This window comes from Ferroacidibacillus organovorans (genome assembly GCF_001642725.1).
Classification (GTDB): Bacteria; Bacillota; Bacilli; order Alicyclobacillales; family SLC66; genus Ferroacidibacillus; species Ferroacidibacillus organovorans.
This window is the reverse complement of sequence record NZ_LSUQ01000020.1, coordinates 1-45,068: the sequence shown is the minus strand read 5'-3', so window position 1 is coordinate 45,068 and position 45,068 is coordinate 1. Positions and strand designations below refer to the sequence as shown.

The window sequence follows — 45,068 nt, the reverse complement described above, 5'->3', positions numbered from 1 at the left end:
ACCATCGGTCACGTGCTGCAGCGCAAAGAGGCGCACGGCGACGACGAAACCGTTTGGCGCTACGCCCGCTCTGCGTTTGCAGAGCTTGATGAACTCGAAACTGCGATGCGCGCACTCGAAGAGGCGATCGCCAATGCGTCTCAGCGAGGCGAGACGCTGGATAAGCTCCTGCGCGACTACGACACAAAAACGCACGCGTTTGAAAAGCGTGACGGTTTCTCTGCTGACGCAAAAACGCGGCGCGTGTTGCATGGTCTCAGATTTACTTCTGAGCAATATGAAACGCCCTTTGCGTCACTCTCAGGCGGACAAAAGACAAGGCTGCAACTCGCGCGGCAACTCTTGATTGAGCCTGATTTGCTCATGCTTGACGAACCGACAAACTACCTCGATCTGGAAACCGTCGCGTGGCTCGAAGACTATCTGCGCAGCTACCGCGAATCTCTGCTCGTCATCTCGCACGACCGCTATTTCCTTGATCGCGTCACTACGGTCACCTATGAAATGGATCACGGAAAAACCGTTCGCTATCCCGGAAACTACAGCGTCTACGCCGCGCTCAAAGAGGAGCGCGAAGCGCAGCAGGTGGAAGCGTTTGAGCGGCAACAAGCGGAGATTGAGCGGATTGAGGATTTTATCGCCAAAAACATCGTGCGCGCATCAACCACCAAGCGCGCGCAGAGTCGGCGAACCTGGCTCGCACGCCTTGAGCGGGTGGAGCAACCCACTGCGCGCAAGCTCCCCTTTGTCACGTTTTTGCCAGAGACGACAAGTGGGGTTGATGTGCTCGAACTGCGCCGCTTTTGCGCAAAAGTGGGTACACCGGAACGCGCGCTGTTTGCTCCGTTTTCCATCATGTTAAGACGCGGCGAACGCGTCGCACTCTTAGGGAAAAACGGCATCGGCAAAACCTCACTTTTGCGCGCCGTCGCGGGCGTCGGCAAGAGCGAAGGGGTGGTGCGCTTTGGTACACACGTGGAGTTTGGCTATTACACGCAGGAGCAAGAACAGCTCGACCCGGCACTCACGGTTATCGAGACACTGTGGCGCGTTTATCCGACGCGCTCCGAGACAGTCATTCGCACGAAGCTCGGCCATGTGCTGTTTCACGGGGATGACGTGTATAAGCGGGTAGGCGATCTGAGCGGTGGTGAGCGCAGCCGCCTCGCGCTCGCCATCCTGTCTCTCTCTCCGGCGAACCTGCTCCTTCTTGATGAACCGACGAATCACCTCGACATCGAGAGCAAAGAAGCGCTTGAAGCGGCGCTTCTGGACTTTCCCGGAACGATCTTGTTTGTGTCGCACGATCGCTATTTTCTCGCGACGCTCGCCACGCGCATTCTGTCGCTGACCGAAAATCGAATGCTTGATTATGAAGGAAATTATGAGTCGTTTCTCGCGGCGCAGACGCAACAGAGTGATGAGACGCCTACTGTAAAAGAGACGGCGCGCCAAGCGCTGTCGCCAGAAGCTCCGAGAACAAAAGATGAACGCGCGCGCAGGCAACTGGAGAAAGCGCAGGATCGCAAACGTTTGGCGAGACTCACCACGCTTGAGCAACAGATTGAACAGTTAGAAAAAGAGATAAAGGTGGATGAGGCGCGCCTGGTCGAACTCTCAGAGCAGGGCGACTGGGTGGCGATCAACGAGCACAATGAGCAACTCCAAGAAAAAAATGAACGTCTCGCAAATGTGTATCGCGAGTGGGAGGCGCGATCCGAAGAAATCTGAACGCTAAGCGTCATGACATTTCTTCCATCCTTGGAGTGAGCGCACTACCTCATTCTTTAGGTGTTACTGTGCGTGCGTTTCGCGCATGATTTGCAGTAGATCGTCGCGCTTCATCGTCTCCGCCATCTGCAGTGGCGTCACGCCGCGCTCACTGGCTTGATGGATATCTGCCCCGTGCGCGACCAGCAACTGCACCATCTCGTGTTGACCATTCTCTACAGCTTCGAGCAAAGGCGTGTAGCCGTCTTGTTGTGTGAGATTCACATTTGCGCCGTGCGCCAGCAGCAACTCTGCGATCCGCGTGTGTTGATGCGCAACTGCAGAGTGAAGGGGGGCTACGCGCATTGCGTTTTTCGAAGGTACGTCGACTGCGGCGCCTCGCTTCAGGAGTTCTCGCGCAATGTCTTCATGACCGAAAAAAGCGGACAGTCCGAGCGCGGTAAAACCGTCTGCGGAATATGCGTTAAGCGCTGCAGAATCACAGTCTAACTCGCGCAAAACGGAGTCGTGTTGCCCTAGAGCGGACGCCTCAAACAGGTTCAGTTCGACGCCGCGTGAAAGAAATACGGCTGTCACATCGCGCGCGCCATAGTAAACCGAGAGCATGAGAGGTGAGATCCCGTTTAGTTTGACCTCCATCAAGCCCGGCTCTATTTGTAAAGAATCCTTCACAACCGCATGGTCATTCGTCTTAATCGCCTCGATAAACCGTTCCTCCTGATTCATGTCGACATACCTCCACCTTTTTTCTTCACAGTCGCGCGCAATGACGACAGAGCAAGCGAAGATCTTTTCACTTTTCCACAGAGTTATGCACAGAGTTATGCACAGAATCTGTGGATAACTCTGTGCATAACCAAAATTGGCACTCCTCATGTTCAAACTCTTGTCACATCATAGCATTTCATCTCGCTTGCAAAGTTGACATCGATAGATTACATTTAGATTGCAAACAGGTTACATACTAATAACCGTTTGGTTACCGTAACCGACCAATCTACGGAGGTGCATCACAAATGAACACAAAAATTGCAAAGATCGCAGTCGCCGCTTCCCTTCTCGTCAGCCTCGCTTCTGTCAGCAGCGCATTCGCTGCGACAACCCACCATGTTGCCAGCGCAAAACACGTAACTAAAGTAAGCGCAAAGAGCAAGGAAAGCGCGAAGAGCAAAACAAGCACAACGAGCAAAAAGAAACCAATAGACAAGACGAAAGCGACAGCAGCGGTGCAATACGCGCACGCTACGCTCGCTCCGTTCAAAGCCAGCAAAGTGCACGGAACAGCAACTCTTGATCTGAACACCAAGACAGATACGCTGACCGTTATGGTCATGGTCTCCGGCTTAAAACCGCACAGCGTTCACCCAGAACACATTCATTTTGACAAAGCCGGAAAAATGGGCGGTATGGCGTTTGCACTCGCAAACCTCGTGGCTGACGCAAAAGGCAACGCGATGGCAACGACCGTGATCAAGGGCAAGAACATTATGAAGATTCCTGCACACGCCTGGGGTATCGTCGTACACACAGGACCAGCAATGGCTGGCAAAGGCAAAATTCCTGTCGCGCAAGGCGAAGTCGTACTCGGCAAATAAAGTTTCAGTCAAAATCATTCACGCTAGAGAAATCAAACAACGGGAAGGCCCGCAGCAGAATGCGGCACTTCCCGTTTTTCTATTTGCAAATCCTTTTCTATACTCAGTACACTCAGAGAAGTACGCACAATCGATGGAGTGTGACGATGGGCATGCCTATTCACGAGAGATCCTTTCAGGCGATGAACACGACCTTTTCGCTGCGCATCGATCGTTCCTACGCTGCACGATCACTTCCGCAAAGCGACAACCCTGACGAATTTCTAAAAAAACTTGAACGCGAGATCATGCACATTGAAGCGACACTCTCGCGATTTCGCGCAGACAGTGAACTCACACGGCTCAATCACAGCATAGGCACTCCACTGCGCATCTCACCTTTGATGCGTGAAATGCTTACACAGACGAACGAAGCCCATCTGCGCAGTGGCGGAGCATTTGATCCGCGCATTCTTCCTTCACTTCATCAGGTGGGCTACCCTGGTGCACCGCTACCTGAACATGTGTTGCGCGCGTCGATCGAGCAAGGCCATCCACTGCTTACGTGGCTCACCATCGATGAGGTTATTCTTCACGCGCCAATCGATCTCGGCGGCATCGCAAAAGGATTCACGGCCGATCGCATGCTGCAGCGCCTGTTGGACACTTACGGAGGGGAGATGTGTGGCGCCATCGTAAACGCCGGAGGAGATATCGCAATTTTGGGAACGCAGTCCACAGGCGAATTGTATCAATTGGGCGTCCAACACCCCCACCGACAGAATGAACTCGCGGCAGCCCTACGATTGCCCGAAACGCCGTGCGGACTTTGCACGAGCGCGACGTGGAAGCGTCGATTTTCACAAGGGGATCATGTCATGCACCACCTGATCGATCCAAAGACTGGCGTCTCGATCGACACAGACATCCTCGCCGTCACCGTGCTTGGAGCGCGCGCTGTCACCGCCGAAGTCGACACGAAACGAATTTTTCTAAGGGACCCGCACCTCGATCGCGAGCGCACCGCCTATCTCACATTTCGTACAGCGCCTGAGGGCAATGGCATTCACGCCACATGCTCTGCGCCCATGAAAAAACACCTGACGTGGTCCGCGCCAGATGTTCATTGGCGAGACGAATGAAATGACACGCGACACATGCGCCTCACTGTTTTGTTGCGGGCGCCGCATACCACGCCTCAATGGACGCTGTCGCAACACCCGTGAGCGTGAGATCGTCAAACAAGCCGCGCACATACCGGTCATACCCAGCTGCGGCGATCATCGCCGCGTTGTCTGTGCAAAGCGCGACAGGCGGCACGACAAATTCCACGCCTAGCGCATCACAGCGCGCGCGAAGCGCCAGACGCAACGCTTCATTCGCCGCCACACCCCCCGCCAACACGAGCGTTCGCTGTCCCGTCTGCAAAAGCGCCGCCTCCGTCTTCGCGCAGAGTGCCTGAACGACCGCCTCTTGAAAGCTCGCCGCGAGATCCGGAATCGAACTCTCTTTTCCCGCCCGCTTTTCTTTGTCGAGAACGAGCATCACGGCAGACTTCAATCCACTGAAACTAAAGTCAAACGGTCCATCCGGAAGCTTAGCAATTGGAAACGCATAGCGCGTCGGATCGCCGCGCTTGGCCGCCTCAGAAATCGCCGGCCCGCCCGGATAGCCAAGGCGCATGGCGCGCGCCACTTTGTCGAACGCCTCTCCCGCTGCGTCATCGCGCGTTTTGCCGAGCCGAACCATTTCACCCGACGCCAACACATTGATCAAATCGGTATGCCCGCCCGACGCGATGAGCACAAGGTAAGGCGGCGTCGCTCCGTGCGACAAAGCTGACGCCACCATGTGCCCCGCGAGATGGTGCACGCCAATCAGCGGAAGACCCGTGGCGAGCGCGAGCGACTTTGCCGTTGTGACACCGACAAACAATGCGCCAACGAGGCCAGGGCCGTACGTGACCGCGATCGCGTCAAGGTCGGAAAAGGTAGTCTTCGCATCCCGCAACGCCTGTTCGATCACACGCGTCATCATCTCTGTGTGCGCACGCGACGCAACTTCCGGCACAACGCCACCAAACGCTTGATGCACCTCGATTTGCGAGAGCACCACAGAACTCATCATGTCGCGGCCATTTCTGACTACAGAGGCGGCCGTCTCGTCACAACTCGACTCAATGCCAAGAACGGTGACATCCCTCATCCCCGGCGCCACAACCGGAGATGATGTTTGCGCAGTGTGTGCGCGCGATTCACTCTGCCGCATGCGAGTCCTCCTGCACAGGCACGCGCGGGAGATCAACCCACATCACCAGCGCGTCCTCGCGATTGTCAGTGTAATACCCCTGTCGAATGCCCCCCGCTTGAAACCCCAACTTTTCATAGAGCGATTTGGCCGGGGTATTGGAGACACGCACCTCAAGAGTCATCCGGATTGCGCCGAGCGCCACCGCCTCTGCCATCGCATAGCGCAGCAGTGTCTCCCCCAGGTTCTTGCCGCGATACGGCGGCGCCACCGCAATGTTTGTGATGTGCGCCTCATCGATGATCACCCACATGCCTGCGTACCCAATGATTTGTTCGCCCAGCATCATCAGTGTGTAGCGCGCAAAATGGTTTTCCGTCAGTTCCCCGAGAAACGCGCTGCGTGACCACGGCGCCGAAAACGAAGCCTTTTCAATCACAAGAATTGAATCGATATCGCGCACATTCATCCGGCGAAATGTGAGCGGTTTCCCATCAATCATGTGTTTTGTCCAATCACCCATGACCAACGCCTCCGACCTGATGAGACGCGGTTTCGGCCTGCGCCACTTGAAGATAGCGCGGTACCAACTCGTGCGCACGCTTGATGACCTCCTGCTCACTCCAGCCTCTTGCATCGTGCAGCGCTGGCTGCGCTGCGTCAAGCACATCGCGCGCATACACGACAGATACAGCGCGCTGCGCCACAATGCAAGGGAATTCTAACACCTCAAGTTCACGCGCAAGCGCATGCGCTCCATCCCCCACAATATAAAGCCCGTCCGTCGCCAAAAGGTGTTCACGAATCCAAACTGCCGTGTCGCTGTACGCCGCACGCGCTTCCGGAGCAAGCAACTGCCACTCCACCCCTGCTCGATATAGCCCGGTGTACGCAGCATTTCGCCGCGCGTCAAACACAGCAGCCACAGCACCTGCGCGGCACTTTACCTGACGCGCGGACGCCTCAAGCGAAGAGACGCCAACCACCGGAATCCGTCTGGCAAACGCGAACGCCTTTGCCGCACTGACCGCAATGCGCACGCCCGTATACGATCCTGGTCCAAGACCTACTGCGATGCCCGACACGTCGGCGAAGGAACAACGGACGGCTGAAAGAAGCTGTTCAATCACAGGGTGTAGATACGTCGCGTGCGTCCGCGCAGCGGCGAGGGTCGTCTCGCCAATCACTTCTCCGTCCTCCGTGGCGATCGCCACAGAGAGTCGCTCCGTCGATGTATCCATGGCTAGCTGGACCATTCGCTCACCCACGCTGCAAACACCTCACACGCCGTATGACCTGCGGCAGAAATAGTAACAAGGCGGCGATCGCGTTCTTCAGACGCCATAAAATGGATGAAAAGCGCGTCTTCTGGCGCGTAGCCGCCAAGGTACTCAGACCACTCCACCACCGCGACCCCTTCGCCAAACAAGTACTCGTCAAGCCAATCCAGTTCACCCACCGCCTCATCGGCGAGTCGGTATAAGTCGAGATGGTACAGTGGCAAGCGTCCTGAAAGGTATTCGAGCACGTAAGTGAACGTCGGACTCTGCACATCCTCGCGACAGTCAAGGCCTTCTGCGAAACCGCGCACAAACGTCGTTTTCCCCGCCCCCAAGCCACCGCGCATGAGAAGTACGCTGCCGCGCGCCGCGACATTTCCAAAGGACCTGCCTAAGCGCATCGTCTCCTCAGCCCCCGTGAGCCACAAGGTGAGCCCACGCTGTGTTACCCGCTCCTTTTGTCCCTCTGTGCGCATCGTGATCGATTTCGTCAAGGCACATCACCTGATTTCCTTGTCGCCACGCAGTGCAGCTTCAAAATGATTGTAGCCCCGTTTTTCTATCGTTTGATAAATACCTTGTGAAAGCAGCTCGACACCCGGTGCGCCATCGGTTACGCGCCCAATGATCGTGAAGCGAACACCAGACGCTTGCATTCGCGCTAGCACTCGTCCGGCACGACGGACATCAACCGTGCCAACTAACTGATAGTCTTCGCCACCGTAGAGCGCAAAGTCAAGCGGACTTTCTCGGCCCATTCGCGCGTAAGCGCGAAGCGCCGGCGGAATGGGTATGCGGTCTGCCTCAATCACCAGATGAACACCACTTGCTTCTGCAATCTCGTGTGCTTCTGAAGCAAGGCCATCTGACACATCATTGAGTGACGTGCACCCTTCTTCGGCGAGGATCTGCGCCGCCGCAAACTGTGGCGTTGGTCGCTGGTGTCGCTCCCGCAAGAGTGCCAGATCAAGCGGCATAAGCATGGTCAGTCGATCCGCGAAAAGTGCGTGCAAAAAACCCGCTGACCCGCCGAGGTCCCCTGTCACAAAGAGAATGTCCCCAGGCTTTGCGCCAGAGCGCAAAAGCGGTTTATCAAGCAACTCCCCCGTCGCTGTCACACTGATGACGAGCGGCCCGCCTGTCGATACAACGTCGCCGCCAATCAGCGTGACATCATACGTTTCGCACACATCCGCCATTCCCCGGTACATTGCAAGAATCTCTTCCACATCCGTATCCGGCGGAAGCGCAAGTGTCACAAGCAAGTGGCGCGCTACAGCGCCCATCGCTGCAAGATCGCTCAGCGTCGCGACGACCGCCTTCGCGCCCGTCGTCTCTGGCGTCATCGTTTCACGCGTAAAGTGAATGCCTTGCACCAGTGCATCGGTCGTCATGACTACCGGGCGCTCATACGTGACCACCGCCGCGTCATCGCCGATCCCCACCATGACGCGCGCGTCAGTGCGCCAAACGATCTCTTTTAACCGCGCGATCAGTCCAAACTCTCCGATTTCATGGAGGCGCACTGCAATCCCCGCTCTCCGTCACGCTTCGAATCAATGCCGCCATTATACCCATATTCACCATCGGCGGGCAATGCACCTGCCGTAATCACACCCCGAGTTGACTGCGCGCCACTAAAAAGACATGGCTGGAAAGTTTCTGCATCTCAACCCCGGGGACACCTGTCAGCGTAAACGAGAGGATGCGCGATTGCCCCGGTTTGAGCCACTCCATTTTTGCGCTGTGCGTGACATCGTCAAAGTATTTGTAGGTCGAGCGACTGAGCAGAGGCTCGCCCTTGCCAAAAATGAGAATTCCCATCACATGGTTGAGCGCGATCGCGCGTTGCGACTCATTTCGCGCAGTGACGTTCACTGTGAAAAATTGAACGCTTTGAACGCGCCCTGTAACGACGACTGACTGCACCTGTGTCGCAATCGGAAGGGTGCCGATCGTCAGCGTCGGCGCGTTTTGCACACCCTTGCGGAACATCCAGATCATGTGCACCTGGCGCGAGGCAAGCGATGTGAAGGGCGGTGTAGGATTCGGTGTAAATGACCATGGCAAACTTCCGTGCGCCGGGATAACGCCAGACGGCCCATTGACAAAATACTCCCAATCTCCCCATTGCAACGGAGAGAGACCCGAAGAATTTTTGAGAATAAACAGCATTCCTTGCAGATCCTTCCCAGCAATCGGACGGTCACTCTGGTTGACAAGTGTGGCGTGTACCGTCACACTCTGCGGCGCAAGGCTCATTATTCCATTTGTGCGCGGCACACCTGGCACTCCGTGATTCGTCGTTTGCGCGGTTGTGGGGAGCACGCTGACTTGAGCAACGTCAACCGGCGCGAGCGATGCTGAAAAAGAAGGTATCCCAGCGCCAGTTGAGGCGGTATGAAAACTAGAATTGATCGTGAAAATGCGATTGTTGATGAGCCCCGTCGCGATGAGCACCCAGGCGACACAGGCGACCGCAGCCGCTCCGATCCCAACCCACGCGCGCCGTCCGAACAGTTTGCGTTTCTGCGACGCGATCCGCGCCGTCACAGGCGGTGTGCGCTCTTCAATTCGTTTTAAGACGCGCGCCTGCATCTCATCCGTAAAGGTAAGATCGCGTTTCTCACGGGCAAGGGTACGCAAAAACGCCTCTAGATCGTCTTGCTCCTTGAAGTCATCTCGATTCATAATCTAGCCCACCCCCTAACCCCTCGCGAAGCATGGCGCGCCCTCTGTGTAGTCTCGTTTTCATCGCGCCGACACTCGCTTTCGCCACGCGCGCCGCCTCTTCGATCGATAGTTCATGGCCGTAAAAGAGCCAGATCGCCTCGCGATAAACACCCGGAAGGGCATCTACCGCGCGCCATAACTGATCGCGCTGCGCGCGCTCGACCACCGCACTCTCAACTGCAGGAAGAGGTGCGCCCTCAGGAATCGTCTCCATCGGCGTTACGCGCCGTGCGGCCGCTCGCAGATAATCTTTTGCAGCGTTTGCCGCGATCGCCAAGATCCATGTTTTATAACTCGATTCATTGCGAAAGTCATCCAAATGGTCGTACACTTTAAGAAAGACATCTTGAGAAAGGTCTTCTGCGGCGTGTCGATCGTGCAGATAGTGATCGATCAAGCGAATCACGTCGTGACCAAACGCGCGCATCAATTCTTGGAGAAGGGATACGCGCTCTTCTTGAGACTGAGGCGACAAACGATTCACCTGCCTGCGTCATGATATTGACGATGTTGGATCCAAAAAGGTTACAAGCTTCCACGAAATTCTATCAGAGGTACGACAAGATTATACAGGAAAGTTTTATTCTCCGTCTGCGAGGGGTGGATGAGATCGAGGCTCAGGAAACAAAGTCGCAAACCACCGTTCGCATGGAGACGTGCGAAAATAACCGTGCGCACCACAGCGACGATGTGGTGCGTCGGGTTAGCGCACACCATCCAGCGATCGACCACCGCGAGTGGGAATGCCTTGGTCACTGTCACAACTGCTTTCGAAAACCGTTCGTGTTGGTCGATGAGCGCATCTTGCTTGAGGCGGATTGCGCAGAAGATTTGTACGAACTCCTTCTTTATACACTGAAATCGCTTGAGAGCCCTCCCTTGATCACCTGACCAAAAGAGGGCTCTCGCTATTCTATAGGAAAGATCCATCTGACGCCGCGATCCGCTGATCGCACCTCACAGCGATCAGGGAAGGGTCAGGATCGACGTGTCAGACGTGTTGACCTTCGCTGCCACCTTCTTGACGATTCGCCCCGTCGGGAAGAGGAAGATGTCACCCCCGACAATCGCATCCATCGCTGCGTTTACTGCGACCGGGTCAACTGGTTGCTTAGGATTTTGAATCTGCAAGTGAACCGCCTTGCTAGCGCTCGTGAGAAACGACAACTGAAGCACTTCTTTCATGAATCGAACCCCCCTTTGGCTGATCGGATTACGCAACCACAGTTGTCCCTGAAGTGGAAGTGACCGCAGTCGTCGTTCCGGTGACGGATGTCCCTGACGTAACGCTTGCTGACGTCGTTCCCGTCGCAGAGATTCCTTGCAGCGAGACAGTGTCGACATGACCCAACTCGACAATCGGATCGGCGAACAGCGGTGACAGCGCCTGAAGCACACTCGCAATCGCGCTCTCCGCCGCCGCAACATCAACGTGCGGGTAGGTGCGATTGTGAAGCTTTGGCTTGCCGTTTGCATTCTGTCCAATCTGGACGGAGACCAAGAGATGCCTGCTCGTCGTGGCCAAGATGACTCCTCCTTTGATGAGCGACTGCGAGACGTCCGGAGCGTCTGCGCCTTCTACCCACTTATCAATGCGAAGAATTCTCGCAAAAGGGGACAGCGCCATACCTGGCATGCTATACTCTTGCAGGGTGATTTTGTGCGCGCCGTTTTGCAGGTCTTTCGAACCATCGGCTATAAGCTGGGAATATCCGCGATTACCTTTCTTTCTGGAGTGCTTGTCACACGCTACTTTGCGAGCCTGAGCGATCGCGGTACCTACGCGCTCGTGACGAGCACACTCCTTTTTGGCTCTACCTTTCTTTCTGGATACGGCGCGTTTGTCAACTACGGCCTCAACCGCCTAAAACTCGATCGCAGTCGGCTGCTCGGGGTGCTCTCGCGCCTCTATTTGCAACTCGCAAGCGTCATCGTGGCGCTCTTGATCGTAAGTGTCAGTCTGACGCACGCGTTTTCCGTTTTCTTTTACATCTCGTTTATCTTGGCCGTTCTTCCTTTCGTCATCCTCTATAACTATAGCTCACGTTTGCTGCAGGCTTTGAATGAAATCTCGTGGGTCAACCGCATGAACATGGTGCAAGCGTCACTGTTTCTCGTCGGTGCGGCCGTCCTCTATGGACTCAACCACGCAAGACGCGCCACACTCAGCCCTCACCTCTTGGTGATCACGCTGATTCTCTGGCTCTGCACAAACATCACGGCCGCCGCGCTCATTGTCCCCATCGCCCGCGCGCGCGCAGGAACCCGTTTTACGCCGCGCCGCGATGAAGAAGTCAGCAAACCTTTTTTTGCATACGGAAACCGCATCTCATGGCAAAATCTGTTGACGCAGCTCAACTACCGGGGCGATTTCTACGCCGTCGGCATTCTCGCTGGTTCGCGCGGCGTCGCGCTCTATACGATCGCAGTGACCGCATCCGAGATTCTGTGGCAGGTCTCGCAGAGCATCAGTCTGGCTGTCTTTGCACGAATCGCAAAAGAAGAGCGCCACGCCTCGATCGAGCTTACCGAGCGCAGTTTTCGCTTTACGTTTTATACCCTCATCAGCGGGGCAGTGATCATGTTTGCCTGTTCCCCACTGATTGATGTGGTCTATACGCATCGCTATCAAGGTTCAATCGCCCCGTTTCAAATTTTATTGATCGGAACGACCGCGTATGGAGCGACAGGTCTTTTGACACAATTCTTTACAGACCAACTCGGCCACGTCCGCTTTCCGCTCTACATGCAAGCGGCGAGCATCGCCACCAACGTGCTGATCTGCGTCATCGCCATCCCGCATCTCGGCATCGTCGGAGGCGCGCTCGCCTCGTCAACCGCCTATTTCCTCGCGCTTACACTCTCAGTGCTCTACTACAGACGGCACACGAACCGTTCTTTGCGTAACCTATTTTTCTTCACGCACGAAGACAGACTCTTTTTGCGCCGCTTTACGCCGCGCCGCCGCAGCCTCAGTGAAGGCAGTAAATAGTCTGAAGTGTGATGTGTGCTTTCGCCACAGGTTTTCTGGGTGCCACTGTACACCGAGCGTAAAGCGGTCACTCGGGCATTCGATCGCCTCGACTAAGCCGTCCCGGCTGTGCGCCGTCGCGACGCACCCCGGCGCGAGATCGCGTACCGCCTGGTGGTGGTAGGTATTGACGGGAAGCGACTCTATCTCCACGATCTTTGCCAACAGCGTGCCGGATACGACCTCCACAGCGTGCGCCGTGTGCTGACGCGGTGCCTTTTGACTGTGCTGAAGTGTCCCTTGAAACTCGCGCGGCAGATCCTGATAGAGCGTGCCACCGAGCGCCGCATTCATGACCTGCACACCGCGACAGATGCCAAAGATCGGTTTCTGACGAGCGCGCATCGCGGCAAAAAGCTGAAACTCCATCGCGTCGCGAAGCGGCGTGACTTGTCCCAAACCGAGCAGCGGCTCTTGTCCAAAGTAACTTGGATCGATGTCATCTCCGCCCGTCAAAAGAAGGCCGTCGAGTTCGTCGGCGAGATCCTCGATCCACGCCCGCTCGTCGGTGAGCGGTAAAACAAAAGGGAGTCCGCCTGCCGCGTAGATCCCGTCCGTGTAATCCGCGCCGAGATAGGCGCCAACCTTGCCCGGACCTTTTTCCTCATAGTTTACAGAAAGCCCAATTCTCGGCTTCATCCCTCACACCCCTCTCCCCGCCATGTCCTCATGTTCACCGCGCAACGCGCCTACGCTTCGTGACTCCACCCTGCAAGGTATGCCTTTTGCGCGTCCGACAGTTCGTCAATCGACCGTCCATCTGCGCCCAGACGCATCGCCGCCACACGGCGGTCAAGCTCCGCCGGGAGATTGTGGACACCTGGTGCAAGCGCCTGCTGTGCGACGTGGCGAAGGGCCAGCGCCTGCAGCGCAAACGTCATGTCCATCACCTCGGCCGGATGGCCGTCCCCTGCGGCGAGATTGACAAGCCTGCCCTCTGCGAGAAGGTAGAGGACGCGCCCATCCGCCATCACAAACCCCTGCACATTCGGGCGCGCATCCGTGACCGCCACTGCTCGCTCGCGCAGATCGGGGATGCTGATCTCAACGTCAAAGTGACCGGCATTTGCCAAAATTGCGCCCGTCTTCATCACGTCAAAATGTGCGCCCGTGACGCAGTCGCGATTCCCGGTCACTGTGACAAAAAAGTCGCCGTGGCGCGCCGCCTCCCGCATGGGCATCACCTCGTGCCCATCCATGACTGCCTCGACCGCCTTGATCGGATCAACTTCGCAAACGATCACCCGCGCGCCGAGACCGCGTGCGCGCAACGCCACACCTTTTCCACACCAACCATAGCCGACGACGACCGCAGTCGATCCTGCAACGACCATGTTCGTCGTACGCATGATGCCATCCCATACAGATTGCCCTGTCCCATAGCGGTTGTCAAAAAGATACTTGCTGTACGCGTCATTGACCGCCATCATCGGGACGCGCAGCGCTCCGTCGCGCTCCATCGCACGCAGGCGCAGAATCCCTGTCGTCGTTTCTTCACAGCCACCGATCACTGTCGCGACTTGCTCTTTGCGCTCATGGTGGAGTGTCGTGATCAGATCGCCGCCATCGTCAATGATCAATTGCGGATGGGTATCGAGCGCCGCGCGGATGTGCGCGTGGTATTCCTCATCGCTCGCGCCGTGCCATGCGTGCGCCGCGATGCCTCCTTGCACGAGTGCCGCGATCACATCATCCTGCGTTGACAGCGGATTTGACGCGACCACCGTCACCTCAGCGCCACCTGACTGCACCACACGCGCCAAATAAGCTGTTTTTGCCTCGAGGTGCAGACAGATGACAACCCGCTTTCCGGCAAACGGCTGCTCCTTCTCAAACTGCTCTTGCAGGGCGCGCATGAGCGGCATGCGCCCGATCACCCACTGAATCTTCTTTTCGCCCTGACCGTGCAAAGACAGATCGCGAATGTGCGATCTGTCGGCGGCAGACGATGCTACGAATGATGACATGCGCAAACACCCTTTATCTCTCATTTTTTTGATTATACCACGAGAGAGAGCGCTGTATGGAGGAGAATGACAGCCGGTGGAAAGGCAAACACCGCATAGAGCGATCCGCGCAGGACGCCTTGTGGCGCAGCACTGCCCACGTCTTGTTTCCACTCGCGAACAATCGAGAACGCTGAGATGAGAAGGAGGATCCACAAAAGGATCGTGGCGATGAGCAATACCGGAATCGAAGAAGTTCCCATGATGCGATAGACTCCCCCGGTGTAGAGAAGCTGAGAACTGGCGGCCGCATAGAGTGCGATCACCACCGTTTGCAGTACGCGCTCACCTCTCACAGCGTCCACCTCCCGAGGAAGAAGTAATTCGCCATGACGCTTATCACAAACACAAACAGCGCCGCGAGTGGAAGCGCGGTCCAGATGGTGCGCTGTTGAAAGACGGATGGAAACACCATCATATTTCGGATGTCGACCAGTTGTCCTGCAAGGAGAAAGGCGAGAATCGCGCCCGGGGAAAAAAGTGACGCCAGACCTGCCGCGACGAACGCATCTGCCTCCGAACAAAGAGACAGCATTCCGCCGAGCGCCATCATCAGCGGAATCGACCACAGCGAGTGTTGGGTAAACGCGGTCACGGCGCGCAAGGGCCATAACTCTTGCGCCGTCGCCGCAATCAGCGCGCTTAGAATCAAAAAAGGACCGATCGCCACGAGTTCACCGATGGCGTGTCGGGTCATGTGCTCGGCCGTCGCTAGCGTTTTGCGCGCAGGTTCTACGCGCACGCTCGACTGCTGATAAACATCCGTCGCGTCACCCTGGAGTCGCGAGAGGAGTACGCCGATGCTAAGCGACAGCAGGAGCACGGCACCCACGCGCCAAAGCACCATGGACCATGATCCGTGGAAAGCGACAAACGTCGCCGCAATCGAAATGATATTGAGGGTTGGCGTCGCGAGGGCAAACGTCATCGCTGTCGCCTCCGGTACGCCGCGGCGGCGCATCGTTCTCGCGACAGGCGCGACACCACAGTCGCAAACGGGCAGCGCGAGTCCGAGTGTCGCCGCAAGGGCGTGACTCTTGATGCGCGTGGATAGAAGTGAGGAGAATGCGCGGCGTGCAGAGAGCACATCAACGACTGAAGAGAGGGTGACGCCAATCACCAAAAAGGGGAGTGAATCCCACACAATGCCTTCAAAAAGGGAGAGAATCGATCGCACATGAATGACGCCTGTCGATCCACCCATCGTATAGAGATACACGCCAACTGCCACGAAGAATAAAATGGCGACGGCCGTTACTGCGCGAACTTTTGCGCCAACATAGAGAGCGTCTGACAAGCGATTCCCGCCTTCCTAACCCTTGAACGTGTCATCGGGACAATCCCTACTCCACTGTATTCAGGCGAACGGCGGGACATGCATCAAAAATCGACCAATGCAAGGCTGATACTGAGCGCCTCATCGACGCGCTTCATTAATTCATCGTCCAGGTGCGCAATTTTTTCCGTAAGGCGTTGTTTGTCAAGCGTGCGAATTTGTTCGAGGAGGACGACAGAATCTCTGTCCATTCCGTGCTGTGAAGAACTGATCTCGACATGCGTGGGAAGTTTGGCTTTCTGAATTTGTGCGGTGATCGCGGCGACAATCACCGTCGGGCTAAATCGGTTGCCAATGTTGTTCTGGATAATCAATACGGGCCTGAATCCGCCTTGTTCGGACCCCACCACCGGGGAGAGATCCGCAAAATAAACGTCGCCGCGTTTGACATTCATCGTGCTACACCCCACTGACCAAGCGTTCGGCGATCATAACCGCTTCCACTTCTGCGTCGAACGCCTCACTCGCCAAACGGAGGTTGATCGGGGCCATTTCCAGATAGCCTTGTTGCAGAGATTCGCGGATAATTTGTTTTTTACGTTCTTTAAGGTATAACGCTGTAGCTTGTCGGATCACGTTGCTGCGACTCTCCTGATCGTGCGCGACGAGCGTATCCACCTCGTCGAGCATGCCCATCGGCAGACTCACAGCAATTTTTCTTGACTTAGACAATGCGATATCCCCCTAACGACTGCCAAGTCCCACTGCTATTATAACGCATTACGTAGAAAGACATCCAGTTTCACCTAAAAAGTCCTTCTGCGAATTTCCCACCGTTCACATCCGCGTTTCAGTCCGTAACGGAGTGCGTGATTACGCGCGGCAACCGCATTGACAGCCGGCATAAAAGCTCATACGAGATCGTCTCAAGCACGTCCGCCGTCGCCTGAAGTGATCCCGCACACCCAAGCGCTGCACCATACACTTGAACCACATCGCCGACGCGCGCATCCGTTTCTGTCACATCAATCATCAATTGGTCCATGCAGACCCGCCCAACAATCGGCGCGGCGCGCCCGCCGACATCAACCTGCGCCCCGCGTCCCGCAGCGCGGGGAATTCCGTCGGCATACCCGAGCGGAAGCGTCGCGATGCGCGATGCGCCTGCGCAGGTATACGCACAGCCGTAGCCTACGCTCGTGCCTGCAGGCACGTCGGCGATGCGCACGATGCGCGCATAGACGGAGAGCGCAGGCCGCAGCGCGAGCGCTTGCCCCCACTGCGGCGCCGGATGATACCCGTAGAGAGCGATGCCTGGACGCACCATATCGAGGTGATACGAAGGACTACGCAAGAGTCCCGCACTGTTTGCGGCGTGAACGACACCCGGGTCGATCCCGGCGGCGCGCAGCCGTGCAACCGCGTTTTGAAACATCGCCAACTGTCGATCTGTAAACGTTTCGTCAAGCGCTTCGTCAGCGAACGCAAAGTGCGTATAGATACCCGCGATGAAAAGCCCGCGCGAAATGCACAGCTGCGCCACGTCAAGGAGTTCATCTTCTGTGCGCACACCAAGCCGCGTCATGCCTGTATCTACTTTGAGATGCACCTTGGGCGAGAGGCCGAGCGCGCGCCCTGCTTTTGCGAGCGCCGTGATGTGCGTCTCAGCAAAGACGGTAACTGTGAGGTCATTCGCAATGAGCGTTTCGGCCGATTCGCAAGGAAACGCGCCAAGAATCAGAATCGGTGCGCGTATCCCCGCCGCACGCAAAAGCACGCCTTCTTCGATCGTCGCGACGCAAAGCTCCTCGACGCCTTCTGCAAGAAGTGCACGCGCCGTCTCAACAGGCTCATGTCCATAGGCGTATGCTTTTACACACGCCATCATGCGCACCCCCGGCGCGAGTTTTGCTCGCAAGAGGCGCGCATTGTGGCGAATCGATTCGAGATCAACGACAATCCACGCGTCTCGCTGTCGCGCACCGGCATCTACCCACACAACGCATCACTTTCCTATATTATCCAAGGTTGAACTTGCAATGTGAACCATATCCTGCGCGCTCATCGTCGATGTCAACTGGAATTCGACCCCGTGACTCATCCAGTACAATTGATGCGTTGGCCCTTGTCCCGTAAGCACCGCCGGAATGCCAAACAGCGTCACGAGCTTACCCTGACCAAGGGATAAACTCTCCGTCAGCGGGCGATTTTCTGCGAGCGTAAACGGTTCTTTTCCAGCATATCGCAAGAAAATTACACCGTGATTCTCGCTCGCGTCAAGCATCGAATCCGTGGTCGGCAACCACGTCGGCTCGACGACGCCAAACCCCCGTTCAACCTGCGCCACAGGCATCTCGACTGCGTGCAGTGTCGTAGACTGCTCAGGTGAGAACGAACCTGACGGAAATTGGACGTTCTGCTGATAGCTCAGATAGTCAAGCGTCACGATCGGCTGCCGCTTTGCATCAAGCAGTTCCACTTGCACTGGGTTTAGTGTCTGGCCGTTTAAGGTGATTCGCTGATACGCGATGAGCGGATTGAGCGGGTCACCGGGAATCGTAAACGAAACCTGTTTTTCCTTGCGCGAAAACGTTGGCTCTTGCGCCGCGATAATGCGTGAGAGCAGCGCGTGGTATAGATACAGATGCCCCTGCCGCTCTGCCCAATCCCCTTGAAACTTCAAGAGTCGTTTCGAACCGGGATTGATAATGTAGATCCCTGTCGCGTTGTGAAGGATGATCTGCGAAATCTCTTTATTCTCATTCCCGAGCGCGATCCGGTATTGATTGGGCGCCTGATACCACGTTTCTACATAATACCGCTGCACGGCACCCTGCATGTGCACCGTCATCCAGGCCGAACTTTTATAGGCTGTCAGTTTGTTTTGAACGGTCTGTAATTGCTTGACCACCTGCGTGGCGCCTGGCTCACCGCAACCCGCCAGGAACAAACCGCACGCAAGGGAGAGACCAGCCAATACAAGATACCTGCGCTTCACTCGAGTCACCCCTGCCATGAACCTTCCTTGTCCAAGGTATATTCACGGCGCGTTTGGACTAGACCAGAGCGGCGCATTTCCTCGTCAATTCACGTAGACGACGACCGCATTTCCCGGCGCCCCCGGTTCGACGAGCGAGTTGCCTGAGGCGAGCGCACGCCCGACAGAGAGCCCTTCGCTCAATTGACCCGTCGGGTACATGATCTGATCTTGCGAAACATTGCTTCCACCCATGTAGGTCACGTTAAACCCTTGCTTCTGAAGCACCGCCACCTCTGACTGCGGGCCGTAGAGTTGCACCTGAAACGATCCTGGACTCGCAATCGGCACACCCGTGTCAGCGCCAGTCGATCCAAACGGTTTGAGCGTTGCCGTGACTTTTGCCGGGTCGATAATATCATAGTAGGCGCCCGTCAGATAATTCTCCTGGTTGATGCCCTGAACCGGGGCGCTGACAACATCCATCGAGTCAGAAACTGTGCCGAGATTGATGTGCGCAATCTTAGAGCCGTGCACCATCTCAGCGAGGTGAATCAGATCACCGATGTTCATGTCTGTCGCAACGTCTTTCATCCATGTCGCAATCAAACCGGGAGCGTTTGTGAGCGCATTTCTTCCACTGAGCAGCTTCGCCTTGAGCGCCATCAGCACCTGCGCCTGCGCGTTGTTTCGCTCGTAGTCATTGACCGATACATTGCTCGCGGTATTTTGCCGCACACGAATGTAGGCGAGCGCCTGCGTGCCATTGAGCGTCTGCCATCCCGGATAGAGATTTGCGCCACTGTGCAGCGGGTCATAAATACGCCCCGGGATGTACACCCGCACCCCACCCACCGCGTTTACCGCATCCGAGAATCCCTGAAAGTCGGTCACAATCCAGTGGTCGATATGCATCCCTGTAAACTTCTCGACTGCTTGAACCGTCAGTTGCGCAGCCTGGTTTGGCTGCATCTGCGCGCCGATAAAAAAGAACGATTTAAGCTTCGGGATTGGATTGTTGTAGTTTGGCATCGCAAAGAGCGTGTCACGCGGAATCGAGATCAATGTGACCATGTGTTTGATCGGGTCAATATGCGCAATCATCATAATATCTGCTTGACCGGCCGCCGTTCCGAGTTGGAGTGGGCCTTGCGCATTGCGCGCGTTGTTCCCGATCAGGAGGATGTTCTCAGGCTGTGGTGGAGCGTGATGGAGAAATGGAATCGTAAATCCCAGGTTGTTTCCGGTTAATCCTTGCGCCACCATTGCGTAGGCGACAGCCGCGCCAAGCACCACCGCACTCGCGGTAGCAATCACAATTCTGCGACGCAGTCTCTTTTTCGATTTGGGGGCGGTCGGTTTCGTTCCCTGCTTTTTCAAAAGGGCAAACCTCACATTCTTTCATTTTCAGAAACAAATAAAAAAAGCGATCCATGTTCTATGGCATCTACTCTGCGAATTATGGCATAGACCGCTGCGAGACTCAAGGTTTTTGCGCCGTTCCAGCGTACCAAAGACGGGTGCCATTTAGGCAACCGTCTTCCTAAATCAATTCTTAGCGCGAAGCTGGTAGCGGATTGGATCCACTCGCCCTGCCTCCGCAAATCCCGCAAGCCGCAGTCGACAACTATCGCAAACGCCGCACGCCTCTTCTTCTCCTACATAGCATGAAGTTGTCATCTCATATGGGACGAGAAGCGCTGTACCGCGTGCGACAATCTCCCCTTTTGTCAAGTGCAAGAGAGGCGTTTTCACCTCAATGTGCATCCCCTCAACACCTGCACGTGTCGCGACGGTCGCAACGTTTGCAAATGCGTCCATAAACTCCGGGCGGCAGTCCGGATAACCGCTATAGTCAAGTGCGTTGACACCGATATAAATCCACTCCGAGCGCGTAACTTCCGCGAGCGCCGTGGCAATCGAAAGAAAAATAAGGTTGCGCCCCGGCACATACGTGGATGGAATGTGTGCTTTGTCGACCCCTTCTGTCGGCACCGAAATCGCGTCATCCGTCAGTGCGCTCCCGCCCAATTGACGAAAAAACGGCAACTCGTAGATGTGATGCGCGACCCCGTAATGCGCCGCAAGGCGCGCCGCAGCAGCGAGTTCTCTGTGATGCCGCTGTCCATAGTCAAACGAGAGCGCCGTCACGTGATGCCCTTCTGCGCAGGCAATGCCAAGGCATGTCGCGCTGTCGAGTCCGCCACTGAGAATCACCACCGCGCCTGCTTGACCCTCGCGCCTCTGCTCTTTGTCTCTCCCTGTTGTCATGTCAATCGCCTCCTCGCTCTATTCATCGCTTCGCCAAGCGCAGCGTCCCTTTTCTGTACCGCCCGTCGAACAGCGATCACACGCCGCGCTGGTTAGGATCCCAGATCACCTTGTGAATCTGCAGATTCAGTTTGACGTGCGGACGCCCTTCTTTAAGGAGACGATCCACGAGATGTTCCGGTTCCATTGCGCCAAACACAGGGCTCACAAGCACCGTGCATAAAGGGTGAAAGCGATCGAGCACCGCCATCGCCTCGTCAAAATCCGCATCGGACGCGATCACAAATTTAAGCTCGTCTTGGGGACGAAGCACGGTAAAATTCGCCGCGATCATTTTCGCAGTCTCGCCAGACTCTTTCAATTTGTAGTCGACAATATACCGCACCTTGGAAGATCGAACATCCTTCAAAAACGAGGTGAGATCAATCGCCCCGCTCGTCTCCACATGCACGTCGACCAGCCGCGGGAGTTCGGAGAGGGCTCGCAGCAGCGCAGCAGAATGCTCGTGATACATCAGTGGCTCCCCACCTGTCAGGCACACGCGCGCTGCCTTAAACGACGCGACGCGCAAAACGATCTGTTCAATCGTCATGGTAAACTCCGCCTTCGCTGGCGCGTAGCTGTAAGGTGTGTCACACCATACACAGCGCAGTGGACAGCCAAACAATCGCACAAAAACGGTCGGATAACCCGCCTGCGTCCCTTCACCCTCCACCGTCTCGAAAATTTCGACGAGCGGCAGGCGGATCGCCTGCGTTTCACGCCCAACGGCCGCCTCGCTCACAACCCCATCTCCTGTCGGGTGATCTCAACGCTTGAAGTCGGCGTCTCGTACAGCGTCAGCCGCTCAACGCGCGCGGTGTCGCGAAACGCATGAAGCGCCTGTTCAATCTCTTCAAACATCCAGACGATCATGTTTTCAGCAGTCGTATTCATCGGCGGGAGCACCTCGTTTAAATACGTGTGATCGAGTCGATCGACAACGTGTGTCTTCACGAGCGTCTTTACATCGCCAAAATCGATGGCCAGTCCAATCTCATCCAACACATCGCTCACACTGACAATCAGTCGATACGTGTGCCCGTGGAGATTGGCACACTTCCCTTGATAGGCGTAAAGATGATGAGCCGCGTCGAATGTAAACTCCTTCGTGATCGTCACTCGACGTAGATGGTATCGTAAGGAAGAAGGAGCGCTTTCCTGCGCCTGTTTGAATACGAAAGGAGCCGCGAAATCCTGCGAAACCTTTTCACTCATACACTCATCTCCTCATCACAAAACGGCCACAACGTTCACGAGGCCACGCTTGATTATACGAGGTGCGTGAATTCTTGACAAACCATCCCCAATCAGTGAGGTGATTTTGTGACGACAGAATGGAATGACTCAGCACCCCATGCACTCCCTCCAGCCCCCCGCGTACTCTATCTTGACGCGGACGCATGCCCGCGAACGGCCCGCCAGATCGCGAATGAAGTTTGCGCGAAAAAAGGGCTGCGCGTGGTGACTGTCAGCTCCTATGACCACCACATGGAAGGCGCGGATCACCTGCAAGTCGCGCCGGGACCGGACGCGACAGATTACGCGATTCTCGCGCGGATGAAACAGGGGGACCTGGTCGTTACGGAAGACTACGGCCTCGCCGCACTCGTTCTTGCGCGACGCGGAAAGGCGCTCTCTTCAAAAGGCTTTGTGTACACTGCACAAAACATTGACCCACTCCTCGAAGTTCGCGCACTTGGGCAAAAACTTCGACGCGCCAAGGCAAAACACCGTTTGAAAGGTCCATCTGCGCGAACAAAGCAGGATGACGAACAGTTTCGCGAAGCACTTTTGACGCAACTTTCGGATTGACCGAAATCACAAACTGTGCAAGATTGGTCATAGATTCAGGAGAGGAGAAATACACTCATGTTTTCGTTTCCAGAACCGGGTTTGGATGCGTATTACCGCACAATCAGTTTGGGTGCGTTTGACGTGAGCCACGACGAGTCCACCGTGGCCATTTCAATGAACATCAGCGGAACGTTTAACCTTTGGGGAATGGATTTGAACACGCGGTTCCCCTACCAACTGACCTACAATGACCAGCGCGTGCGCTTTGTGAAATACGATCCAAAAGGCCGCTACCTACTCGTCGGGCTTGACACGGATGGCGACGAAAAGGTGCAGATCTATGCCGTGTCCACTTCTGGCGGAACGGTTGTCCCCGTGCGTCAATCGCCTGGCCACTACCTCTTATTTGGCGCGCTAAACCGCAGCGGAGATCAGCTCTATTACACATCCGACAAAGAGAACGCCTCGTTTATGAATCTCTATCGCTACGACATGTTCGAGATGACAGAAGAGGTGATACATACTGGGGATCGAGCGCCTATAGAATTTGGAAGTCTGGCTCCCGACGAATCATCCTTCACCTACACAGAAGCGCTGGCGAACACCTATATGCTCAGTTATGTGTCGCGCGAAAACACACCCCGTCGCTGTCTTACGCCCGATGAAAGCGTAACTCAAGTGACAGACGGCGGCACATATCTTGACGAGGACACGATCGTATTTACCACAAATTACGAAAAACCATTTGCGTATGCGGCACTCTATCGCATCTCGACTGGCGAGATGAGCGAGTTGTTTGCACCTGAGGCGATTGACATCGCTGCCGTGCGCGTCGATCGTACACGACGGCTCGTCTATTGTGTTGGACAGCGCGGTGTCGAGGACATCCTCTATCGCGGATCAGCGGATGAGCCCACCTCGTTTCGCGAATTTTCTTACCCCGGGGCGCTACTTTTTGAACTGACGGTTCACGACTCCGGCAGTGTATACGGACTCTTTACGCAGGAGAATCAACCGGTTAACCTGTTTCGCCTTGACACCCATGGAACGTGGTCGAAGCTCACCGACAATCGCGTGCTCGGCGTTTCCGAGGAGCGCATGGTGCGCGCCGAAACGCTTCACTTCCCGTCTTTTGATGGACTACAACTTGAGGCGCTTCACTATCGCGCAAAGGATGACACGCGAAACGGTCACACGATCATCATGCCACACGGCGGCCCGCAGGCGGCGGATCGCAAATACTTCTGGTCGTTCACGCAATACCTGATCTCCAAAGGGTACGACGTGTTCGCGCCAAACTTTCGCGGGAGCACAGGCTATGGCTCCGAGTTCACAAAGATGATTGACGGCGATTGGGGCGGTGCGCCCGTAAAGGATATGATGGCGAGCGTCGACTGGCTGATCGCACAAGGAAAAGCGGATAAAGACCGCCTCTTTGTTCTCGGCGGAAGTTACGGCGGATACATGACACTGATGCTGCACGGTCTCTACGCCAACTCGTTTCGCGCAGCGGTCGACATCTTTGGCGTGGCGAACCTGTTTACATTTGTAAACTCAGTCCCTGACTTCTGGAAACCTGCCATGGATATCATGGTGGGCGATCCGGAGCGCGATCACGACCGTTTCATCGCGCACTCCCCGATCACGTACATTGAAGGCATGACCAAACCGATGCTGATCGTGCAAGGCGCGAATGATCCACGCGTCGTGAAGGCGGAGTCTGACCAAATCGTTGAGAAATTGACGCAACTGGGGCGCAGCGTGGAGTATCTCGTGCTCGACGACGAAGGGCACGGTTTTTCAAAGCGCGAGAACGAGCTGCGCGTGTATGAAGCGGTGGGGAACTTTCTCGATCGTCATCGCAGCGCCTGAGTGTTTCAAAAACGACGAACACCGTTCCCTGTGGCGCCGCATGCACGTTGCGGCGCCGTTTTTATCGCGGCACTTGGAAATTCATTCACGCGCTGGCGTCATGATCTGCTCATACAAAGGAGATGATAATGCAGATTGCTACACACGAGGAGCGAATGCATGTGCGCCATCAAAGACAACTGCGCAAAAGACCGTTTTATCGCAAGGATCTGTTGATCATCATCGTAGGCCTAACGATCTCCATCAGCGCGTTCACTACACCTGCGTCCACCGCATTCGCACAAGACCGTCAGGCGCTCGCTCTACAGTTTCCGCATGTTTTTGTGTTCCAAGGCCCTTCGATCAAAAAGGTTGCGCTCACGTTTGATGACGGTCCTGATGATCGCTACACACCGCAAATTCTTGCCATCCTAAAGCGAGAACACGTCCCCGCGACATTTTTTGTGCTGGGAATCCACGTGCAGAAATACCCAAACATGATCGTGCGAATCAAAAACGAGGGTCACGCGATTGGCAACCACAGCTATGATCACGATAACCTGCAAAAAGCGTCTCCCTGGCACATTTTATGGGAGGTTGAGCGCACCGATCGACTCTTGAAAAAAACGGCCCACGTCTCGACTCGCTGGTTTCGCGCGCCGTACGGTAACGTGACCGTCTCGCTGTTGCGTCAACTTGGAAAACGCGGGTACCAGGTTGTCAACTGGTCGGTCGACTCTCAGGATTGGCGAAGTTTAAGCGCAAAACAGGTGCTGCAAAACACGTTGCCAGCCGTAGCGCCAGGCTCAATTATCCTGATGCACTGTGCGGGAAACCCAAAGGAGATTCTAACGGGAACGGTGCAGGCATTGCCAGAACTGATTCACACGTTGCGCGCGCGCGGCTACGCGTTTGTCACGATTCCCGATTTGTTCACACCTCACACCACCACCGTGCACGCCAAATGGTAGTTGCCAAATTCGCGTCAGTTTCGTCATTTTTTCATCAATAAATGGAAAAATAGACTTGCTTCAATTTAAAACTAACCGTATGGTAGAATTATACGTATCATTTTGCGTCTCTTGCCGTCGCAACCAAAAAGGAGAACATGTCAATGCGTTTTTTATCGCGCTTTTCCTTGCGCAACCCGGTCGTGATTATCATCTTGACCGTTCTTCTCGCCATCGGCGGCGCGCTCTCCGCCTCATCGCTCAACGAGGAATTGTTTCCAAACATCTCGCTGCCTGTCATCACCGTGATCACCGGGTATCCCGGTGCGGCGCCGAACGCGGTGGCGTCTGATGTGTCCGATCCTTTGGAAAAGGCGCTGCGCAGTGTGGCTGGCGTGAAAAATGTCACGTCGACGTCCGTGCAAAATGTCTCCGAAATCAGCTTGGAATTGCACAGCAGCGCAAGCATAACCACGGTGGAACAAAACGTACAACAGACGGTCAACCAGGTGCAGTTACCCACCTCTGCCTTGCGTCCGAACATCCAGCAGTTTTCTTTTAACGCGCAACCTGTCATCTACTTTACGATCACATCAAAGTATGCCTCACCGACTGCGCTGCGCAATCTTGTCAATCAGACAATCGTTCCTGGCATCGAGTCGATCTCCGGCGTCGGTTCGGTACAGACGGCTGGCGCAGAGCCCGATCAAGTGCAGATCCAGGTTGACGCCGCCAAACTCGCCACCTATCACCTCACGCTCGCCCAGGTGCTACAAAACCTACAGAGCGACAATCTCTCTTTGCCTGTCGGAAGCGCCACCTATCAAGGGTACACACGACCTGTCCAACTCACGACACAGTTTCAGTCACTCGCCGATATCAAAAATTTGCCGATCACGCTCACCCCGTCTGCAAACGCCGGGATTCAGTCGATTGGCGCGACGATCGGGCGTCTCGGACACGCTGTCGGCACGCTCGGTTCCTCCGTCGGTCAACTGGGTCAGGGACTCGGCATGATACAAGCTGAGAACCAACTGATGGCCACCATTCAAAGCGTTCAGGGACAGCTGTTTGGCGCAGAACTGGAACTGGCAAGACAAATCACGCTTCCTAAATCTGCGCAGAGTCCGCTCGCGCTCGCCAAATTGCAGGGTATGGTCACAACCCTTCAGGAAGAGCAGAAGACGCTCATGCAAAAGTTACAGGGCATGATGCGTGCGGCGGCGCAGACCAGGGGCCCCTCACCCACGGGAGGTACCCCATCTGCGGGCAGCTCACAAGCAACACCCGCGCTCACAGTTCCAAATCAAACGTCGAGCGCGGGTAACGCAACACTTAAAACGATCCCGCTCTCCGCTCTCGCTACGGTGACCTTGGCGCAACCCACAAACGTTGCGATCAACCGCACGAACGGAAAAGACAGTGTGCTGTTAAGCGTCGTCAAGACAGACAGCGCAAATACTGTGACGACGGTTTCAGCCATCCAAAATGAGATGCAATCCCTCACCCAGTCGCTGCCGTTTCACCTGCATGTCACAACGATCTATGACGCAGCGACGGTGATCAAGACGTCGATTGACGGTCTGATCCGAGAGGCGTTACTCGGCGCGCTTTTCGCGGGGCTAGTCATTCTTCTCTTCCTGAGAAACGGATTGACAACGCTCATCGCCATCGTCTCCATTCCCGTCTCCCTTCTGATCGCGTTCATCTTCCTCAACCAATTCAATGTCACAATCAACATCATGAGCCTTGGCGGCATGGCCGTCGCCACAGGGCGCGTTGTCGATGACTCGATTGTGGTCATTGAAAACATCCACCGCTCCTACAGACGGGGCATCGGCTTTGGCCGCGCCTTCGTGCTTTTTGCCACAGGCGAGGTCGCCAAAGCCATCACGTCATCGACCATCACGACGGTCGCCGTCTTTCTCCCACTCGGCCTTGTCAGCGGGATCATCGGAAAAATCTTCTTCCCGTTCGCCTTGACCGTCGTCATCTCGCTCATCTCTTCCCTGCTCGTCGCCTTGACGCTGATTCCGCTTTTGGCGTGGCTTTTCATCGCGAAAAAAGCGCCGCGGCACCTCGCGACCGCGTATGCCGCAGCGGCGGATGAGCAGGGAACAGCGTCAGAAGAGTCAACGTTCGACGGCGTTGTGCATACGCATTTGCTCGTAGAAGAGGAGCAGGAACACCTGCGCCCGTGGCAATTGCGCTACCAAGGTTTTTTGCGTTTTGCGCTCACGCACAAGGCATTGGTGATCATCCTCTGCGTCATCGGTCTCGTCGCATCCGTCGCTGTACTGCCCACTGTGGGCAGCACCTTCTTGCCACAATCAAATGACAAGTATGCGACGATCAGCGTAACGCTTCCCGTAGGCAGCTCCCTGCAAGCTACCAATCAAAAAGCGCAGCAAGTGGAACAGCGCGTGCAAACTCTATTTGACTCGACAATTGAAACGATGAACGTCACGATTGGCAGTGACCCAGGCCAGTCTGGCTCGCGCGGATCGCTCACAAATGAAAACAGCGCAAGCTTCTTCCTCCAGTTGAATCCGGCAACGCACGTCAGCGCCTTTGTAAAAGCGCTGCAACAGGCGGTCTATCCGCTCGCCGGATCTGCGACGATCCAGGCGGCCGCCGTTACAGCGGGCGGCCCTGCGACAAACTACGCTCTGGTCGTTTCCGGCAATGACCCGCTGAGCGTGAGTCACGCCGCAGCGCGCATCACAAGCGCGCTACAGGGCGTACCTGGGCTTACGGATGTGAAAAACAATCTGACGCAGACACAGCCGCAAATTCAGGTAACGCCAAACCTCGCCAAAGCGAGCCAGTATGGACTGACCGCCTATCAAATCGCAAGCGTTGCGCAGAATGTGCTGGCCGGCCAAAACGCGGGCACAGTGAGTCTAAACGGTCAAACCTATACGATGATTGCCACACTGAATTCCGGAACAGCACTAAACTCTCTCCAGGCGCTGCGCAATCTTCCGATTTCGACGGCGACAGGACAGTCGCTCACGCTTGGCGATGTTGCGCAGGTGCAACTCGTGCAAACGGCAGTCAGTGTCTTGCATCGAAACGGAAGCCCGTACGCTGAAATCACAGCGACGTTCACCGAAAAAAATACGGGGAAAGCGACACGGCTCGCGCAAAAAGCGATTACCAAGCTGAATCTGCCTGCAGGCGTCACGACCGCGCTGTCTGGCACGAGTCAGCAGCAGAATCAAAGTTTTGGAGAACTCATTCAGGCTGTGCTCGTCGCCGCCGGCATGGTGTACATCGTGATGCTGATCGCGTTTGGCGAGTGGTCTGCTCCGTTTTCCATCCTGTTCGCGATGCCGGTCGCCTTGATCGGCGCCTTCTTCGGCACAGTCATTGCGCGCCAACCCATCAGCGTGTCATCCTTGATTGGCATCCTGATGCTGATGGGTATTGTCGTCACAAACGCGATTGTCCTGATCGATCGCGTAGAGCAGCAGCGCAAACGCGGCCGCACAGTGCGCGACGCGCTACTTGAGGCTGGCACAACGAGACTGCGCCCGATTCTCATGACCGCGATTGCGACGATCTGCGCGCTTGCCCCACTCGCCGCCGGTCTCTCCGAGGGCGCACTGATCTCGCAGGGGCTCGCCGTCGTCGTGATCGGAGGACTTGTGACATCCACCATCCTGACCTTGTTCGTCGTGCCGATCGCGTATGAACTGCTTCACCGAAAAGCACGGCGTAAAGAAAGAAGTGTCACGGCAAGCGCCTAGAAAAGCTCCCTCTTCACGTTGTTTGGTAACCATCCGTTTAAAGGGCAGCCGCCAAGTGGGTTAGCCGCACATTGACCCGCTCCACGGGCATTCAGGCACAAAGGCGACGGAGAATGCTCCGTCGCCTTTGTATTTTGACGCTCCCTCAGTTTGCGATGCCGTCAAATGCCTCACACCCGTTTTCGCGATCCAGCCCCACTTCCCACGCACTCGCCCAGGCTATGCGTTTACAAAGTTCCTCAATCTCAATGCTATCTTCTTTGCCAGCCAGGTTCGCTCGCCAATGCTCAGACGCGCCGCGCGGCCACACAACCTGTCGCTTCACATGGGCGACGGCATTTTCTGCATACGAGATGACCGCGTCGGCCGGATGCATTTCATTGGCTTCGAGCCACGCCCGCAATGGTGACATGCCGTCGACGCGATACTCGACGAGTGTCAGCGGAAGTGTTCCCGCGACCGGAGGCAGGCCGTTTCCGCACTCCGAAAATACGTGTCCGCCCGAGTGCCTCATGAAAAACGTTTGCAGATCGTCTGGATACAGCCCAAGGATTCGTTCAGGCAGCACACCTCGCTCCTCCAAATAAGCGATCACATCCGCACGCGCAGACGCAATGGACACGTGCGGAAAGCGTATGGGATGGGTCTCCCTTTCTCGAAATATGCGTAACAGCGCCTTGGCGCCGAGAAGTGTACGCACGATGACCGCGACCTGCCCTTTTCCTTCGTCGCAAAGCAGTGCGGCAATCTTTTCCTCAGTGCTCTCACTCACTGTTGCATAGCGCTCAAGTAAAAAAGGAAATACCTCGGCGCCTGCCTCTTGAAGCTGATCACAATCTGTGCGAATCTGGTCACTCGTCTCACCGATGCACAAAATTCGTTTTCCAAAAAGCGGTAGACGTTCCCGCCAGGCTAACGCATCGCGCAGATGCACGGTTTCTCCCACCACGATCATCGCAGGACTCCTAAGCCTAGCGCGTGTGACGCGAGAAGCGATGTCTGCCAGTGTCCCTTGCACTGTCGCTTGTTCGGCCGTCGTGCCACAGCGGGTGACGGCGACGGGCAACTCATGTGAATAACCGTGCGCGAGAAGCGATGTAACGATTTCCTGCAGATTCGCGAGCCCCATAAGAATGACGAGCGTTTCACCTGCGTGCGGTTGCCCAAACGCTGGGAGTACAGCAGAGCTCAAGTGTCCTGCCACAACGCGAAACGAGCATGCCATTGCCCGCTGTGTCAGTGGGATACCCGCGTAGGCTGGCACACTCATCGCTGAACTGACGCCCGGGATGATCTGGAAGGGGATCTGTGCCGACCGAAGTACAGCCGCCTCTTCTCCTCCGCGGCCAAAGATGAACGGGTCGCCACCCTTTAACCGCACGACCCGTTTGCCTTCACGCGCTTTTTGAATCAGCAACTGTTGGATCTCTTCTTGAGCGACACTATGCGCAGACGATGCTTTTCCAACATAGAAAAATTCAGTCGAAACAGGTGCGCTTTCAAGAAGAACAGGTGAAACAAGACGGTCATACACCACCACTTCTGCGGTTTCAAGCACTGCCCTTCCCCGCACGGAGAGCAACTGCGGGTCACCTGGACCGGCGCCCAGAAGCATCACCGGATTCATTTGCACACCCCCGTTAAACCGATCGGTTTTATGGGCATTGTACATTGTACTCTTCTTCCGGTCAATGATTTGCAACACTCACTCCGTTCATCCACAAGGGTGCAGTCATCTTGGACGCATCAGGCGATACGAGCATCATCGTTTCGTATTAACCCACCATCAACCAAAAAGCACAGTCTCTTCAATTTATTGAAGAGACTGTGCTTTTTCATTTCAATCCATCAAACCTGTGCCGATCAAACCCAGAAATGGAGTCCATTTGCCGTGTTAAGCGTGACACCGTACGTGAGGTACAGAAGCCAAATTCCAGTTATAAGTTGGAAAAAAGCGAGTGATTTCACCCAGAACTGAATTTGAGTAAAACGCGCCATAAGCTCGGAAATATAAATCAGAATCAGACCGATAAAAAGAATCATTGCTGGTTGATCGCCAGCCATTCCAAACGAGATGGTACCGAGCACACTAAGGCCAAGCAGCGGAATGGACATCCACGCTTCAGAACCGGCATCCAATCCGAGAAAACGCCTCAATCCCAAAACGACCCAATGAATGCCATAAACAGAGAATGCGACGGCTGCCATATAGAGTGGCGCTGCATCCCGATAGACCGGAAACCAGCTCAAACCAACCATGAGATACGTTCCAGTCAAGAGCTGTCCGAATCCCCCGAGTAACATTCCCCAAAGTCCAAGCATTTTCTCATTTTGCCTGGGATCTTTGGTATGTCTTGGCCCATCAAAAAGCACGCTGCCTCCTTGCACAAAATAATTGATCGATAGACTTAAAAAACCTATCGCAATTGGAAAAAATGACGATACAGGATAGTTCATTGCGCACAATCCTTTCTATATTTACTATCAAATTATATATAGGTTAAGTTTCGTGAAATGTCAACGTCGCACAGTAATTCAAGCGCCCGCAAAGGATCGAAGGGGCTCATTGTAATCCTTCTGACACTACAACTGCCCCATGCCGGCCACAATCTACAATGAAATCTGTAATCCGATGCTATTTTTCCATCAAGGATAGAGATGGCATGCAACGTGGTGGATCGGATCCAGAGATCGCAAAAGCGGTTCCTGTTCAGAACAAATGTCTAAAACAGCTGGACAGCGTTCAGCAAAGGGACACCCTTTACGGGTACTCAATAAATTCGGAGCGCGATTGCTTGTTTCCGGGAGTTTCTCCATGTACTTCATTCCGGGAGTCGCAGCTAAAAGCAATTTGGAATATGGGTGGTGCGGTTGATGAATCAGGTGATCAGAAGGTGCCAATTCCATAATTTGTCCACCATACATGACGGCAATGCGATCCCCAAAATATCTCGCAGATGCAAGGTCATGCGTGATATAGACAAATGAAATTCCCAAACGTTTTTGTAAGTCCTTGAGTAGATTCAAGATTTCCGCCCGGATGGAAACGTCCAACATCGAAATCGGTTCATCTGCCACGACAACTTTTGGACGCACCGCCAGTGCCCGCGCAATCGCGACGCGTTGCCGTTGACCTCCCGACAATTCGTGTGGAAATTTATTTTTCATCTCAGAAACCGGTGTTAATCCGACGAGCAACAAAGCTTCTTCGATCGCTTCCTCAAGTGCAGCCTTCTTTATTTTCTGGAATTTCTTTATTGGAAATGCCAGATGTTGCGCGATCGTGTGTACTGGATTCAAAGACCCGTATGGATCTTGGAATATCATTTGTATATTTTTCCGTTGCTCGTGAAGGGAGCGACCTTTCACATGTGTAATATCCTTTCCCGCCAACATGATTGTCCCATCATTTGGCTCTAACAATCGCACCAAAGCTCTTCCAATCGTCGTTTTCCCACTTCCTGATTCACCAACGATCGCCAATACTTCACCTTTATTTAATGAAAAACTGACGCGTCTAACAGGGACAATCTCATTTCGCTTTAGATTGGATGCAACCGAGAATCGAACGACGACTTGATCTGCTACCAAGACGTGATTTTCGTCAATCATGATGCCCCTCCTTGTCAAGAACATGATGACATGCAATTTCATATGTCCCATATGTTTTCAATTCTGGCGTTTGCGCCGAACATATCTCGCTCTTATAACGGCAGCGAGGATGAAAAGAACAACCCTCAGGGAGCTTTAGCAGATTGGGTGGACCTCCAGGAATCCCCTCGATCACGATATTGCGGTTCGCCAACTTGGGAATGGCATTCCATAGACCTTCTGTGTAGGGATGATGTAAACTCATGCGATCTTCTAAAGAGTGAGAATCAGTAAACTCTACGATTTGACCAGCGTACATGATGGCAATTCGCGTAGCCAATTCCGATACAAGACTAAAATCGTGACTGATAAAGAGGATAGAAAAATGAACCCGCATTTGAATGTCGCGAATTTGATCCATGATGGAGCGTTGAACAACGACGTCGAGTGCCGTAGTCGGTTCATCCATAATCACTAATGACGGTTCCAGCGCGATCGCGATTGCAATCACAATACGTTGGCGCATGCCACCTGATAATTCATGTGGATAACTTTTTAAATAACGCGGATCAATGCGAACGAGTTCACACAACTCTAGTGCACGTTCTTTTGCTTCCAAACGCGTAAGATGAGGTCGATGACTCTTCAATGTATCGATCACTTGCGCTTCGACAGTCATTACAGGATTCAAAGCGTTCATGGCACTTTGAAAAACCATTGAAAAGTGACTCCACCGAAATTTTCTCAGTTCCTCGGGAGATAGCAGATAAATATCTTTTCCCAGTATGCGAACCGTACCATGCACAACGCGAGCAGCGCCTTTGAGCATCCTTAAAATAGCGTAGGCCATCGTTGACTTGCCTGAACCCGATTCTCCGATAAGACCCATAATTTCATTCGGATACAGGGAGAAACTCACATCGCGAACAGCGATGACATCACCCTTCGCTGTTTCATAAACAACGGTCAAATGATCCACTTCGAGGATCGGAGTCTGCCTTTCCATTGTTTCAGATGTTTGCATTAGACTCCCTCCTTTTTATCCTGGCTTTTTTCTTATTCAAACTATCACTACGCAAGCGAGGGTTGGTTAGTTGGTCAATGCCAAAATTCATCAGTGCAAGACTCATTCCAAAAAGAGCAATGGCCAATCCCTCGGGAAGCAACCACCACCAAGCTCCCATCAAGAGGGCGCCACCTGAGTCCGACCAATAAAGCATCGTTCCCCAACTCACGACACTTACATTTCCAAGCCCCAGAAATTCCAATCCTGCCTCAGCCAAAATGGCACCCAATGTTCCAAACATAAAATTACTGATGATAAGGGAGAGCATATTCGGAACAATTTCCCACACCAAGATACGCAATTCTGATGAACCGCCCAATTTGGCAGCACTTATAAAATCCCGATTCCGATAGGTGAGCGTTTGAGCTCGCAAAACGCGCGCCCCACCCGCCCACCCAGTCAACCCAATTACGAATACGATGACCCATGGACCTGCTGAATGGACGTACGATGAAATGACAATAATCAACGGGAGACTTGGAATCACTAAAAATACATTGGTTATGGTGTCAAAGATGCGATCCATCCAGCCACCGCGATATCCTGGATACATTCCAATCAAAACGGAAAGCACCGTGGATATCAGGCCGGCTAAAAGCCCAATCGATAATGAAGTTCTTGCGCCCCAGACAAACTGGGAAAATACATCCTGTCCATTTCCAGTGGTACCGAGCCAGTGCTGCAAACTCGGGGGCGTAAGGGGAACAAAATTGTTATCGTTTGGATTATAAGGAGTCAAAACTGGCGCTAAAATTGCAATCAATGAAAAAAAAGTAAATATGATAATTCCAGTTTTTGCTCTAGTATCCTTCAAAAAGTTCCGTATCGCTTGAACCCCTGGGAAAGTACGTAAACGGTTTGATTTGCTGTCGTTCTGTATACTCACGATCTACCTGCTCCTCCCTTTTTCACGCGAGGATCTAATTTCCCATAGAGCATTTCAACAATAAAGTTAGCGAGTAAAACAGAGACTGCAATAATTAGAAAAAGACCCTGCATCAAAGGATAATCTTCGTTTTGCACCGCTGTAACCAGCTGATAACCAATGCCGGGATAAGAAAACACACTCTCGACAAGTACAGAGCCGCCAACGACAAACCCCAATGCCATCCCAAACCCTGTCAAACTAGGTAACATTGCATTTCTCGCCGCATACATATACTTCAATCTTTTTTGTGTAACACCTTTGGCTTCAGCAAATACAACATAATCTTCGCCTAAGGTATGAATCATGTTATTTCTCATTCCAAGCAGCCAGCCACCGAGTGCAGTAACGATCATGGTTGTAGCCGGAAGAATCGCGTGATCAAGCACATTTCCGATAAATGCCGGATGGAGAGAGGGACTCAAGGTGGCCGAATACGAATGAGCAGTGGGAAACCAACCTAAGGAAAAACCGAAAATATAGAGTAAGAGAAGCGCTAACCATTGATAAGGTATTGCAGAGGTAAAGGTTGTCACCACGGGAAGAAGTGTATCTGCCATTCCCCCCCTCTTCCAAGCAGCAAAAATCCCAAGCAATACACCGAGAATCGATGACACAACCGTTGCCGTTCCCGCTAAGCCTAACGTCCACGGCAAACTATTTTCAATTACACTGATGACTGGTACAGGATAATAAGTAATTGATAATCCAAATTGACCATGAATCATATTTTGAACATAAGTTACATATTGCTGCCACAGCGGCTGATGACTGATTCCAAATTGCAATTCAAGAGAGTGCAGCACCAATGGATTCAAGCGACCTTGATATCTGGTGATCATTACCTCTGCTGGATTCCCGGGCATAAACCGCGGCAATAAAAAATTGATTGTTATGGCCGCCCATAAAGAGAGGATAAAAAAGCCAAACCGCTGTGCAAAGTAACGCATAAACAGAGCCTCCTCAATCATTGGGGTAGAGGAAAAGCGAACCTTCCCTCTACCCATTTGTCTTATCTAGGGCGCAATTGGGAAAGAATGATCCCATTGGATGGTGAGACCCATGGTGATCCTTGAGCATACGGATTTGAAGCGCTTGGCCAGCCTACAAAGTTCTTGGTGCTGTATTCATTCCAACCCACACCGTATACGAGGGGAATATACGGGAGGGATTTCACCATTGCATTCTCTAGGACATACACATCTTGCTGTTGTTTTTTTACATTGCTCGTGTGTTCATAGTTGTAAAGTGCTTTTGTGGTCAGTGGATTGTTCCAATGATCCCAGTTGTTTATTCCATTCGGTTGGTAGAGGCTCTGATACATATAGAATGGCGTAGGTCCAGAACCGCTCCAACTCATTCCCAATTGAAAATGTCCGGTTGATAGATTTTGATAGTACGCGCCAAAAGCCAGTTGCTGCACCTGCACTTTGATGCCAATACTTGATAACTCACTTGCAACGATTGAGCAATCAGCATCCCAATCCGTCCATCCACTGACGACATCCAAGGTAAAGGAGAGCGGTTGACCACTCTTGGACTCAAAAATACCTTGAGCATTCTTTTTGAATCCGGCATGTTCCAGAATTTTAACGGCTTGTGTCGGATTGTACTGAAACTGCGTAGGCAGCTTAGGGTCTGTCCAAGCTTTGGCTGCTGGAGGGAGAGCATACCCCGTAGGTGTCGCAGGCGGTTCATAGCCATACTCACCTAGCTGAGAAACTTTTTGTCGATTAATCGCTAAACTGATTGCTTCGCGCACCGGTAACTGTTTTAATAGGGGGTCTTGTAAATTGGTGTAAATCATATTTGCTCCCCCGAAATCTGAGAACCAATATTGATTGTAGGGACTCCTGTTTGAGTACACTTGAGCGATGTGAGGAATAAACAGACCTGTCCAGTCAATTTTCCCCTGTATAAGGGAAAGGGTCGTGCTTTCATTCCCCGAATAGGCAGGGAAATCAACCCGTTTTACTTTAGGCTCGCCATTCCAATAGACTGGGTTTGCCATAAACTGGTACATCTCCGGTGTAAATGACACCAAAATGTAGGGACCCGTTCCCATTGGATGAAGATTTAACGATTTGGTTGGATCAGATACATTCTTCCAAACACGTTGAGGAACAATGTAAGTGGTCCCAAGAATGTAATATTCATACGCTGAGTTTGGGGATTGAAACGTAAATTGAACTTGATACGGTCCATTTGCTTTAACCCCAGAAATCACTTTCCAAATTTGGCTGCCATCTAATTGGGGGAATTTTTTTAGCAGATCAAAGGAAAATACAACATCCTGCGACGTCATGACACTTCCATTTGACCACTTTACATTATGCTTAAGATTAACCGTCAACACTTTGGCGTGATCAGACCAAACAAATGACTGCCCAAGTAAGGGCACTGCTTGACCCGATGGATTAAAGTAGAACAGAGGTTGATAGATTAACCCGAGCGTTCCTTGAAGCGCACTCGAAGAGAAAGGACTAAAGTTTTCCTGAAACTGTCCCCCTTGTCCTGGTACCATAATCAAAGGAGATTGCTGGCTACTCGATGATGCAGCCAAGGTATCTGGCGCAACGCCGATCATTGAAAGCGTTAACAGCGCTGCTGCACTGTACACCAACTTTTTCTTCAACATTTTACTTCCCCCTTTTATTTTCTGACTACGATTGCTTGCACCAATCGACAAGAATACGTTTTCGCATGCATTCACATACCACCCACCTCCTTAAATATTTCGAAATCTAAACGATTCGATTTAAGGTCATTAAAATATGATGGTCTTGATGAACCTGTTCATGGCTCCATGTACAAGTGATTCTTATCCCATCACCCATACTCTCTTCGGAACTAGATGCGCCTGTTACGGATACGGTCCAGCCTGAGGAGATGCAAACGATGCCGCTCTCACCTGTTGCCCGTAATCCTAGTGTCACCACTTGATCGCCTGCTTGTTTCTGGAAAATTTCCATTGTGCTATAACGAAGAACAAGCGTGCCAATTTGTAGCATAAACGGCAACATGAGCCCACTTCGCGCAGGCACTTGTACCAGCGCCTGGTCAAATAGAATTTCACCATTCGCTTTCATTTGAGTCCATGCAGGTTTTTCATCCATATTGAGCAGAGAAAGAAACGATCCGCGCTCTCCTCGCCTCATGGTCGCATGAACTCTTGAATGTGTACAAGAGACAGATGCACGAATCCCCATTTGATCAGCGATTTCCTTTAGTACATCAATTTGATACTGATATTCATGCAGCATTCCAACACCTAAAAGCATTAGGTTTCCACGTTCGATTCGTTTGTAAAGCGCCGTGCATACTTGAGGTTCGTCTTTCGACGTAGCGATGATTTCATGGTCTGGAATTCCGTACATTTTCAGATGTACACGGCAGAATGTCGACGGATGTCCTCGAAAATCAACAAGCTGATAACCATATTCCTCGTTCCCCATCTCAATCTGAATCGCGTCAGCAAGAATTCGACAAGGACGTCCATTCAGATCGTATTCGGGCAAAAATGGACTGAGGCACAGTTTTCCACCGGATTTTGCGTAATCTAGTAACTTCTGTTGTACTTCTGCCTCCATACAGCGTGTCGTTCCCACCCAAAGTGTAGGGTATTCTTTTGAATCTAACTGTCCCTCCTTCAGCAGATCAACTGCGTCATAGGTAAGATTGGCGGCCGCCAGCAATCGCCACAACCCATCGAACACATAATTCTCCCGTATAGAAGTTACCTCCTGAATCATTGTTTTCACTGCGGCAGAAGGAGGCCAATCCGTTTCCGTCATGTAATAGGGAGAATAGAATCCAATATGTGTATCAACCTCCTTTTTTGCCAAAACCAGATCCTCATGAACACTGGAGATCATTCGACCAAGATCTTGGGCTGTTGCATACCCTTCTCTCCGCGACCCATCCGACGCAATAGGCGCTTGCCATTCATGTCGAGTTCCAAACAATCCAATGTCTTCAGGGTTATCCCCTGCACAAAACATGTAGTAATTTAATGCGTTCATTCCGTGACTAATACACAATCTCGTCAGAAGGTTCATATCAGAAGAAGAAACCGTCGGACGATCAGATAATCGACCAGACTGAAATTCTGCAGAAAAGATAGGTTGCTCTTTGGAACTAATGCACGCAGTCAATACCGTACTTAAAATGATGTCGTGAAAATTATCGTACGTAATGTGGCCTGGGTAGAAATCACCTGCAACACAGCAGTCATGTAAGAGCGCAGCCGTCCTTAACTGACTGATACCAATTGGATAATCCGTTCCACGGCTATAAATCGATAAGTCTTTAAACCCGTGCACGTTAATGACTGTCAATGCGTTTATGCCGTTTTTCCGAACAAGCTCTTGAAGATGAGAAACATAGGTGGAATATTCCATTCTGCAAAATTCCGACCACATGAAATGATCGCTTAGACTTTGCTCTTCTTCGCTAAATTTCTCCAAAGAATCTGACGCTTGATTTAATAACTTCCCTGACTGCGACAAGCGATTCTCTTCTACAAAAGTACGATACCGTTCCATCGTAAGAGGATGGAAGTCTGCAGAATTTGTTACCCATTGCAGCATACCAATCTCGTTGTCTAGCTGAATCATCACAATGGGCCCAGAGCGATCCTCCATCAGCGGCCGAATTTGTGTTAGTACAGCATCATACCAGTCTCGTACTAACTGTAAAAAGACAGGATGTAGATAGGAGACAAGCCGAGCGGGATGAAGATTGCCCGTTATCGTCCGAGCAATGACCTCAGAATAGTTTTCAATGATCCATTCGGGTATTCCTTCTCTTTTTAGCTCTGACATCACGTAAGGTCCGGGTCTCACCATGACTTTGAATCCGATTTCATCGCAGAGTTTCAAAAAGTCAAGCAAATTCCGTCTGGGATGCGTTTTCCCTGTAAAATCAAACTTGCCTTGTTCCGGTTCATGCCACAACCAAGGAACATATGTACTGACAAGGTTAAACCCTGCTTCCTTGATTTGAAGAAGACGATCACGCCATTGTTCAGGATCAACTCGAAAATAGTGACACTCCGCGCCAAATAAAAAGGTTGGGTTGTCGTCAATAAAAAACGCGCCATTTTTTATCGTAAGCATGCTATACACCCTCTCACTACATCTAAAATCGAGATTTCTTTACACGATCATGTAGAATCTCGAATCATCAGTTGGGTAGATAAAACAACCGGCTCAATTTTGGAATCTCCATTTAACGCCCTGAACAGAATCTGCGTCGCGACAATACCTAACTCATACATAGGCTGATGGACAGAAGTAAGTTTAGGTACTGTATATTGACTCAGTCGTATATCATCAAAACCAGCCAAGGCAATATCCTGCGGAATCTTAAGTCCTAGTTCGGAAAGCGCTCTCAAAAGGCCGATCGCCATCTCATCATTTGCTGCAAAAATAGCATCCGGCAATTTATCTGAACCACCGAGCGACAATCCTAAAGCGTAGCCGCTTTTCTCTGTAAAATCGCCAGCAAAAATCAATCGGGAATCAACGGCCTTACCTTGACTTTCCATAGCTTTTTTATAGCCATTAAAGCGCAATTGGTTATCAAACGAACGTTGCGGTCCGCCGACAAAAGCAATGCGTTGATAACCTTTTTCAATCAGATGCGAGACCACTTCATAAGCGCCCCCCTCATGATCGGAAGTGACTCGATATACATATGGTAAATCGATGTCTCGATCTAAAAGCACAATCGGTAGACTGGGGGAGGCCACTCTACGAATAAACGATTCTTCAATGTATGGATCGAGAATGATTGCCCCGTCCACACGATTTTCAAGAAGCAGTCTCTTTAAAGCAACTCCCTTCCCGCCTATAGAACAGGAAATAATCGGACTATAGTCATAAGCCAATGCAACATCTTGTACTCCCGTCACTAATTCTGAATAAAACGGTCCCCCTAGATCATGAAGCAATACGGCCATGGTTTGCGTGCTCTTCATTTTAAGATCACGCGCAATGCCATTGGGACGATAGCCTAATTGATCTACAATTTCGAGGATTTTCCGTTTTGTCGTTTCCTTGACTCGCGGGTCATGTTTAAGTGCGATTGAGACAGTCGATACTGATACGCCAGCAGCGTTTGCCACGTCTTTAAGTGTCGCCATTACCGAACTCCTCACTACGAATCCCGCAATCGAAACGATTCGATTACGGGATTATCATAATTGTGGAGCGACTCTATTGTCAATAGAAAATTTAATCTTGAAGACTGCGAGTCAAAAATACACACGCAGTATACGCGCTAAGGTACGTGAGTGAGCATTTTTGACGCAGACGCGCAAATGCGCCGAAGAGTCTTAATCTCTTATCGAACTTCCCCCTACTAGAAATTTGTAAGCCACGCTGAAATTTTCCCGAGTTCTCCCGAAGCAAGTAAGATTCCCATCGCAACCATGACGAGTCCACCGACTTGGCTAATGCGCAGGCTGTAGCGCGTAAGCCAGCGGACGGAACCAAGCGTCGCCGCCATGGCGAGAAACGGAATGGCAAAGCCGAGCGCATAAGCGAGCATCAGCCAGCCACCTGCAATACCACTGGTAGCTGTCATCGCGAGCACGGAGGCGAGAATCGGTCCCACACACGGTGTCCATCCGGCAGAAAAGGCGAGCCCCACGAGAAACGCGCCAAACGGCCCCGACGGCTTTACTGACAGGTGCCAGCGCTTCTCAAACGCGAGTTGTGAAATCCGATAAGAAAAAAGCAGCCACAACCCCATGAGCGCGATCAGAATACCGCCATAAACACTGATTTGGCTGCGGTATTGCGAAAACAGACTACCAAGAAGTGAAGCGGATGCACCGAGCGCGACAAAGATCACAGAGAATCCGAGAACAAAAAACAAGGTGTTCGTGAGTGCGCGACGACGCACACCTGCTTGTTCCGATCTTTGTCCTGGCAAGAAGGAGACACCTGTCAAATACGAGAGAAAAGACGGATATAAAGGCAGACTGCAGGGTGACGCAAAGGAGACAAGTCCTGCGACGAAAGCGATCCAAAGCCCCGGAAAATTCATAGGTTCATCCCTTTTCGAGCTGATTCAAAAGAGAATCAAGCGTCCCTTCTGAGATTCGCCCTGTCACGCGATCGACGATGACCCCTTTTTGATTCACAAAGAATGTCGTGGGAATCGAGACAATGCGATAGGCGCTTGCCGCCTTTGCTTGTACATCTGCCAAAACCGTGTACGGAATATGATAGTGCTTGATAAAACCAATCGCTGCCGGCGGAGAATCAGCCGAGGTCATATTGACGCCGATAAACTCAATTTTACCTTTGTATTTTTCTGCCGCCTTAACAAAACCTGGAGCTTCCGCGTTACACGGAGGACACCACGACGCCCAGAAATTGAGTACATACAATTTTCCCGAGAGAGACTGCCAAGAAAACGGTGCATTGGTCGTGAGCGTATTGAGTGTGAGCGGAGGTGCCGTATACCCCATTTCCGGGCTGACAGCCGGCCCTGGACGGTAGAAAATTCCTGCTAGGATGGCGCCTGCCAGAACAAGAAAGAGTACATACGTTGAATATTTACGTTTCATCAGTACGCCTGCCTTTTTCGAATCTGCTCATTTAGCGCCGCGAGTTGATCGAGCGACTGGCGCATATGCGCCCCAAACCAAGAAATTTCACCATCGATCAATCGTACATCACACTCCGGATAGAGCGCCTTGTATCTTGAGATGTGTTGCTCTTTGAACGGATACGGTTCGGAACTCAAGAAGACCACGTCAGGTTGGCACGCGCGGATCTCCTCAGGGTTGATCGTCGGGTAGTGCACATCCGCGGTCGACAGCACATTTTCCCAACCTGCCTCCTGTAAAAGGGAATCGATAAACGTGTCGCCTCCGACCGCCATCGTTGGCGACTCCCAGATCAGGTACGCATAGCGCAGAGATACAGGGGTCATCCGGCTGAGTCGTAAGCGAATCTCCTCCACGAGTTTCGCAGCTTCGCTTTCGCGATCACACATCGCGCCGATCTGCCCGATCATCCTAAGCGCGTCATCCGGCGTTCTCACGTCAAATACGTACACCGGGTACCTCGTTTCTAGCGCAGCGATGATCTCCGGCGTATTCTCCTCTTTCACCGCGAGAATCAGGTCTGGCTGTAAGGCGTCAATGCGCGACTCATCGACCTTCTTCGTTCCCCCGACGTTTTGCGCTCGCTTCACCTCTCCGGCAGGATGAACACAAAATCGCGTGCGTCCGACAACCTCGTCCTGCAGCTTGAGCGCAAAGAGCGTCTCTGTAACGGACGGGCAGAGCGAAACCACCCGCGTTGCGGGGCGATCGAGCCTGACGGTGCGCCCTACATCATCGATATGCTCCACGCTCGCACCCCCTTATCTCCATAACGTCCTGAAATCAGTCACTCAGATTGGCAATCTCCAAAACAGGCACTTCATCACGATACGGGAAATTGAAGATGCGCGCGTAAAAATACAGTTCCGCTGCGAGTGAGTGCGTGATGTTTTCCGCGCGAATAAAACCATGCCCTTCGCCCTCGTAAAGCACAAAGGCAACCGGGATTCCATTTTTCTTAAGTGCATTCACCATGCGCTCCGCCTGATTCGCCGGCACAACCTTATCCGCTGTGCCTTGAAAAAAGATCGTCGGCGCGCTCAAGCGCTCGGCATAGTGAATCGGCGAACGCGCTTCATAGACGGATTTCATTTCAGGATAAGGTCCCATCAAGCGGTCCATGTAGCGTGACTCGAACTTATGCGTCTCCTGCGCGAGCGCCTCGGCATCGCTGATCCCATAGAAACTCGCACCCGCGCGAAACACATCGTGAAACGTCAGCGCGCAGAGTGTCGTATACCCGCCCGCACTCCCGCCGCGAATAATCAGACGATTGCCATCGACCAACCCGCGTTCGACGAGCGCGCGCGCGCCGTAGACACAATCCTCGACATCTGCAACCCCCCACACGCCGAGTAGCGCATCTCGATAGGCTCGGCCATACCCGGTGCTGCCCCGGTAGTTCACATCGAGCACTGCGAACCCGCGGTTGGTGAAAAATTGAATGGCCAGCTTGAATTTTGGCGTGGCTGCGCTGGTCGGCCCCCCGTGGCTGATGACCAATAGCGGCGGTCGCTCATCGCGCAGTCCTTCATACTCTGCGTTTGTCGGCGGATAGTAAAAGGCGTGCGCCGTATGCCCGTTTGTCGTCGGATAGGAAATCGCTTCCGGGACAGAGAGATGCGCTTCGGCAAACGGCAGCGAGGTCGACGTCGCGAGCTCGACATAGGTTGACGTATCGGAAGAAAAATAAACGAGCGCAGTGGGCTTTTTCGTTGAACCGCCTAAAAAGACCGCATGGTGTGCATCCGCTGCCACATTGGAAATCACGTCATATGGAACATCCTGCGTCATAAACGCAAGCGTCTTAAGATCGACTGTCGCAAGATAGGAGCGATTCGCGCGAGAGTATGTACAAATCAACGTGTCGCGCGAGAGAAACCCGTAGGTGGACATCCCAAACACCCACTGCGGTAGACCGAATTCCGCCTCATGCGGCGCGATCGCAACGACCGCATCGCCTTCTAAGCGGTACAGATTCCACCAATTCGTTCGATCAGAGACAAAATAGAGTACGCCATCGGGGCTAAACTCAGGTTGAAAAATGGATTCCCCTGCACCGCCTGCCACGATGCGCGGTACCGCGACGAATCCTCGATCATCGATTTCCGCACAGGTGAGCGTCGTTTCATCCCACGGCATCATCGGGTGATTCCACGAGAGATACGCCAATTTCTTCCCATCGGAGGAGATGCGCGGCGAGGAATAGAAATCAGCTCCTGAAACGAGCACCTCAGGAATCCCCCGCGTTTCACCGCGCAGCGGAATACTAACGATTGAACTGACCGCCTCACGATCGCCGCGATGATCTTCCATCACCGCGATGATGCGTGCGTGCGCATCATCCACG

General features: G+C 53.2%; 44 protein-coding genes. 9 read left to right on the top strand and 35 right to left on the bottom strand.

Annotated elements, in window-relative coordinates; translation table 11 throughout:
• A partial coding sequence (locus tag AYW79_RS08295; RefSeq protein ID WP_156481798.1) for an ABC-F family ATP-binding cassette domain-containing protein occupies positions 1-1,731 on the top strand: 1,731 nt, incomplete at its 5' end.
• A gap of 63 nt (positions 1,732-1,794) precedes the next feature.
• Here the strand turns inward: AYW79_RS08295 and AYW79_RS08290 are convergent.
• The gene (locus AYW79_RS08290) at positions 1,795-2,457 is read right to left on the bottom strand and encodes an ankyrin repeat domain-containing protein (protein WP_067564400.1); all 663 of its coding nucleotides are present in this window, start codon (positions 2,455-2,457) and stop codon (positions 1,795-1,797) included.
• A gap of 290 nt (positions 2,458-2,747) precedes the next feature.
• On the opposite strand from AYW79_RS08290, the gene AYW79_RS08285 reads away from it, so the two are divergent.
• Positions 2,748-3,326: a CHRD domain-containing protein gene (locus AYW79_RS08285; RefSeq protein ID WP_067564398.1), complete on the top strand. Its 579-nt coding sequence runs from the start codon at positions 2,748-2,750 to the stop codon at positions 3,324-3,326.
• Between the two features lie 146 nt (positions 3,327-3,472).
• On the top strand, positions 3,473-4,447 hold the full coding sequence (locus AYW79_RS08280) for an FAD:protein FMN transferase (protein WP_067564395.1): 975 nt from the start codon (positions 3,473-3,475) through the stop codon (positions 4,445-4,447).
• A 22-nt stretch (positions 4,448-4,469) separates the two neighbouring features.
• On the opposite strand, the gene tsaD is transcribed toward AYW79_RS08280, so the two are convergent.
• The 7 genes from tsaD to AYW79_RS08245 all read right to left on the bottom strand — a co-directional run bounded on the left by tsaD (position 4,470) and on the right by AYW79_RS08245 (position 10,049).
• Positions 4,470-5,510: a tRNA (adenosine(37)-N6)-threonylcarbamoyltransferase complex transferase subunit TsaD gene (gene tsaD / locus AYW79_RS08275; protein WP_067564420.1), complete on the bottom strand. Its 1,041-nt coding sequence runs from the start codon at positions 5,508-5,510 to the stop codon at positions 4,470-4,472.
• Positions 5,511-5,559: 49 nt separating this feature from the next.
• Positions 5,560-6,075 (bottom strand): ribosomal protein S18-alanine N-acetyltransferase, encoded by a 516-nt coding sequence (rimI, locus tag AYW79_RS08270; RefSeq protein WP_231877786.1) that lies wholly within the window; start codon positions 6,073-6,075, stop codon positions 5,560-5,562.
• Complete coding sequence (tsaB, locus tag AYW79_RS08265; protein WP_156481797.1) at positions 6,068-6,820, bottom strand: tRNA (adenosine(37)-N6)-threonylcarbamoyltransferase complex dimerization subunit type 1 TsaB; 753 nt, start codon at positions 6,818-6,820, stop codon at positions 6,068-6,070. Before tsaB ends, rimI begins: the two co-directional genes overlap by 8 nt.
• Positions 6,796-7,326 (bottom strand): tRNA (adenosine(37)-N6)-threonylcarbamoyltransferase complex ATPase subunit type 1 TsaE, encoded by a 531-nt coding sequence (gene tsaE, locus AYW79_RS08260; RefSeq protein ID WP_067952859.1) that lies wholly within the window; start codon positions 7,324-7,326, stop codon positions 6,796-6,798. The genes tsaB and tsaE overlap by 25 nt, the downstream gene beginning before the upstream one ends.
• 6 nt (positions 7,327-7,332) lie before the next feature.
• Positions 7,333-8,358, bottom strand: a complete 1,026-nt coding sequence (thiL, locus tag AYW79_RS08255; RefSeq protein ID WP_067952857.1) for a thiamine-phosphate kinase — start codon at positions 8,356-8,358, stop codon at positions 7,333-7,335.
• An 85-nt stretch (positions 8,359-8,443) separates the two neighbouring features.
• Positions 8,444-9,523: a hypothetical protein gene (locus AYW79_RS08250; protein ID WP_067564391.1), complete on the bottom strand. Its 1,080-nt coding sequence runs from the start codon at positions 9,521-9,523 to the stop codon at positions 8,444-8,446.
• Positions 9,510-10,049 (bottom strand): sigma-70 family RNA polymerase sigma factor, encoded by a 540-nt coding sequence (locus AYW79_RS08245; RefSeq protein ID WP_143216061.1) that lies wholly within the window; start codon positions 10,047-10,049, stop codon positions 9,510-9,512. Before AYW79_RS08245 ends, AYW79_RS08250 begins: the two co-directional genes overlap by 14 nt.
• 116 nt (positions 10,050-10,165) lie before the next feature.
• Here AYW79_RS08245 and AYW79_RS15220 point away from each other — a divergent pair, with 116 nt between their 5' ends.
• Positions 10,166-10,456, top strand: coding sequence for a DUF1450 domain-containing protein (locus tag AYW79_RS15220; RefSeq protein WP_179122965.1), 291 nt, complete (start codon positions 10,166-10,168; stop codon positions 10,454-10,456).
• Positions 10,457-10,531: 75 nt separating this feature from the next.
• Here AYW79_RS15220 and AYW79_RS15845 read toward each other — a convergent pair whose 3' ends face one another.
• Both AYW79_RS15845 and AYW79_RS08230 read right to left on the bottom strand, forming a co-directional pair.
• Positions 10,532-10,750 (bottom strand): DUF2922 domain-containing protein, encoded by a 219-nt coding sequence (locus AYW79_RS15845; protein WP_067564387.1) that lies wholly within the window; start codon positions 10,748-10,750, stop codon positions 10,532-10,534.
• Between the two features lie 28 nt (positions 10,751-10,778).
• On the bottom strand, positions 10,779-11,201 hold the full coding sequence (locus tag AYW79_RS08230) for a DUF1659 domain-containing protein (protein WP_067564383.1): 423 nt from the start codon (positions 11,199-11,201) through the stop codon (positions 10,779-10,781).
• A 9-nt stretch (positions 11,202-11,210) separates the two neighbouring features.
• Between AYW79_RS08230 and AYW79_RS08225 the strand changes: the two genes are divergently transcribed.
• Positions 11,211-12,557 carry an MATE family efflux transporter gene (locus tag AYW79_RS08225; RefSeq protein ID WP_067564381.1) on the top strand — a complete coding sequence of 449 codons (1,347 nt, stop codon included), beginning with the start codon at positions 11,211-11,213 and terminating at the stop codon, positions 12,555-12,557.
• Here the strand turns inward: AYW79_RS08225 and AYW79_RS08220 are convergent.
• The 12 genes from AYW79_RS08220 to queD form a co-directional block, all read right to left on the bottom strand.
• On the bottom strand, positions 12,474-13,235 hold the full coding sequence (locus tag AYW79_RS08220) for a gamma-glutamyl-gamma-aminobutyrate hydrolase family protein (RefSeq protein ID WP_067564379.1): 762 nt from the start codon (positions 13,233-13,235) through the stop codon (positions 12,474-12,476). The two genes, AYW79_RS08225 and AYW79_RS08220, sit on opposite strands and share 84 nt — an antisense overlap.
• Positions 13,236-13,285: 50 nt before the next feature.
• Positions 13,286-14,563 (bottom strand): adenosylhomocysteinase, encoded by a 1,278-nt coding sequence (locus AYW79_RS08215; RefSeq protein WP_067564377.1) that lies wholly within the window; start codon positions 14,561-14,563, stop codon positions 13,286-13,288.
• 32 nt (positions 14,564-14,595) lie between these two features.
• Positions 14,596-14,898 carry a hypothetical protein gene (locus AYW79_RS08210; protein ID WP_067564375.1) on the bottom strand — a complete coding sequence of 101 codons (303 nt, stop codon included), beginning with the start codon at positions 14,896-14,898 and terminating at the stop codon, positions 14,596-14,598.
• Positions 14,895-15,899 carry a permease gene (locus tag AYW79_RS08205; RefSeq protein ID WP_067564372.1) on the bottom strand — a complete coding sequence of 335 codons (1,005 nt, stop codon included), beginning with the start codon at positions 15,897-15,899 and terminating at the stop codon, positions 14,895-14,897. Before AYW79_RS08205 ends, AYW79_RS08210 begins: the two co-directional genes overlap by 4 nt.
• An 83-nt stretch (positions 15,900-15,982) precedes the next feature.
• Positions 15,983-16,333, bottom strand: coding sequence for a type II toxin-antitoxin system PemK/MazF family toxin (locus AYW79_RS08200; protein ID WP_067564370.1), 351 nt, complete (start codon positions 16,331-16,333; stop codon positions 15,983-15,985).
• Between the two features lie 4 nt (positions 16,334-16,337).
• Positions 16,338-16,574: an antitoxin gene (locus AYW79_RS08195; protein WP_067564408.1), complete on the bottom strand. Its 237-nt coding sequence runs from the start codon at positions 16,572-16,574 to the stop codon at positions 16,338-16,340.
• Positions 16,575-16,728: 154 nt separating this feature from the next.
• On the bottom strand, positions 16,729-17,877 hold the full coding sequence (gene alr / locus AYW79_RS08190) for an alanine racemase (RefSeq protein ID WP_067564368.1): 1,149 nt from the start codon (positions 17,875-17,877) through the stop codon (positions 16,729-16,731).
• 6 nt (positions 17,878-17,883) lie between these two features.
• On the bottom strand, positions 17,884-18,876 hold the full coding sequence (locus tag AYW79_RS08185) for an outer membrane lipoprotein-sorting protein (RefSeq protein WP_067564365.1): 993 nt from the start codon (positions 18,874-18,876) through the stop codon (positions 17,884-17,886).
• Positions 18,877-18,960: 84 nt separating this feature from the next.
• Positions 18,961-20,235 carry an LCP family protein gene (locus AYW79_RS08180; RefSeq protein ID WP_067564363.1) on the bottom strand — a complete coding sequence of 425 codons (1,275 nt, stop codon included), beginning with the start codon at positions 20,233-20,235 and terminating at the stop codon, positions 18,961-18,963.
• A gap of 168 nt (positions 20,236-20,403) precedes the next feature.
• A complete protein-coding gene (queC, locus tag AYW79_RS08175) occupies positions 20,404-21,126 on the bottom strand; it encodes a 7-cyano-7-deazaguanine synthase QueC (RefSeq protein ID WP_067564360.1) in 723 nt (240 codons plus the stop codon).
• Between the two features lie 76 nt (positions 21,127-21,202).
• The gene (locus AYW79_RS08170) at positions 21,203-21,910 is read right to left on the bottom strand and encodes a 7-carboxy-7-deazaguanine synthase QueE (protein WP_067564356.1); all 708 of its coding nucleotides are present in this window, start codon (positions 21,908-21,910) and stop codon (positions 21,203-21,205) included.
• The gene (gene queD, locus AYW79_RS08165; protein ID WP_067564353.1) at positions 21,907-22,383 is read right to left on the bottom strand and encodes a 6-carboxytetrahydropterin synthase QueD; all 477 of its coding nucleotides are present in this window, start codon (positions 22,381-22,383) and stop codon (positions 21,907-21,909) included. Before queD ends, AYW79_RS08170 begins: the two co-directional genes overlap by 4 nt.
• 108 nt (positions 22,384-22,491) lie before the next feature.
• Between queD and AYW79_RS08160 the strand changes: the two genes are divergently transcribed.
• From AYW79_RS08160 to AYW79_RS08145, 4 genes are all read left to right on the top strand, one after another.
• Positions 22,492-22,980 (top strand): YaiI/YqxD family protein, encoded by a 489-nt coding sequence (locus AYW79_RS08160; RefSeq protein WP_067564349.1) that lies wholly within the window; start codon positions 22,492-22,494, stop codon positions 22,978-22,980.
• Positions 22,981-23,037: 57 nt separating this feature from the next.
• Positions 23,038-24,834, top strand: coding sequence for a S9 family peptidase (locus tag AYW79_RS08155; protein ID WP_067564346.1), 1,797 nt, complete (start codon positions 23,038-23,040; stop codon positions 24,832-24,834).
• A 161-nt stretch (positions 24,835-24,995) separates the two neighbouring features.
• Positions 24,996-25,784, top strand: a complete 789-nt coding sequence (locus AYW79_RS08150; RefSeq protein ID WP_197467712.1) for a polysaccharide deacetylase family protein — start codon at positions 24,996-24,998, stop codon at positions 25,782-25,784.
• A gap of 143 nt (positions 25,785-25,927) precedes the next feature.
• The gene (locus AYW79_RS08145; RefSeq protein WP_067564343.1) at positions 25,928-29,515 is read left to right on the top strand and encodes an efflux RND transporter permease subunit; all 3,588 of its coding nucleotides are present in this window, start codon (positions 25,928-25,930) and stop codon (positions 29,513-29,515) included.
• 145 nt (positions 29,516-29,660) lie between these two features.
• Here the strand turns inward: AYW79_RS08145 and cobA are convergent, their stop codons facing one another.
• The 13 genes from cobA to AYW79_RS08080 all read right to left on the bottom strand — a co-directional run.
• Positions 29,661-31,142 (bottom strand): uroporphyrinogen-III C-methyltransferase, encoded by a 1,482-nt coding sequence (gene cobA, locus AYW79_RS08140; protein ID WP_067564341.1) that lies wholly within the window; start codon positions 31,140-31,142, stop codon positions 29,661-29,663.
• A 236-nt stretch (positions 31,143-31,378) separates the two neighbouring features.
• Positions 31,379-31,972, bottom strand: coding sequence for a hypothetical protein (locus AYW79_RS08135; RefSeq protein WP_067564338.1), 594 nt, complete (start codon positions 31,970-31,972; stop codon positions 31,379-31,381).
• A 189-nt stretch (positions 31,973-32,161) separates the two neighbouring features.
• A complete protein-coding gene (locus AYW79_RS08130) occupies positions 32,162-33,127 on the bottom strand; it encodes an ABC transporter ATP-binding protein (RefSeq protein ID WP_067564334.1) in 966 nt (321 codons plus the stop codon).
• Positions 33,120-34,130, bottom strand: a complete 1,011-nt coding sequence (locus AYW79_RS08125) for an ABC transporter ATP-binding protein (RefSeq protein ID WP_231877785.1) — start codon at positions 34,128-34,130, stop codon at positions 33,120-33,122. The genes AYW79_RS08130 and AYW79_RS08125 overlap by 8 nt, the downstream gene beginning before the upstream one ends.
• Positions 34,117-35,058, bottom strand: a complete 942-nt coding sequence (locus tag AYW79_RS08120; protein ID WP_067564331.1) for an ABC transporter permease — start codon at positions 35,056-35,058, stop codon at positions 34,117-34,119. Before AYW79_RS08120 ends, AYW79_RS08125 begins: the two co-directional genes overlap by 14 nt.
• On the bottom strand, positions 35,055-36,047 hold the full coding sequence (locus AYW79_RS08115; RefSeq protein WP_067564327.1) for an ABC transporter permease: 993 nt from the start codon (positions 36,045-36,047) through the stop codon (positions 35,055-35,057). The genes AYW79_RS08120 and AYW79_RS08115 overlap by 4 nt, the downstream gene beginning before the upstream one ends.
• A gap of 62 nt (positions 36,048-36,109) precedes the next feature.
• Positions 36,110-37,810 carry an ABC transporter substrate-binding protein gene (locus tag AYW79_RS08110; RefSeq protein ID WP_197460933.1) on the bottom strand — a complete coding sequence of 567 codons (1,701 nt, stop codon included), beginning with the start codon at positions 37,808-37,810 and terminating at the stop codon, positions 36,110-36,112.
• 31 nt (positions 37,811-37,841) lie between these two features.
• Positions 37,842-40,214: a beta-galactosidase gene (locus AYW79_RS08105; RefSeq protein ID WP_067564321.1), complete on the bottom strand. Its 2,373-nt coding sequence runs from the start codon at positions 40,212-40,214 to the stop codon at positions 37,842-37,844.
• Between the two features lie 47 nt (positions 40,215-40,261).
• On the bottom strand, positions 40,262-41,242 hold the full coding sequence (locus tag AYW79_RS08100) for a LacI family DNA-binding transcriptional regulator (RefSeq protein ID WP_067564317.1): 981 nt from the start codon (positions 41,240-41,242) through the stop codon (positions 40,262-40,264).
• A 218-nt stretch (positions 41,243-41,460) separates the two neighbouring features.
• Positions 41,461-42,150, bottom strand: coding sequence for a cytochrome c biogenesis CcdA family protein (locus AYW79_RS08095; RefSeq protein WP_067564314.1), 690 nt, complete (start codon positions 42,148-42,150; stop codon positions 41,461-41,463).
• A 4-nt stretch (positions 42,151-42,154) separates the two neighbouring features.
• Positions 42,155-42,676, bottom strand: coding sequence for a TlpA family protein disulfide reductase (locus AYW79_RS08090; RefSeq protein WP_067564311.1), 522 nt, complete (start codon positions 42,674-42,676; stop codon positions 42,155-42,157).
• Positions 42,676-43,467, bottom strand: coding sequence for a helical backbone metal receptor (locus AYW79_RS08085; RefSeq protein ID WP_067564308.1), 792 nt, complete (start codon positions 43,465-43,467; stop codon positions 42,676-42,678). The genes AYW79_RS08090 and AYW79_RS08085 overlap by 1 nt, the downstream gene beginning before the upstream one ends.
• Before the next feature lie 34 nt (positions 43,468-43,501).
• The coding region (locus AYW79_RS08080; protein ID WP_067564304.1) for a S9 family peptidase at positions 43,502-45,068 on the bottom strand (1,567 nt) is incomplete at its 5' end.

Bases quoted from the DNA above. Each gene is read 5' to 3' on its own strand.
- AYW79_RS08290 (WP_067564400.1), bottom strand. From the start codon at position 2,457: ATGAATCAGGAGGAACGGTTTATCGAGGCGATTAAGACGAATGACCAT.
- AYW79_RS08285 (WP_067564398.1), top strand. From the start codon at position 2,748: ATGAACACAAAAATTGCAAAGATCGCAGTCGCCGCTTCCCTTCTCGTC.
- AYW79_RS08280 (WP_067564395.1), top strand. From the start codon at position 3,473: ATGGGCATGCCTATTCACGAGAGATCCTTTCAGGCGATGAACACGACC.
- tsaD (WP_067564420.1), bottom strand. From the start codon at position 5,510: ATGAGGGATGTCACCGTTCTTGGCATTGAGTCGAGTTGTGACGAGACG.
- rimI (WP_231877786.1), bottom strand. From the start codon at position 6,075: ATGGGTGATTGGACAAAACACATGATTGATGGGAAACCGCTCACATTT.
- AYW79_RS08250 (WP_067564391.1), bottom strand. From the start codon at position 9,523: ATGAATCGAGATGACTTCAAGGAGCAAGACGATCTAGAGGCGTTTTTG.
- AYW79_RS15845 (WP_067564387.1), bottom strand. From the start codon at position 10,750: ATGAAAGAAGTGCTTCAGTTGTCGTTTCTCACGAGCGCTAGCAAGGCG.
- AYW79_RS08230 (WP_067564383.1), bottom strand. From the start codon at position 11,201: ATGCCAGGTATGGCGCTGTCCCCTTTTGCGAGAATTCTTCGCATTGAT.
- AYW79_RS08220 (WP_067564379.1), bottom strand. From the start codon at position 13,235: ATGAAGCCGAGAATTGGGCTTTCTGTAAACTATGAGGAAAAAGGTCCG.
- AYW79_RS08215 (WP_067564377.1), bottom strand. From the start codon at position 14,563: ATGTCATCATTCGTAGCATCGTCTGCCGCCGACAGATCGCACATTCGC.
- AYW79_RS08200 (WP_067564370.1), bottom strand. From the start codon at position 16,333: ATGAATGTCAAACGCGGCGACGTTTATTTTGCGGATCTCTCCCCGGTG.
- AYW79_RS08195 (WP_067564408.1), bottom strand. From the start codon at position 16,574: ATGGGCATGCTCGACGAGGTGGATACGCTCGTCGCGCACGATCAGGAG.
- queC (WP_067564360.1), bottom strand. From the start codon at position 21,126: ATGACAACAGGGAGAGACAAAGAGCAGAGGCGCGAGGGTCAAGCAGGC.
- queD (WP_067564353.1), bottom strand. From the start codon at position 22,383: ATGAGTGAAAAGGTTTCGCAGGATTTCGCGGCTCCTTTCGTATTCAAA.
- AYW79_RS08155 (WP_067564346.1), top strand. From the start codon at position 23,038: ATGTTTTCGTTTCCAGAACCGGGTTTGGATGCGTATTACCGCACAATC.
- AYW79_RS08145 (WP_067564343.1), top strand. From the start codon at position 25,928: ATGCGTTTTTTATCGCGCTTTTCCTTGCGCAACCCGGTCGTGATTATC.
- cobA (WP_067564341.1), bottom strand. From the start codon at position 31,142: ATGAATCCGGTGATGCTTCTGGGCGCCGGTCCAGGTGACCCGCAGTTG.
- AYW79_RS08135 (WP_067564338.1), bottom strand. From the start codon at position 31,972: ATGAACTATCCTGTATCGTCATTTTTTCCAATTGCGATAGGTTTTTTA.
- AYW79_RS08130 (WP_067564334.1), bottom strand. From the start codon at position 33,127: ATGATTGACGAAAATCACGTCTTGGTAGCAGATCAAGTCGTCGTTCGA.
- AYW79_RS08125 (WP_231877785.1), bottom strand. From the start codon at position 34,130: ATGCAAACATCTGAAACAATGGAAAGGCAGACTCCGATCCTCGAAGTG.
- AYW79_RS08115 (WP_067564327.1), bottom strand. From the start codon at position 36,047: ATGCGTTACTTTGCACAGCGGTTTGGCTTTTTTATCCTCTCTTTATGG.
- AYW79_RS08105 (WP_067564321.1), bottom strand. From the start codon at position 40,214: ATGCTTACGATAAAAAATGGCGCGTTTTTTATTGACGACAACCCAACC.
- AYW79_RS08100 (WP_067564317.1), bottom strand. From the start codon at position 41,242: ATGGCGACACTTAAAGACGTGGCAAACGCTGCTGGCGTATCAGTATCG.
- AYW79_RS08095 (WP_067564314.1), bottom strand. From the start codon at position 42,150: ATGAATTTTCCGGGGCTTTGGATCGCTTTCGTCGCAGGACTTGTCTCC.
- AYW79_RS08090 (WP_067564311.1), bottom strand. From the start codon at position 42,676: ATGAAACGTAAATATTCAACGTATGTACTCTTTCTTGTTCTGGCAGGC.